The sequence below is a fragment of the Bacillus timonensis genome (assembly GCF_004799755.1).
GTDB lineage: Bacteria > Bacillota > Bacilli > Bacillales > Bacillaceae_L > Ferdinandcohnia > Ferdinandcohnia timonensis_A.
On sequence record NZ_SLUB01000036.1, the window covers coordinates 1 to 44335 of the forward strand.

At 41.4% G+C, this 44335-nt stretch carries 47 protein-coding genes; 5 read left to right on the top strand and 42 right to left on the bottom strand.

Annotated features, from left to right (window positions below; genetic code table 11):
• Positions 1 to 701: 701 nt before the first annotated feature.
• Positions 702 to 836, bottom strand: a complete 135-nt coding sequence (locus E1I69_RS25295) for a hypothetical protein (RefSeq protein WP_278186173.1) — start codon at positions 834 to 836, stop codon at positions 702 to 704.
• A gap of 301 nt (positions 837 to 1137) precedes the next feature.
• On the opposite strand from E1I69_RS25295, the gene E1I69_RS16670 reads away from it, so the two are divergent.
• A complete protein-coding gene (locus tag E1I69_RS16670) occupies positions 1138 to 1584 on the top strand; it encodes a VanZ family protein (RefSeq protein WP_136380700.1) in 447 nt (148 codons plus the stop codon).
• A gap of 11 nt (positions 1585 to 1595) precedes the next feature.
• On the opposite strand, the gene spoIID is transcribed toward E1I69_RS16670, so the two are convergent.
• The 28 genes from spoIID to upp form a co-directional block, all read right to left on the bottom strand.
• Complete coding sequence (spoIID, locus tag E1I69_RS16675) at positions 1596 to 2615, bottom strand: stage II sporulation protein D (RefSeq protein ID WP_136380701.1); 1020 nt, start codon at positions 2613 to 2615, stop codon at positions 1596 to 1598.
• Between the two features lie 291 nt (positions 2616 to 2906).
• A complete protein-coding gene (gene murA, locus E1I69_RS16680; RefSeq protein ID WP_136380702.1) occupies positions 2907 to 4205 on the bottom strand; it encodes a UDP-N-acetylglucosamine 1-carboxyvinyltransferase in 1299 nt (432 codons plus the stop codon).
• Between the two features lie 806 nt (positions 4206 to 5011).
• Positions 5012 to 5248, bottom strand: a complete 237-nt coding sequence (locus tag E1I69_RS16685; RefSeq protein ID WP_136380703.1) for a DUF1146 family protein — start codon at positions 5246 to 5248, stop codon at positions 5012 to 5014.
• Positions 5249 to 5473: 225 nt separating this feature from the next.
• Positions 5474 to 6985: an NADH-quinone oxidoreductase subunit NuoN gene (gene nuoN / locus E1I69_RS16690; protein ID WP_136380704.1), complete on the bottom strand. Its 1512-nt coding sequence runs from the start codon at positions 6983 to 6985 to the stop codon at positions 5474 to 5476.
• A gap of 4 nt (positions 6986 to 6989) precedes the next feature.
• The gene (locus E1I69_RS16695; protein WP_136380705.1) at positions 6990 to 8501 is read right to left on the bottom strand and encodes a complex I subunit 4 family protein; all 1512 of its coding nucleotides are present in this window, start codon (positions 8499 to 8501) and stop codon (positions 6990 to 6992) included.
• Positions 8498 to 10366, bottom strand: coding sequence for an NADH-quinone oxidoreductase subunit L (nuoL, locus tag E1I69_RS16700; RefSeq protein ID WP_136380706.1), 1869 nt, complete (start codon positions 10364 to 10366; stop codon positions 8498 to 8500). The genes E1I69_RS16695 and nuoL overlap by 4 nt, the downstream gene beginning before the upstream one ends.
• Before the next feature lie 74 nt (positions 10367 to 10440).
• The gene (gene nuoK / locus E1I69_RS16705; protein ID WP_136380707.1) at positions 10441 to 10755 is read right to left on the bottom strand and encodes an NADH-quinone oxidoreductase subunit NuoK; all 315 of its coding nucleotides are present in this window, start codon (positions 10753 to 10755) and stop codon (positions 10441 to 10443) included.
• Entirely contained in the window at positions 10752 to 11267 is a 516-nt protein-coding gene (locus E1I69_RS16710; RefSeq protein WP_136380708.1) for an NADH-quinone oxidoreductase subunit J, read from the bottom strand. Before E1I69_RS16710 ends, nuoK begins: the two co-directional genes overlap by 4 nt.
• Entirely contained in the window at positions 11264 to 11683 is a 420-nt protein-coding gene (gene nuoI / locus E1I69_RS16715) for an NADH-quinone oxidoreductase subunit NuoI (protein ID WP_136380709.1), read from the bottom strand. The genes E1I69_RS16710 and nuoI overlap by 4 nt, the downstream gene beginning before the upstream one ends.
• Before the next feature lie 30 nt (positions 11684 to 11713).
• Positions 11714 to 12715 carry an NADH-quinone oxidoreductase subunit NuoH gene (gene nuoH, locus E1I69_RS16720; protein ID WP_136380710.1) on the bottom strand — a complete coding sequence of 334 codons (1002 nt, stop codon included), beginning with the start codon at positions 12713 to 12715 and terminating at the stop codon, positions 11714 to 11716.
• A complete protein-coding gene (locus E1I69_RS16725; RefSeq protein WP_136380711.1) occupies positions 12715 to 13815 on the bottom strand; it encodes an NADH-quinone oxidoreductase subunit D in 1101 nt (366 codons plus the stop codon). The genes nuoH and E1I69_RS16725 overlap by 1 nt, the downstream gene beginning before the upstream one ends.
• A gap of 3 nt (positions 13816 to 13818) precedes the next feature.
• Positions 13819 to 15213 carry an NADH-quinone oxidoreductase subunit C gene (locus E1I69_RS16730; protein ID WP_136380712.1) on the bottom strand — a complete coding sequence of 465 codons (1395 nt, stop codon included), beginning with the start codon at positions 15211 to 15213 and terminating at the stop codon, positions 13819 to 13821.
• A 1-nt stretch (position 15214) separates the two neighbouring features.
• Complete coding sequence (locus E1I69_RS16735) at positions 15215 to 15727, bottom strand: NuoB/complex I 20 kDa subunit family protein (protein WP_010677187.1); 513 nt, start codon at positions 15725 to 15727, stop codon at positions 15215 to 15217.
• Positions 15718 to 16095, bottom strand: a complete 378-nt coding sequence (locus E1I69_RS16740) for an NADH-quinone oxidoreductase subunit A (RefSeq protein WP_116352017.1) — start codon at positions 16093 to 16095, stop codon at positions 15718 to 15720. Before E1I69_RS16740 ends, E1I69_RS16735 begins: the two co-directional genes overlap by 10 nt.
• Before the next feature lie 897 nt (positions 16096 to 16992).
• Entirely contained in the window at positions 16993 to 18297 is a 1305-nt protein-coding gene (locus E1I69_RS16745; RefSeq protein WP_136380713.1) for a DUF4179 domain-containing protein, read from the bottom strand.
• Positions 18273 to 18812, bottom strand: coding sequence for an RNA polymerase sigma factor (locus tag E1I69_RS16750; protein ID WP_136380714.1), 540 nt, complete (start codon positions 18810 to 18812; stop codon positions 18273 to 18275). The genes E1I69_RS16745 and E1I69_RS16750 overlap by 25 nt, the downstream gene beginning before the upstream one ends.
• A 306-nt stretch (positions 18813 to 19118) precedes the next feature.
• A complete protein-coding gene (locus tag E1I69_RS16755) occupies positions 19119 to 19523 on the bottom strand; it encodes a F0F1 ATP synthase subunit epsilon (protein ID WP_136380715.1) in 405 nt (134 codons plus the stop codon).
• 25 nt (positions 19524 to 19548) lie between these two features.
• Entirely contained in the window at positions 19549 to 20970 is a 1422-nt protein-coding gene (gene atpD, locus E1I69_RS16760; protein ID WP_136380716.1) for a F0F1 ATP synthase subunit beta, read from the bottom strand.
• Positions 20971 to 21059: 89 nt separating this feature from the next.
• A complete protein-coding gene (locus tag E1I69_RS16765; RefSeq protein WP_136380717.1) occupies positions 21060 to 21917 on the bottom strand; it encodes a F0F1 ATP synthase subunit gamma in 858 nt (285 codons plus the stop codon).
• A gap of 111 nt (positions 21918 to 22028) precedes the next feature.
• The gene (gene atpA, locus E1I69_RS16770; RefSeq protein WP_136380718.1) at positions 22029 to 23540 is read right to left on the bottom strand and encodes a F0F1 ATP synthase subunit alpha; all 1512 of its coding nucleotides are present in this window, start codon (positions 23538 to 23540) and stop codon (positions 22029 to 22031) included.
• 11 nt (positions 23541 to 23551) lie between these two features.
• The gene (locus E1I69_RS16775) at positions 23552 to 24094 is read right to left on the bottom strand and encodes a F0F1 ATP synthase subunit delta (RefSeq protein WP_136380719.1); all 543 of its coding nucleotides are present in this window, start codon (positions 24092 to 24094) and stop codon (positions 23552 to 23554) included.
• The gene (gene atpF / locus E1I69_RS16780; RefSeq protein ID WP_116352010.1) at positions 24091 to 24615 is read right to left on the bottom strand and encodes a F0F1 ATP synthase subunit B; all 525 of its coding nucleotides are present in this window, start codon (positions 24613 to 24615) and stop codon (positions 24091 to 24093) included. Before atpF ends, E1I69_RS16775 begins: the two co-directional genes overlap by 4 nt.
• Before the next feature lie 222 nt (positions 24616 to 24837).
• Positions 24838 to 25056 (bottom strand): F0F1 ATP synthase subunit C, encoded by a 219-nt coding sequence (atpE, locus tag E1I69_RS16785; protein WP_116352009.1) that lies wholly within the window; start codon positions 25054 to 25056, stop codon positions 24838 to 24840.
• 88 nt (positions 25057 to 25144) lie between these two features.
• A complete protein-coding gene (gene atpB, locus E1I69_RS16790; RefSeq protein ID WP_116352008.1) occupies positions 25145 to 25879 on the bottom strand; it encodes a F0F1 ATP synthase subunit A in 735 nt (244 codons plus the stop codon).
• Between the two features lie 57 nt (positions 25880 to 25936).
• Positions 25937 to 26305, bottom strand: coding sequence for an ATP synthase subunit I (locus E1I69_RS16795; RefSeq protein ID WP_136380720.1), 369 nt, complete (start codon positions 26303 to 26305; stop codon positions 25937 to 25939).
• Between the two features lie 6 nt (positions 26306 to 26311).
• Entirely contained in the window at positions 26312 to 26533 is a 222-nt protein-coding gene (locus E1I69_RS16800; RefSeq protein ID WP_136380721.1) for an AtpZ/AtpI family protein, read from the bottom strand.
• Between the two features lie 309 nt (positions 26534 to 26842).
• A complete protein-coding gene (locus tag E1I69_RS16805) occupies positions 26843 to 29074 on the bottom strand; it encodes a S8 family serine peptidase (RefSeq protein WP_278186174.1) in 2232 nt (743 codons plus the stop codon).
• A 181-nt stretch (positions 29075 to 29255) separates the two neighbouring features.
• Entirely contained in the window at positions 29256 to 29885 is a 630-nt protein-coding gene (upp, locus tag E1I69_RS16810) for a uracil phosphoribosyltransferase (RefSeq protein WP_136380722.1), read from the bottom strand.
• Between the two features lie 246 nt (positions 29886 to 30131).
• Between upp and E1I69_RS16815 the strand changes: the two genes are divergently transcribed.
• Positions 30132 to 30974 carry an SPFH domain-containing protein gene (locus E1I69_RS16815; RefSeq protein WP_136380723.1) on the top strand — a complete coding sequence of 281 codons (843 nt, stop codon included), beginning with the start codon at positions 30132 to 30134 and terminating at the stop codon, positions 30972 to 30974.
• Between the two features lie 12 nt (positions 30975 to 30986).
• Positions 30987 to 31148, top strand: coding sequence for an Arc family DNA-binding protein (locus E1I69_RS16820; RefSeq protein WP_083497317.1), 162 nt, complete (start codon positions 30987 to 30989; stop codon positions 31146 to 31148).
• Positions 31149 to 31345: 197 nt separating this feature from the next.
• On the opposite strand, the gene glyA is transcribed toward E1I69_RS16820, so the two are convergent.
• The 11 genes from glyA to spoIIR form a co-directional block, all read right to left on the bottom strand.
• Positions 31346 to 32587: a serine hydroxymethyltransferase gene (gene glyA, locus E1I69_RS16825; RefSeq protein ID WP_136380724.1), complete on the bottom strand. Its 1242-nt coding sequence runs from the start codon at positions 32585 to 32587 to the stop codon at positions 31346 to 31348.
• A gap of 306 nt (positions 32588 to 32893) precedes the next feature.
• The gene (locus E1I69_RS16830) at positions 32894 to 33907 is read right to left on the bottom strand and encodes an anti-sigma factor (protein ID WP_136380725.1); all 1014 of its coding nucleotides are present in this window, start codon (positions 33905 to 33907) and stop codon (positions 32894 to 32896) included.
• Between the two features lie 14 nt (positions 33908 to 33921).
• Positions 33922 to 34434, bottom strand: a complete 513-nt coding sequence (locus E1I69_RS16835; RefSeq protein ID WP_136380726.1) for a sigma-70 family RNA polymerase sigma factor — start codon at positions 34432 to 34434, stop codon at positions 33922 to 33924.
• A gap of 157 nt (positions 34435 to 34591) precedes the next feature.
• The gene (locus E1I69_RS16840; protein WP_136380727.1) at positions 34592 to 35164 is read right to left on the bottom strand and encodes a TIGR01440 family protein; all 573 of its coding nucleotides are present in this window, start codon (positions 35162 to 35164) and stop codon (positions 34592 to 34594) included.
• Positions 35165 to 35276: 112 nt separating this feature from the next.
• A complete protein-coding gene (rpiB, locus tag E1I69_RS16845; protein ID WP_136380728.1) occupies positions 35277 to 35729 on the bottom strand; it encodes a ribose 5-phosphate isomerase B in 453 nt (150 codons plus the stop codon).
• A gap of 120 nt (positions 35730 to 35849) precedes the next feature.
• Complete coding sequence (locus tag E1I69_RS16850; RefSeq protein WP_136380729.1) at positions 35850 to 37136, bottom strand: methyl-accepting chemotaxis protein; 1287 nt, start codon at positions 37134 to 37136, stop codon at positions 35850 to 35852.
• 22 nt (positions 37137 to 37158) lie between these two features.
• Positions 37159 to 37590 carry a low molecular weight protein arginine phosphatase gene (locus E1I69_RS16855; protein ID WP_136380730.1) on the bottom strand — a complete coding sequence of 144 codons (432 nt, stop codon included), beginning with the start codon at positions 37588 to 37590 and terminating at the stop codon, positions 37159 to 37161.
• Between the two features lie 168 nt (positions 37591 to 37758).
• On the bottom strand, positions 37759 to 38322 hold the full coding sequence (locus E1I69_RS16860; RefSeq protein WP_136380731.1) for a manganese efflux pump MntP: 564 nt from the start codon (positions 38320 to 38322) through the stop codon (positions 37759 to 37761).
• Between the two features lie 71 nt (positions 38323 to 38393).
• The gene (locus E1I69_RS16865; protein ID WP_136380732.1) at positions 38394 to 39437 is read right to left on the bottom strand and encodes an L-threonylcarbamoyladenylate synthase; all 1044 of its coding nucleotides are present in this window, start codon (positions 39435 to 39437) and stop codon (positions 38394 to 38396) included.
• Between the two features lie 352 nt (positions 39438 to 39789).
• Complete coding sequence (locus tag E1I69_RS16870) at positions 39790 to 40236, bottom strand: GNAT family N-acetyltransferase (RefSeq protein WP_136380733.1); 447 nt, start codon at positions 40234 to 40236, stop codon at positions 39790 to 39792.
• Between the two features lie 78 nt (positions 40237 to 40314).
• The gene (spoIIR, locus tag E1I69_RS16875; protein WP_136380734.1) at positions 40315 to 40980 is read right to left on the bottom strand and encodes a stage II sporulation protein R; all 666 of its coding nucleotides are present in this window, start codon (positions 40978 to 40980) and stop codon (positions 40315 to 40317) included.
• Between the two features lie 228 nt (positions 40981 to 41208).
• Between spoIIR and E1I69_RS16880 the strand changes: the two genes are divergently transcribed.
• Both E1I69_RS16880 and E1I69_RS16885 read left to right on the top strand, forming a co-directional pair.
• Positions 41209 to 41418 carry a helix-turn-helix transcriptional regulator gene (locus E1I69_RS16880; protein ID WP_136380735.1) on the top strand — a complete coding sequence of 70 codons (210 nt, stop codon included), beginning with the start codon at positions 41209 to 41211 and terminating at the stop codon, positions 41416 to 41418.
• On the top strand, positions 41415 to 41888 hold the full coding sequence (locus E1I69_RS16885; protein ID WP_136380736.1) for a hypothetical protein: 474 nt from the start codon (positions 41415 to 41417) through the stop codon (positions 41886 to 41888). Before E1I69_RS16880 ends, E1I69_RS16885 begins: the two co-directional genes overlap by 4 nt.
• A gap of 50 nt (positions 41889 to 41938) precedes the next feature.
• Here E1I69_RS16885 and prmC read toward each other — a convergent pair whose 3' ends face one another.
• Positions 41939 to 42808 (bottom strand): peptide chain release factor N(5)-glutamine methyltransferase, encoded by an 870-nt coding sequence (prmC, locus tag E1I69_RS16890; protein WP_136380737.1) that lies wholly within the window; start codon positions 42806 to 42808, stop codon positions 41939 to 41941.
• Entirely contained in the window at positions 42808 to 43875 is a 1068-nt protein-coding gene (gene prfA, locus E1I69_RS16895; protein WP_136380738.1) for a peptide chain release factor 1, read from the bottom strand. The genes prmC and prfA overlap by 1 nt, the downstream gene beginning before the upstream one ends.
• Between the last annotated feature and the right edge of the window lie 460 nt (positions 43876 to 44335).

Genomic DNA, 44335 nt, shown 5'->3' on the forward strand with positions numbered 1-44335 from the left:
TTTTCTGCTTTTAAGCATAAAAAATCCCCCTTTTTGGTGATAGTTTTTCGACAACTCTATTTTACCAAAATCGGGGGTTTTTTGTATTTTTTTATGAAAACCTACGGTTTTCCAGTTATTTGGAAACGTTTTTCAGTGACCTCGGACGGTTCCGTTGGTCCCCGGAGTTGTGTGGGGAGCCACAGGGACGGTTCTTGTGGATCCAGAGTTGATGAAGGCGTTTATCAGAGGGGCGGGTGCGCTTTAGGGGCATCATCTCAAGGATTTTTCCGCAGGCAGACGCGCACTCGCTGCTTCACACTCTGATGAAGGACTTTTCACTTTACCCGAGCTAGTGTTTAGGTCTTCATAATCTTGATGAAGACCATTCCCAAGTTGCCAAACATGCATTCAGGTCTTCATATCTCTAATGATACCTTTCAGTGCGTGCCCTTGACTCATTCGGGTCTTCATTACCTCGATGAAGACCATTCCCAAACTGCCAAACGTGCATTCAGGTCTTCATATCTCTAATGATGACCTTTCAGTGCGTGCCCTTCACTCATTCGGGTCTTCATCACCTCGATGAATACCATTCCCAAGTTGCCAAACATGCATTCAGGTCTTCATATCTCTAATGATGACCTTTCAGTGCGTGCCCTTGACTCATTCGGGTCTTCATCACCTCGATGAAGACCATTCCCAAACTGCCAAACGTGCATTCAGGTCTTCATCACCTCGATGAATACCACTCGCGCCTTCAACATTTCCTCTTCATACTCCCAATGAAAAGGATTCGTACCAAACGCACCTTCCACTTTCCTCTTCATAACCCCAATGAAAGGGACTCGAACCAAACGCACCTCCCGCTTTCCTCTTCATTACCCCTATGAAAAGGATTCGTACCAAACGCACCTCCCGCTTTCCTCTTCATCACCCCAATGAAAAGGATTCGTACCAAACGCACCTTCCATTTTCCTCTTCATAGCCGACGAAGCAGAAAACCACCGTTAATTTCCTTGCATGTTCCCCTTTCGTCTACAACTCCGACGACGCTCCGTCCTCAACATCTTGATGGATCATGAATAGTATCTCCCCCACACTCCCAATGAATGCTATACTATGTAAGTACATTTTAAAAAGGAGACTTACTCATTCATGAAGGCTTTTTTACGACTTCTACTATTAATCGCACCTTTTCTATATATGATTTTTATTTTCATTTTATCCAGCCTTCCATCTGACGCAATCGTGAACACTCCGTTTTCTTGGGATCAGGCTTTTAAAGAATCACTCCACCTAATCGAATTTGGGATTCTCTACGGACTGTGGGTTATGTTTTTTCTCGTGCAAGGAAAGTTCACGCCGAAAACAAGTATTCTGGCTGCGGTTCTCTCCATCGCTTATGGGTTCTCCGATGAGCTTCATCAATATTTTGTTCCCTACCGATCCGCAACCGTCATTGACCTTGTTAAAGACACAATTGGTGTGCTGGTCTTATTTTCGATTGTAAAGGTAAGCTATTTTGGTGAAAAACTACCACGATTCAAAAACCTACTTCAACGGATAGAAGGACTAAACGGCAAAAAGGCAGATGGGAATTAATCCCTCTGCCGTTATTTCTTCACCGTTAATTTATTTAAAAAGTTCTCTGTGGATGTAATTTCCACGCCCTGATAGTAATGCGCCACGATTTCCTTGTAGTTCTTTCCTTCCTTCGCCATTCCGTCTGCGCCGTACTGACTCATGCCAACCCCGTGTCCGTATCCTTTCGTCTTAATGACAACCTGGTTGCCCTTACGTTCCAACGTAAAATCGGTTGAGCGGAGTCCTAATGTTTCACGAACTTCCCTACCTGTAAAACTCTTTCCGCCAATCTCAACCGTTGCCACACGATTGGACTGAGTTCTCGCTGTCACTTTTCCAATCTCATTTCCACTGCCGATCTTAATCCCGAGCTTTTGTTCAAAATCAGCAACTGACATTTGAACTTGGTCGTAAAATTTCTCTGTATTCACATCCCACGGACTTTTGACACTTTTTAAATAGGGATATTCATTACTATAGTAATCCTGGGAATTTTCCGTGTATCCATTACTTGTTGAGAAAAATTGGGCATCAATTGGCGCTCCATCATAGGTCAGAATTTGACCCTGTGTTTCTTTCACGGCTTGCGTAATTTTCTTGATTTTCCAATCATAATCGCCTTTCCATTCCGCTTTTAATTCCTCGATACTTTTATATACTTGATGGTTCGTCGTATCTGACACATCAGCACCGTCTGGAACACCGATTTTTTCTTCACTTAGCATATGACGCACCACATAGGTTCTTGCAGCCAATGCCTGAGCCTTTAATGCCTCTAGTTCAAATTTTGCAGGCATTTCCTTTGCGAGCACACCTACGACATAATCCTCAAGCGGAACATTTTCAATTTTTTGAGCACTGACGCGGTGCACAGCCACCTCTACTGTCGGCCCCGAAGCTATTTGAGGCGGTTCTGGATTCGATTGTCGTTCTTCTGCAAGTTTTACCGCATCCTTACCGGAGAACGGAATGACTAGCATCGATGGAATCAATAGAATCAAGACAAAAAGAACAGAAACTAGTACAATGATGGGTTTAATCTGTTTCATGAATGCAAGCCTCCACATAAAAATTAATGCATTTCGTTCATGCACCTATATATCAATATTTATGGAGGTGGACAAGCATTTATGACTCAAAATAGTAAAAAGGCTATATTCTATTTTTTGCCATCCTTAAAAACGAGACGAAAAAAAAAAAACGGAGGTAAGCCGAACATGTCTTGCATGGCAGGCAAACATCATATCTCTTTTAAAAAAGAAAAATGTAAATGAATAAAAATAAAAAAGCTAGAGATATTACCTTGTATGGGTAATGTCCCTAGCTTTTCTGCGGTTAGGTCAAAAGTTCACTTTAACTTCTTCCACGAGGCTTTCAGTTTCTTCGTTGATACGTTCAATGTCAGCACCTAATGCCGCAAGCTTTTGGTGGAAGTTCACATAACCACGGTCTAAGTGCTTTAGTTCTGTTACACGAGTGTAGCCATCTGCAACCAATCCGGATAAAATAAGTGCAGCAGCAGCGCGTAAATCAGTTGCGGCTACTTCAGCTCCTTGAAGCTGTGATTCTCCGTTGATAATAACAGAACGGCCTTCAATTTTAATATCACCGTTCATGCGTCGAAATTCTTCGACGTGCATGAAGCGATTTTCAAATACAGTTTCTGTAATCATACTTGTGCCCTGTGCACGAAGTAATAATGCCATCATTTGTGATTGCATATCCGTTGGAAAACCAGGATGTGGCATCGTTTTAATATCGACGGCCTTTAATCGATCTGGTCCAATTACACGTAAACCATCTTGTTCTTCAATGATGGTAACGCCCATTTCTTCCATTTTTGCAATTAGCGAACTAAGGTGTTCTGGTACTGCACCTCGAACAAGCACATTACCGCCTGTTATAGCAGCAGCCACCATAAATGTACCTGCTTCAATACGATCAGGGATTATATTATGTGCTGCTCCCTGTAATTCTTTTACACCTTCAATTCGAATGGTTCCAGTGCCAGCACCTCGTACCTTGGCTCCCATTGCATTAAGGAAGTTAGCAAGGTCAACAATTTCTGGTTCTTTTGCACAGTTTTCAATGATAGAAATTCCATCAGCAAGTGTAGCAGCCATCATAATGTTTTCAGTAGCTCCTACGCTTGGAAAATCCATATATACTTTTGCACCGCGAAGTCGTCCATTGACTTCGGCATCAATATATCCATTTCCAACCTTCACAACTGCACCCATTGCTTCAAATCCTTTTAAATGCTGGTCAATGGGTCTTGAACCTATTGCACAGCCGCCAGGAAGAGCAACTCTCGCGTGACCATTGCGGGCAAGCAATGATCCCATAACAAGTACAGATGCGCGCATTTTTCGAACATATTCAAAAGGTGCTTCTGTTTTTAGCTCTCTTGATGCATCGACAACGATTTGATTGTTTGCAAATGTAACCTCTGCGTTTAAATGGCGCAATACCTCATTAATCGTATACACATCTGAGAGCGTGGGTACTTCATTTATTACACTTTTACCATTACTAGCTAATAAGGATGCAGCGATAACTGGCAAAACAGCGTTCTTTGCGCCTTCTACTTTGACTGTGCCGTTTAACCTATGACCGCCGCGGACGATGATTTTTTCCAAGGTATTCCCCTCCGCGTCCCATTTTCTATATATTCATATTCATTCTTAACAATTGGTGTTCCATCTTGACTGTTGTTTATAGAACCCAATCTTTGCCCATTCATTACTTGTAGTGGAAAAATTCGTTCGCACTGATGTAGTATATGCAACCCACCGGGCAAATGTCTCTATATTGGGTGTGTGTACAACTTGTACATCGTTCCATAAAAATTGGATAATCGCCCGCTAACACGGCTAATTCCAAACTTTTTCATGTATAATTTTTACACAAAACCAATTTACATCATATCACTCAGAGCTACATTGGCACAAGTGAAATTTGTGGGAATTTCGCAATAATTGTCGACAAATATTAGAATATTCGAAGGAATATTATTAAGTGAAAACTTCTCATAGTTCACATAGTACATATAATACGAAAAGAACTTCTTTTTTTTGAGGGTTTGTCTTCTTCTTTCGACCATTTAAAGTTATATTAAAATAGAAATTGATGACATTCTGTAGTGGAAAATATTTAAGCCTTTGAAAATCATCAATTCTAAACATGAGGTTCCTTCGCATTATCACCGTTACCTTCTAATGGGTCATTCCAATAATATCCACCGAAATTTTTCGATGCATTAAGCATACTAAGAAATGTTTTGATAAAAGTCATGGTTACCTGAACAAGAATGTTATCTCTGATTTCCTCTCCTTACTTACATTTTTACCAGTGCCCCACTGGCGAATACGTGGAAAGTAGTGGAGAACGTATGCCGTCACTTTAATTAGAATTATCTTTACAAAAACTTCCTGTATAAGACTGTTTAGTCGAGAATCGTTGGTAATTGTTGTGACCAGAGGAGATAATCTAAGAAGAAATTGCTGACCGTTGATCCGATAGCAATTGTCACAAGGATCAGAAGAACACGCACTTGGAAAACATGATTTGGTTTCACCAAATGCTCATACCGAATGCTTTGCAGGGCCCACCACGTAATCGCTATAAAAAATAAATGTGAAATAATACTGATAAGTGCTTGATACCCAAAACCAGCTAACATAAAACCTCTCCTTTCGAAAATCAAAGACGATGTGCACACGTCTTGTGGCAACATCCTTGTGCCCTAACTCGTATGAGCCGAAATCACACCACTCCATTTTACCATCTATTATTACGAAAGTCCCCTAAAAACAAGCATGCAAAAAGGAAGAGGCATCCCCATACCTCTCCCTGTAAAATACACCCCTGCTTGTTTGAAAAGGACTAGATATTCAAAGCTTCAGCTTTACCCGATAAAGTCCCCGAAGCTTTCGAACTGTTGAATGAATTCGAAGGCGACTCTTGGAAAAATCCCGAATCCAATTGTTCCGACTATCGCAACAATCACAACAATCAACACACCTAAAGGCAGTTTGATTTTGCTATTATCTGCAGCTGGTCTAAAGAACATTTGGGTAAGGATTCCAAAGTAATAAAAATACGAAACAACGGTTGTCGCAATCATAATCGATGCCAACACATAATGCGATGGACTTGTGACAAATGCCCCGATGAAAATCTCAAGTTTTCCGATAAAACCTGCTGTTCCCGGAATACCCGCTAACGAAAGAATGAATACACTGAGTCCAACAGCTAGAACTGGTGAGCGCTTATACAGTCCTGCAAATTGACTAATGTCCTCTGAGTCCGTTTTTTGCGTAATGACTTGAAGAACCGAAAAGAATCCAAGACTCATGAACAGATAGGCCACCAAATAGAACCAAATCGCATCCATCATAAAATAGGAGAAAACAACAAATGCTACTAATAAATATCCAGCGTGTGCAATACTTGAATAGGCCATCATCCGCTTTACATTTCGTTGTCTGAGTGCAACAGTGTTACCAATAATCATTGTTGCTCCCGCAATGATCGCTAACAGATCCTGCAAGTGGTACAATAAAAACTGCGTTTCTTCATTGCCAGATGGAGCTTGAATGAAGGCTGTTACCACAATTCGTAAAATGATAACAAAGCCTGCTGTTTTTGAAACAACACTTAAAAAGGCTGTAACCGGTGTTGGTGCTCCTTGATAAACATCTGGTGCCCACATATGGAATGGAGCAGCTGCGATTTTAAAGGATAAACCGACCACCATCATAAACAGTGCGAGGGCAATAAGGTAAATATGCTGTGGATCCTGAAGCCTTGCAAACACCATCATGATTTCTTTTAAGTTTGAAGTTCCAGTTAGACCGTAAACATAACTAACACCGAATAAAAAGATTGCGGTTGAAACCGTACCGTTAATTACATATTTCATCGCGGATTCATTAGATAGCTTATTGCGTTTTCGAATTCCAGCTAAAATATAAGATGAAATCGAGAGCAATTCTAATCCGACAAATAATGTAATCAAATCAGCACTTGATGTCATAATCATCGTACCCAACAGTGCGGCTAGAAGTAGGTAGTAAAACTCGCCGCGGTACCCGCCAATGCCATCTTTCGGCTCATAGCTCATAGCAAGCAAGATGACAAGACCTGTTCCTACTAATAAAATCAGTTTAAATGCAATCGCAAATGAATCAAGTCTAAATGTATCGTACAAGATGGACGTAACGTCATTTCCAATTAAAGAGACTGTAAACCCAATTGCAACAAGGATTCCAACAATTCCAATCCATCCAAGTGAGCGTCGGTCCTTGTCTTTCCCCATAAATAAATCTACCAACGATAGAAGGGTTGCAACACCGAGGATGATAAATTCTGGTGCCATAACTCCCCAATCAAAGCTTAACAAAGTTTCTGTATCCATCGGCTCACCCTCCTAACCCTAGCATGATTGTTTCAAGTGCGACCTGAAGTGGCTGTGTAAGCACGTTAGGATAAACACCAATTAATACGATAAACCCAAGTAACATAATAACCGGCACTATTTCAATCGGACGTAAATCAACTGTGCCCTCATAGGATTGAGTTGTTTTTCCATATGTCACATTTAACACCGCACGTAATAAATACACAGCTGTCATAATGATACCAATTGCCCCAATTGCAGCAAGTACTGGCATCTCCTTGAACAATCCAAGGAAGGCCATAAATTCACTAACAAATCCGGACATTCCCGGTAGTCCTAGTGAAGCCATTGCCGCTGCTAATAAAAATCCAGCAGTTAGCGGCATTACCTTCGCAAGTCCACCAAGCTTGTCAATATACGATGTTCCAGTCCGCTCATACATGACCCCAATTAAGAAGAACAATAACGCTGAAATTAAACCATGTGACACAACCTGGAATACCGCCCCTTGCACTCCCGCTTCATTCATCGCACCGAGACCAATCAACACAATCCCCATGTGAGAAATACTCGAGTAGGCAAGAACCATTTTAAAGTCCTTTTGGACAAAAGCTAAAAATGCACCATATAATAGGTTGATAACCCCTAGAACGGCAACAATCGGTGCTAATCTGCTAAACTCTTCCGGGAAGAATCCCATTCCAAAGCGGATGATTCCGTACGCTCCAATTTTCAAAAGGATCCCCGAGTGAATCATTACAATCGATGGCGGTGCTTGTACGTGTACACGCAACATCCATGTGTGCAACGGAAAAATCGGTAATTTGATTCCAAATCCGATAAGGACGGCAATCAATAATCCAAGACGTAAATCTTCTGAAAATTGACCTGGAATTGGTAAACTATCTGCCGGGCTTGCAAAAATTGCTGTTAATGCTGCGATATTCGTTGTTCCAGCCTTCGCAAAAATGATCATAATGACAATCAGCAAAATGGCAGACCCGAGTCCGTTAAAGATTAAGAAGCTAAACGCTGCTTTTTCTTTTTCAAAATAACCCCATTTCCCAATTAGGAAGAACGTCGAAATGAGCGTCATTTCAAAGAAGACAAAGAATAAAATCAAGTTTCCTGCTGTAAACACACCAAGCATGCCAAGTTCGAGTAAAAGGAATAGCATGAAATACCCTTTCCATTCCTTTTTAATATGAACAGAGGCAATCGCCGCTAGCGTCGAAATTACGGTCGTTAACAGGACGAGCACTAAGGTTAGACCGTTAAGTGCCATCTCGTAATTGACTTCCCACGGATTTCCTTTCGGTAAAAAGCCAAACCAATAGACCGTTTCCTTTAGCTTTTCAAGATCTCCACCACCTGTATAAAACCCGTATGCATATAGAGCAAGAACAAGTGAAGGAATCGTTGCTAAGACCCCAACAAGCTTGATTGTTTTTTCTTCAGTTTTTGGTACAAACGCAAGAACCGCAATACCTAAAATCGGGAAGAATACTAAAAGTGTAAGAATAAATGAGCTCATCTTAAGTACCCCCCTGTCAGTGCTACAACGAGAAGTAAAATGGCTAATCCCACAAAGGCAACGGATGTGTACATTTGTACCTGGCCATTTTGAAGCTTAGCACCAAGCTTTCCGATTCCCTGTGTAGCCTGGGCCACACCTTTTACAATGCCACCAACTAAAAATTCATCGATATAGCGAAGGAATAAACTAAATACCTTTGTCACATAAACAACAGTCATGTTGTAAAACTCATCAATAAAATATTTGTTGTAAACGATGCTATACATGATGGGTGCGCGAGAACTGAAAAAGTCTCTTGAAATTGATTTTCTTTGATACATCGCATAGGCAAGTAAGATACCAAATAGAGATACGAAAGTTGCAACTGCCACAATCCAACCTGGTCCTTCTATATGGCCCGGTCCGTATAAATTCGTCCCTTCTGTTAACCAGTCCCCTAAAAACGTTCCAAACCAAGGTGTATTCACATAACCCGCTACAACAGCAAGGACACCTAGAACAATCATTGGAATCGTCATTGAACTTGGTGACTCTTTCACATTTGTTTGGTTGCCTCTTACCTCACCAGTGAAGACCATAAAGAACAAACGGAACATATAAAATGCGGTAAAGAACGCTGCAAGTACTGCTAACCAGAACAATACGTAATTCCCTTGTACCCAGGTTGCAAGTAAGATTTCATCCTTACTGAAGAATCCTGAGAAAAGCGGAACACCACTGATGGCTAAGGTTCCAATTAAGAACAACGGACCTGTAATGCGAAGCTTTTTCCATAATCCGCCCATTTCTTCGATGTTCTGAGTATGGACGGCATGAATTACACTACCCGCTGCTAAAAACAGCAAAGCTTTAAAGAAAGCATGTGTCATTAAGTGGAATACCCCTGCAACATAGCCAGCAGATCCTAACGCAAGCATCATGTAGCCGAGCTGACTCACGGTGGAGTAGGCAAGAACACGTTTGATATCCTTTTGGGCTAAGCCAATAGTTGCTGCAAAAATAGCCGTAATGCCACCAATCACAGCCACTGTCATCATCGCCGCATGGCTTGCTGCAAATAACGGGAACGTTGTTGCCACCAAATAAACTCCTGCTGCAACCATCGTAGCCGCGTGAATTAAAGCTGATACAGGTGTCGGACCTTCCATCGCATCCGGCAACCATGTGTGAAGTGGAAATTGACCTGATTTACCAACGGCTCCCACAAAAATTAAAATGGCGGTTAAGGTAATCATGGTTGATGAAATTTCCCCAGCGCCAACGGCTTCAAAAATTTTATCATATTCAAAGCTACCAACTTGCCAGAATAATAGAATCATCCCGATTAATAGACCAACATCCCCGATTCGCGTCATAATAAACGCTTTTTTCGCGGCAGCCTTTGCTTCTTCCTTATAAAAGTAGAAACCAATTAATAGAAATGAACCGAGTCCAACAAGCTCCCAGAAAATATACGTTTGCAGTAGGTTTGGTGAGATCACCAAGCCTAGCATTGCAAAGGTAAATAATCCAAGGTACGCATAAAATACAGGAAAGCGTTCATCCCCTTGCATATACCCTTTGGAATACATATGTACTAAAAAGCTAACAAGTGATACTACCACTAACATAAGTGCATTTAATTGATTGACTTCAAACCCCGCTGTTAAGTGAACATCCCCAATTGATAACCACATGCTCTCATATTTGAATGTTGGATTCCCGAGTCTTGCCACGAGAACCAACACCGAGTAGACGAATGAGACAAACGTTAGCAGAATGCCAATATAGGCACTCGACTCCTTCATTCGTTTACCGAATATAAGAAGGAACAAAAAAGAGATAAGCGGGAAAAGCGGTATGATCCATGCATTTTCCATCATCGTATCACAATCCCCTTCTTGGATCTTTACGTTAAAGGCAAGCGAAACTCCCAAGCCCACCGCCTTTACCGGTTTTAATGTTTCATCGTATTCATTTCATCGATGTTTACTGTACGTTTATTGCGGTATAGTGCCATCAGGATCGCTAGACCCACAGCAAATTCAGCTGCCGCTATGGCGATTGTAAACAATGCAAAAATTTGCCCGGTAATGCCTGGGGCCATTCCATATTTACTAAAAGCTACAAAATTAATATTCACGGCATTCAACATCAACTCAACAGAAATCAAGACAATCACAGTATTTCTTTTTGTGAATGCGCCATATAGGCCGATACAAAATAAAATTAACGCTAGGACCAGGTAGGCTGCTAATGGAATTGAACTCATTCCTCATTCGCCTCCTCTTCATTGTCTTTCTTCGCCAAGATGATTGCCCCTATTAACGCGACAAGCAACACAACAGAGGTTAATTCAAATGGAATGACATACTTTGCAAAAAGCTCGATTCCAATTTTTTCAGTATTGTTGACATGAAGTTCAGTTGCTTGCCCGCCAAAATCCAAGTCGTAAATGCCGAGATACACGGAAACACCAAATGCAAGAATCCCAAAAACAACAAGCAGCGTTCTACCTCGACTAGCCTTTGGCTCGCTTGTGTCATTGTGCTTCGTGAGCATGATTCCAAAGAGCATTAAAATGGTAATGGCTCCTGAATAAATCAAGACCTGTACAGCTGCAACAAATTCCGCATGAAGCATCACGTACAATCCTGCGATACTAATAAAGGTGAATACAAGTGCGATAACCATATGTATGACCCTTTGGAGGTTCAGCATCAATATACCGCCGCCAATCGCACTAATTGCAAGGACTATGAATGCTAAAAATTCTCCGGTCACACTTTATTCTCCTTCCTTACGTTCGTATCGTTTTCATCTAACCACTCAAGATTTTTAAACAAATCATCACGACTATATTCTGCAAGTTCAAAGTTGTTTGTCATGACAATGGCTTCTGTCGGACAAACCTCTGTGCAAAGATCACATAGAATACAGATTTCAAAGTTGATGTCATACGTATCAATGATTTTCCCTTTTTTGGTTGGATCAGGGTGTTTTTTCCCGGTTAACTGGATACAATCGGTTGGACAAATGTTGGCGCATTGATTACATACAATACATTTTTCCGGATAAAATTTTTGAATACCACGAAAGCGATCTGGCAGTGGCAGTGGTTCATTCGGATAATCATATGTGACTTTTTTATAGGTTAATTGATTAAGGGTGTACTTCATCCCTTTTAGTAAGCCAAACATAGTTTGTCACCCCTTTATTAGGTAGTTACTCTAGAAAAATAATTCCTTAATTAAAGCCGATAAGAAAATGTTGGCTAACGCGATTGGAAGTAGAACCTTCCAGCCGAATTCCATCAATCTGTCCGCACGTAGACGCGGGAATGTAGAACGGAACCAGATTAAGACAAAGATCACCAAGCTAAATTTCAAGGAGAACCAAACTGCACCTGGTATAAAATCTAGGAATAAAACAGGCTTCCATCCCCCTAAGAAAAGGACAGTCGTTAACGCAGCCATCGCAAACATATACACATATTCTGCCAGCATAAAGAAGGCCCATCTAAATCCTGAGTACTCAATATGGAAACCAGCGACAATCTCTGATTCTGCCTCAGGTAAGTCAAACGGTACACGATTGAGCTCCGCGACAGATGCGATAAAAAAGACAATAAAGGCAATCGGCTGTGCAAAAATAAACCAAACCTTATCCTGGGCTTCAACGATATCCGATAGGTTTAAGCTACCCGATAATAAAATAACTCCGATTACTGACATTACGAGTGGAATCTCATAGGAAATCATCTGTGCTGCTGCACGCATTCCTCCCATAAGGGCATATTTGTTATTCGATGCCCAACCACCTGCAGCAATTCCGATCGTCGTAAGACCAGATACAGCAATATAATAAAGTAAGCCCACACCAATATCTGCAAACTTATAACTATCCGTGAACGGAAGGACTGCGACAACCATGAAGGCTGGAGCAAATGCAATCACAGGGGCGATAATAAATAATGGGCGGTCCGCAACCTTCGGAATCACGTCTTCTTTTATAAGTAGCTTTAGGACGTCAGCTACTGTTTGTAAAAGTCCCCAACGTCCACCAACCTGATTTGGACCCATACGCGCTTGCATAAATCCCATGACTTTCCGTTCCGCAAGAATTCCATATGTTACGAAACCTAAGATGACAAAAAGTAGGACGGTAGCAAGTAAAAAGAAAATACCAAAATTCAGCCAACTCGGAGGTGAATTTAGTAGGTTTTCAATCATTAACCATCAACCTCCCCAAGGACGATGTCTATCGCACCTAAGATTGCAATCAAGTTTGCCATATTTTCTCCCTTTAAAAGCTTCGGAAGGATTTGGAGATTGTAAAAGGACGGTCGTCTAAATTTCAAACGATATGGTTCTTTTTTTCCATCACTCGAAATATAGCAGCCAATTTCCCCACGTGGTGATTCAATGCGTACATATGCCTCACCCTTAGGCGCTTTAATGATTTTCGGAACCTTTGCCATAATTGGTCCTTCTTCGGGGAATTGTTCTACCGCCTGTTCCACAATTTTTAGAGATTCCTCAATCTCTGCCATGCGGCAGTGATAGCGTGCCCATGCATCTCCTCCATCCCTTGTTGGCACTTCAAAGTCAAAACGGTCATAGATGGAATATGGCTCATCTTTTCGGAGATCCCATTTCACTCCTGTACAACGAAGGTTCGTACCACTCAAGGAATAATTCAACGCATCTTCCTTCGTGTACTTTCCAACCCCAATCACACGGTCACGGAAAATTTCATTTCCTGTAACGAGCTGGTGGTATCCAGGAAGTTGTGATCTCATATAAGGAACAAATTCTTTTACTTTTTCGATCCATCCCTCAGGCGCATCCCATTTAACCCCACCTACACGCATGTAGTTAAACGTAAGCCTAGCTCCAGATAGTTCATTTAGTAGATTGATAATCATTTCTCTTTCTCGAAACGCATAGAGAAATGGCGTTGTTGCTCCAATATCAAGCAAATATGTTCCCCACCACACAAGGTGGCTCGCAATCCGACCCAATTCCATCGCCAGGATGCGCAAATACTCCGCCCTCTCTGGAACCTCAATGTCCATCATTGTTTCTACCGCGTGACAAAGTACATAGTTATTCGTCATCGCCGATAAATAATCCATTCGGTCTGTGTACGGAATAATTTGCGTGTATTGTAAATCCTCAGCAAGCTTTTCAGTACCACGGTGAAGATATCCAATTACAGGTGTAGCCTCCTTGAGGATTTCTCCGTCAATTTTTACGACAAGACGGAATACTCCGTGTGTACTTGGATGCTGTGGCCCTACATTTAGGAGCATTTCTTCTGTACGAATCATATGCTACACCTCCACATCATACGGTTCATAATCTTTTCTAAGTGGATACCCCACCCAGTCATCCGGTAATAGGATTCGTGTTAAGTTTGGATGTCCAGTAAAAGTGATGCCGAGCAAATCATACGCTTCACGCTCTGGCCAATTTGCCCCTTCCCATAAAGGCTGCAAGGATGCAGTTGTTGGCTCATCACGGTCAAGCTTAACCTTTAACGCAACAGATTGACGGTTTTTATATGAGAATAAGTGAACATATACTTCCATATGCGTCTGGAAGTCGGTTCCATGCAGTTCTGAAAGGTAATCGAACCCAAGCTGTTCATTAAACTTCAAAAACTGTGCAATCTTAAAATATGTATCTGGTTTTGCAACAAGTGTGGGCACGTCTTTTGAGAGTGAATTAATATACGAATCTTCTAAAACGTCTTCCCCTAGGTGTTCCGTGATTACTTTCACGTACTTATCTAAATATTTTTGGTTTGGAGATGGTGTTGCCTCTTCGACTTCTTCTGGCTCTCCGCCTGCAGCGGCCTTAGCTCTCGCTGCTGCAGCTGCCTTCGCTTTTGCCGCCGCGATGGCTTTTGCCTTTTCCTTGGCAAGATCGTCTGCTCCGCCAGCACCAGCTGCTGCTTTCGCTTTCGCCGCGGCCGCTGCCTTTGCCTTTGCGGCTGCTACCGCCTTCGCTTTCGCTTTTGCCAACTCGTCATCGTCCGAACTGGTCCCTGCCTTTTCTGCAGCCTTCTGCTTCGCTAGTGCTGCGGCCTTTGCCTTCGCCGCTGCAACGGCTTTAGCTTTTGCCGTAGCCAAGTCGTCGTCTGACCCTGCTCCAGCCTTTTCTGCCGCCTTCTGCTTTGCTAGTGCTGCGGCCTTCGCCTTAGCTGCTGCCGCGGCTTTTGCTTTAGCTGATGCTTTATCATCTGCCTCCGACGTTTCTCCCGATGACGCTTCTGCTGCTTTTTGCTTTGCTAGCGCTGCGGCCTTCGCCTTGGCTGCTGCCGCGGCTTTCGCTTTCGCTGTTGCTTTATCATCTGCCTCCGACGTTTCTCCCGATGACGCTTCTGCAGCCTTTTGCTTTGCTAGCGCTGCGGCCTTCGCCTTAGCTGCTGCCGCGGCTTTTTGCTTGGCTATATCCACATCGCCCTCTTCTGACGATTCTGAATTTTTGTCAGCCTCTGCTGCCTCTTCAGCCTGCTGTTTTGCTTTTTGCTTCGCTAATGCCGCTGCCTTTGCCTTTGCGGCTGCTGCCGCTTTTGCCTTCGCAATATCTATATTTTCTTCCTTTGATTCATCTTCACTCTTCGCTTCAACCGCCTGTTTTTCAGCTAGTCGCTTTCGTGCGGCTTCCTTTGCTTTCTCAGCAGCCTCACGCTTAAGTTGTTCAAGGTCTTTTTCTTCGCTCACGCTAAATCACCTTCTTCCCCGTTTTAGCCTCATAGCGAATCTTCTCTCTTAATTTATTAATCCCGTAAATGAGAGCAGCTGGATTTGGAGGACAACCAGGAATGTACACATCAACCGGTACAATTTGGTCAACTCCTTTAACAACCGCATACGATTTCACATAAGGCCCCCCTGCAGTTGCACAAGACCCCATCGCAATTACCCATTTTGGCTCAGGCATTTGATCATACAATCTCTTTAAAACTGGAGCCATTTTCTTCGTCACCGTTCCCGACACAATCATACAATCCGACTGACGAGGAGACGTACGGAAAAAGGAACCGAAACGATCTAAATCATAGTGAGAAGAACCTGTCCCCATCATTTCAATCGCACAACAAGCCAGACCAAATGTAAGTGGCCACAACGAATTACTTCGTGCCCAACCCTTCACCTGCTCCAGCGTCGTCAAAAATACACTTCTCTTTAACTCTTCCATCTCTAAATCTGAAATACCATCCATTTTTAAATCCATTTTAACACGCCCTTCTTCCAAGCATATACTAAGCCGATAACGAGCATTACAACGAAAATAAACATCTCAACTACTGCGAAAATTCCAAGTTTTTCGTAGGCAACCGCCCATGGATATAAAAATACAGTCTCCACATCAAAAATGACAAACAATAGCGCAAAAATATAATAACGTACATTAAACTGTACCCGAGAATCATGGAATGGCTCAATCCCGCTCTCATATGTAGTAGCCTTCTCCTCACTAGGAGCATGTGGACGAAGCAACTTCCCCAGAAACAACGCCACAATCGGGAGTAAAATACCCAACAACAAGAAGACAAACACAATCATGTAACTATTCAAATACTGATTCAAAAGATCCTCCATGCAGCCCCCTCCGATATCCCCAACATTTTATTAACAAAATATTATAAATGTAACCGAATTCATTATAGCACTTTTCCCAACCAAGTGTCGACCAAACCTGCCACTTATTCTACGAAATTACCATTTCTGACAAATGGGGAAAAAACAGGCTGGGAAAGCCCGCTTTCCCTAGCCATTTTTTCCTCATTTGCAGTTTCAGCCATAGCTGAAATGATGAAACCATAGTTTCATCAAAATGGTAATTTCCCCATTTCAAAGAACTAAGACCCAGATGGTCGACACTTGGTCCCCCCTTTTAGCCAAAAAGGCCGCAGGCGTTTTTTTGGCGTACTCCCCATTTCTTCAACATAAAAATATTCGTAACGAAGTTACGCCCACCAATAAGTTTTTTATATTCATACCATCACTCATTCGATTTATCTCCCCTGATGGTACATTTAACCCTTTTTCATACCCTCACCCGATCGATTTCCACCTCTCGAGGGTACGATTAGCCCTTTTTCGTACCCTCACCCTTTCGACTACCACCTCTCGAGGGTACGATTAGCCCTTTTTCGTACCCTCACCCTTTCGACTACCACCTCTCGAGGGTACGATTAGCCCTTTTTCGTACCCTCACCCTTTCGACTACCACCTCCCGAGGGTACGATTAACCCTTTTTCATACCTCACCTGCTCGACTTCAGCCCCTCGATGGCAAGATTACACCTCTAGAAACCTACTAACTAAATACAAAATACATCCACGCCCCCAATAACCTCTCAGCCTAAAATTACAAATATCATCTACACTAATAACCTATTGTCCAATAACAAAAATTATCAGCCATAATTCAAAATTATGGTCCAAAAACGAAAAAAGGACTACATATAAGTAGTCCAAACTCACAAACTCACACTCACTCCCCTACCTCAATCGTCACCTCTAGTTCCTTCAAAAATTTCGGAGCCTTTTGTTTATAGGTTACAACACGAATATCATCCTCAGTCACATCTGCAGCAAACTGTACCTCATATTGATGTACAGCATTCTCGATGCGTTTTGGTGTTTGTTCCTGATGAAGGGCTTCCCCGTTTTTCTTCTCAATCAAAATATTATTTGCTTGCCAAAATGCATCTTCACCCTTTGTTTCCACTATGAGGGTCACTATATTATTTTCACTCTTAATGTCTAATACAGTAATTTCTCCTATTCCGCCTTGTGAAAGCGTCAGTTTTTCACCGGTCCAATCTGCTTTTACTTCTTCCACCTTCTCATTTCCAACGATTAAATAAGGTTTAAACGTTAGTGACTTCGGCATAGTCTCCAGAGGTTCATAGTAATAACTGTAGGTTTGTAGTAACTGACCGTTCTTCATCGGTCCTCCACCGCCCCCTCCACTAAACGGCTGCAGCACATTCCCCTTGTCATCCACGATTTGATAATCTAACCAATCATACTTTTTACTCTCAAATACCTTTTCATCCATAATCTGACGAAACACAATCTCCGTACTAGTTGGGAAAAATGTCACTTTATCCACATGTATCGTTAAATCCTCAGACGCCACTGTTTCATTTACAAGAAAAGCACGGTTGTCTCCTTGTTTCGTGATTGGTAACTCTACATGTAATGCTTTTTCTTTTTGCGAACGTATGCCAAGAGTAAACTGATCTGGTAATTCGTCATCTACTCGAATACTCAATATCCCAGCATAATCTCCATTTTCTAATACTTCACCACGTTCTCCCATCCCATAACTAACACCTTTCCCATCAATGGTTAACCGTAAGTTCGATAAAAAATCCGTAGGATAGGTTGTTTTCTCTTGGGTATAAGATTCAATCAGATACCCAATATGAATCTGTGAGCCATCATAAAGACTCTCCGTAAAAGTAATCACTTGCCCATCTATTTCGACCTGTTTACCTAATAAAGTGGTTAGCCCCTCTTTTTCTCCCTTTTGGGTACCGATATCCCCTACCATCTTAAAAATAGACCCAATGACTGGTGCAGACTTCAACGTCTCAGCTAAAGTTGGAGACATAAAAGATATCCCAAATAAAAGGAAGCCCACCAAAAACACTGCGGCAACTGGATAATAGAAGCGTGGATATGTCTTCTTTTTTGGAAGGGAACGGAGTGTTTCGTTCATGCGATTCTCCACACTTGCAGGTACCTGTGGGTTTGCCCTTATCTTTATTTTCTCTTCCCATTTATCCATGATGATCCCTCCTCTTTTACATCCCAGAGCTCACGCATTTTTTCACGCGCACGACGCAGTCTTGTTTTGATCGTATTTTCTGGTACCTCATATATTTGTGCCAGCTCCAAAATCGACATTCCTTCAATATGAAAAAGCTTCAATAATTGAGATTGCTCTTCCGGCAGTTTACTGAGCATTTGTTCAACCTCCACTTCCTCATATCCTTGTTCCGTCATCTGAGGCTCAAACAAGTCCCCAATATTTATGACATTCTTTTTCTTTCTTAACAACTGGTAACATTCATTTAATACAATTCGGCACAGCCAGCTTTTAAAATAAGCAGGTTCTTTTAACGTATCAATCTTTTGGTATGCATTAATGATTGCCTCCTGAATCGCATCCGCACAATCTTCGTCATTTGTTAAGATTGTTTTTGCCACACGATACATCAAAAGCTTATGAGCGATAATCAGTTTTTCAAAGGAAGACTTACTCCCACGCCTCGCCTTTTTCACCTCTTTTGCAATATCCAAAGTATGCTCTCCTTTCCGAGTCAACCTAATCCTTAGATACAAGAAAAAGGCAAAAGGTTTCAATAAAAATAAAAAATCCCCTATTTAATGGCCTATTACTGTTAAAACCATTATATAAGAGATCAAATTTTAGGAATAGCTGGTTTGAATTCTTATAATACTTACTAAAGTTCATCCTTCTATCAACTTTAGCAAAATCCCCCCAATCGCCTGTCAGCCATCTATGCTCGAAACGAACCCAACCCAAATACGACAAAAACCCCCAGGACCAAAGGCCTCTGGGGGTTCCCAACATCAATACTAAAATTAGTATTTGTTTTGTGTTACGTTTAATCGATTGATGGCACGTTTTAAAGCGAGCTCTGCTCGTTTAAAATCGACATGTTCTTGTTTCGCCTGCAAGCGTTGTTCAGCACGGTGCTTTGCTTGTTGTGCACGGTGAACATCAATGTGCTCTGCTGTTTCAGCAGCTTGAGCAAGAATAGTTACTTGGTCAGGACGAACCTCGAGAAAGCCTCCACTTACAGCCACAAGTTCAGTGTTGCCTTCCTTCTTAAGTCTAACTGCCCCTACTTGAAGAGGAGCAACCATAGGAATATGTCCTGGTAGAATACCAAGCTCACCGCTTTGAGCTTTGGCACTTACCATTTCCACATCAGCTTCATAAACTGGGCCATCAGGAGTCACGACATTGACTTTTACTGTCTTCATTTTATACCCTCCTAGGTCCCGTTAATTATGCTTCAACACCCATGCGCTTTCCAGCTTCTACTGCTTCTTCAATTCGACCAACTAGACGGAACGCATCTTCAGGAAGATAGTCGTACTTACCTTCTAGGATTTCCTTGAATCCACGAACAGTTTCCTTAACTGGAACATATGAACCTGGTTGACCAGTGAACTGCTCCGCAACGTGGAAGTTTTGAGATAAGAAGAATTGGACACGACGCGCACGGTGTACGACTAACTTATCCTCATCACCTAACTCATCCATACCAAGGATTGCGATGATATCTTGTAGTTCACGGTAACGTTGTAATGTTTGTTGTACTTGACGTGCAACTTCGTAATGCTCGTCGCCAACGATCTCAGGAGATAAAGCACGAGAAGTAGATGCTAATGGATCCACCGCTGGGTAAATACCCATCTCAGAAAGCTTACGCTCAAGGTTTGTTGTTGCGTCTAAGTGAGCAAACGTTGTAGCTGGAGCCGGGTCTGTATAGTCATCGGCAGGAACATAAATCGCTTGGATTGACGTTACAGATCCAACGTTTGTTGATGTAATACGTTCTTGTAATTTACCCATCTCAGTTGCTAGAGTTGGCTGGTAACCAACGGCAGATGGCATACGTCCAAGTAGGGCTGATACCTCAGAACCCGCTTGAGTGAAACGGAAAATGTTATCGATGAAGAATAACACGTCTTGGCCTTGCTCATCACGGAAGTATTCCGCCATTGTAAGACCAGTTAAGGCTACACGCATACGTGCACCTGGTGGTTCGTTCATTTGTCCGAATACCATCGCTGTTTTTGAAATAACTCCAGAGTCTTTCATTTCGTAGTATAAGTCGTTTCCTTCACGAGTACGCTCACCTACACCAGCGAATACGGAAATACCACCGTGTTCTTGTGCGATGTTATTGATAAGTTCTTGGATAAGAACTGTTTTACCAACACCCGCACCACCGAATAGACCAATTTTTCCACCTTTAATGTATGGAGCTAGAAGGTCTACTACCTTAATACCTGTTTCAAGAATTTCAACCTCAGTTGAAAGTTGTTCAAATGTTGGTGCTTCTCTGTGAATTGCATCACGACGTGCATCAGCAGGAACCGGAGCATCAAGGTCAATGTTTTCACCTAGAACGTTAAATACACGTCCAAGTGTTACATCACCAACTGGTACAGAAATTGGCTTACCAGTGTCAGTAACCTCTAATCCACGAACCACACCGTCAGTAGATGACATCGCAACTGTACGTACAGTATCATCACCAAGGTGAAGCGCAACTTCAAGTGTTAAGTTGATGTCAACTTCATTTTCGTTACGCGCACTATGTTTAATCGTAAGGGCGTTATATATCTCAGGAAGATGGCCGCTGTCAAACTGTACGTCTACAACAGGACCCATAACTTGGGTAACGCGTCCTTTTGTCATCGTTTTCCCTCCTAACTTACTTTTCGAGGTCATTCAAATCTAATCGTTCACTTGAATGCCTTTTAATCTATTTAATGTTGTTATATGTTTTATTCGAGTGCTGCAGCTCCACCGACAATTTCCGTAATTTCTTGCGTAATTGCCGCTTGACGAGCACGGTTGTAAGAAAGAGTAAGTGAATCAATAAGCTCCTTCGCATTGTCTGTCGCATTTTTCATCGCAGTCATACGAGCGGAGTGTTCACTTGCCTTTCCATCTAAAAGTGCTCCGTAGATGAGACTTTCAGCATACTGAGGTAGCAATACCTCTAAGATCTCTTCTTGTGAAGGTTCAAATTCATAAGAAGTCTTTTTATTGTTGGCTGCTAAATCCGTTAAAGGAAGTAGTTTTTTCTCCGTTACATCGTGTTGAATTGCACTTACGAAGTGGTTATACCACATGTAAAGCTCATCATACGTACCGTCCGCAAACATATTCACAGTAGCATTTGCAATATCCTTAATTTCTGCAAAAGAAGGTTGATCAGATAAACCAGCGATTTCTAAGCTAACGGAAATGCCTCTTTTTACAAAGAAGTCACGGCCTACACGACCGATTGCAATTACTGTAAATTCATCCGTGCTTTTATGACGTTTTTGCATCGCCTGGTACGCACCACGAATTACGTTACTGTTATAGGCACCAGCTAATCCACGGTCAGATGTGATGACGATATAAGCAGTCTTTTTAACAGGTCTGTGAAGAAGCATTGGATGACTTGCTTCCGAACTGCCCACTGCGATATTCGCAACGACCTCTTGAATTTTCTCCATATATGGAACAAACGATTTTGCATTTGCTTCAGCACGGCTAAATTTAGACGCTGAAACCATCTGCATCGCTTTAGTAATTTGACTTGTTTTCTTTGTTGAAGTGATTCTTGTTTTTATATCACGTAAGGATGCCAAAGGTTCTCACCACCTTTTCCTCGATTATTCGTAAACGCTTTGGAACCGAGTCAACAAGCATTATTCAGATAAGCGACGCACGTGTTGAACGTCGCTTAAGCATTAAGTTCATTATTCAGAAACTGCAAAAGTCTTTTTGAAATCATTGATCGCTGAAGCAAATACTTCGTCTTCTGGAAGTTTACCAGTTGACTTGATGTGATCAAGAATTTCTGCCTTACGGTTATGCTCTAACCATACGTGGTATTCTTCCTCGAAACGAGAAATGTCTTGTACTGGAATATCATCAAGGAATCCACGAGTTAATGCATATAGAATCGCAACTTGCTTCTCTACCGCTAGTGGCTTATTTAAACCTTGTTTTAATACTTCAACTGTACGTGCACCACGGTTAAGTTTTGCTTGAGTTGCTTTATCAAGGTCAGAACCGAACTGTGCGAATGCTTCTAGCTCACGGTAAGAAGCAAGGTCAAGACGCAATGTACCTGATACCTTCTTCATCGCACTAATTTGCGCAGATCCACCAACACGTGATACCGATAAACCTGCGTTAACAGCAGGACGTACACCTGAGAAGAATAGGTCAGATTGTAAGAAAATTTGTCCGTCTGTAATCGAGATAACGTTTGTTGGAATGTATGCAGATACGTCACCAGCTTGTGTTTCAATGAACGGTAAAGCTGTAATGGATCCGCCACCTTTTGCGTCAGAAAGCTTCGCAGCACGCTCTAAAAGGCGAGAGTGTAGGTAGAATACATCCCCTGGATATGCTTCACGACCTGGAGGACGACGTAGTAATAATGAAAGTTCACGGTATGCAGAAGCTTGTTTTGTTAAGTCATCATAGATAACTAAAACGTGCTTACCATTGTACATGAACTCTTCACCCATTGTTACACCCGCATAAGGAGCTAAGAATAACATTGGAGCTGGTTGAGATGCAGAAGCTGTTACAACGATTGTGTAATCTAATGCACCATTTTTACGTAATGTTTCAACAACACCACGAACTGTTGATTCTTTTTGACCAATCGCAACGTAAATACAAATCATATTTTCGTTCTTTTGGTTTAGGATTGTGTCGATTGCAACAGATGTTTTACCTGTTTGACGGTCACCGATGATCAACTCACGCTGACCACGACCGATTGGAATTAATGCGTCAATCGCTTTAATACCAGTTTGTAGTGGTTCATGAACAGATTTACGGTCCATGATTCCAGGAGCTGGACTTTCGATTGGACGAGTTTTTGTAGTTTCGATTGGACCAAGACCATCAACTGGTTGTCCTAGAGAGTTAACAACACGGCCGATCAATGCTTCACCAACTGGAACCTCCATGATACGTCCTGTACGACGTACTTCGTCACCTTCACGAATATCTGTGAAAGGACCAAGGATGATAATACCTACGTTGTTTTCTTCAAGGTTTTGTGCCATACCCATGACACCGTTTGAAAATTCAACGAGTTCTCCAGCCATGACATTGTCGAGGCCATGAGCACGTGCGATACCGTCACCGACACTGATAACTGTACCAACTTCGCTCACTTGTATTTCAGACTGATAGTTTTCAATTTGCTTTTTTATCAGCGCACTAATTTCTTCAGCTTTGATGCTCATGAATTTCACCCCTATCTTTTCGCAATAAGTTGACGTTCTAAACGCTCTAACTTACCTTTTACACTGCCATCAAATATACGATTTCCGATTCGAAGCTTTACGCCACCAATCAGACTTGGATCTACAATGTTTTGAATGCGTAATGACGTTTTTCCAACCTTACGCGCAAATACGCTTGAGATTCCTGCTTCCTCTGAATCCGTTAAAGGACGTACAGAATAAACAGTTGCATCCGCAATTCCGCGTCTGTCATTTGCAAGTGCAATAAATTCTTCCGCCACATCAGCGATAATTTCTTCACGATGGCGGTCAATTAATAAATACAACGTATTTAATGTCATCTGTGAAAAACCTTGGAAGGATTGTGTGACAATCGCTTTTTTCTTATCAGCTGTAAGCTTTGGATTTTTTAATACAGATTGGAAATCATCGCTATTTGAAAACACTTGGTTCACTGTACGAATTTCTTCTTCATACTGATCAAGTGCATTTTGTTCACTTGCTAATTGAAAAAGAGCTACTGCATATCGCTTTGCTACGATTCCTTTGCTCATCGCCCTTCTCCTACCTCTTGAATATATTCGTTAATTAACTTCTCCTGATCTTCAAGGCTAAGTTCCTTTTCGATCACCTTAGAAGCAACTAACACTGAAAGTGATGCAACCTGTTCACGTAAAGCAGCAACAGCTTGTTCTTTTTCTTGAACGATTTCTTGCTTTGCCGCTTCTTTTAAACGGTTGGCTTCGTCACGAGCAGCTTGAATAATTCCTTCTTTCTGCTCTTCACCTAATTTACGTGCATTTTCGATTAACTCAGCAGCTTCTGTACGTGACTTTTTAAGAAGTTCACGCTGTTCTTCTGCTAATTTTTTCGCTTCTTGGTGATTTTGCTCTGCAGAATCAATTTCATTTGCGATATGTTCTTCACGTTGTTTCATGATATTCATGATTGGACCGAACGCAAATTTACGAAGTAACGCTAATAAAATGATGAATACAACCAATTGGAAAATGATATCTCCAAGGTTAACAGGCAATTTACCAGCGGCAGCGCCTAAGACAAAAAGATCTAACACCTATATTCCCTCCTTTTGCGAGTTCCAGGTCGAATGGAAGTCCTTAATTTCATCATCATGTGCAAATAGGCACGATTACATAATTTTTTGGGTAATACAAAGGAATGGCGAAGGTTCTCTTGGAATGATCTTCGCCATTTTTACCTAAGCCTTCACTTTTCAAGGTTACGAAATAAGGAAATCCCTTAGATGCAACTTCAAGGAAAGCTTCAAGAAATCATCTTAAGCGTTAGCGCCGAATACCATGAACGCGATAACTACAGCGATGATAGGAATCGCCTCAACTAACGCAACCCCGATGAACATAGTAGTTTGAAGTTTACCTTGTGCTTCTGGTTGACGAGCAATCCCCTCAACTGTACGAGATACGATAAGACCGTTACCAATACCAGCACCTAGTGCCGCTAAACCAATTGCAATTGCTGCTGCTAATAAACCCATTGAAAAAGTCCTCCTTTAATTGTATAAAAAATTTTATAATAATTGATTTTGTTTGCCCAAAAAGTCTCATTTTGGACAAGGTTTATTTTTAATGGTCTGTACTTACTTTGTGTGAAATATAAACCATTGTTAACATTGTAAAAATGTATGCCTGGATGGCACCAACAAAGATACTAAATCCTTGCCATGCAATCATCGGAATAAAGGCTCCGATTGTACCTAAGATACCTCCGAGAATGCCACTTTCATAACCACTTACTGCCATTCCAGCAATTAATCCAAGTAGGATTTCACCGGCATAGATGTTACCAAATAGACGCAGTCCGAGAGTTAATGTGTTTGCAAATTCTTCGATAATTTTTAACGGGAACATAAATGACATAGGTTTAAAGAAATCTTTACCGTATTCTTTCGCACCCTTCATCTTAATTCCATAGTAGTGCGATAGCCCAACAACCATAACTGCTAGAGTTAACGTAATCGTTGGATCTGCAGTTGGGGATTTCCACCATAATTCATGGCCCCAAATGATTGCAAACGGCAACCCTAAAAAGTTAGATACAAGGATATACATAATTAACGTAATTCCTAGTATTTGAAATCGTCCACCTGTTTGCCAGTCCATTGAACTTTTAATAATTCCTCGAACAAAGTCCATGACCCATTCCATAAAGTTCTGAGCACCGGTTGGCTTCATTGCAAGGGTACGAGTTCCGAGAACCGCGATAATGAATACAATTACACTCGCAATTGTGATCATCAGCATGTTAGATTTACTAAAATAAAGGCCAAATAATTCTATCGTAGGAGCTTCGTGACCCAACAGTATTCACCTCTCTTCCCATATTGTCCAGCGCAAACCTTGGTTTTACGCTTTAGTCTATTTATGAAGTTTTTGAAAAAAGAAATCTATCATAATGACAAAGTAGGCTGTCATTAATCCAATAATCATACTACCTAAGTGAAAGTTTTCTGGATACTCCATTACAATCAATACTGCTAAACCCGCAACCGCCATTCTCGACATTGTTCCAAGCGATCGGACAGTTCGGCCCTCTTCATACGCCTTCGTAAATTGCTTGTTTTTACGAGCTAACGTAAATAGAATCCACAAACTTCCCAGAGTTCCTAGTATTAATCCTAAGAAGACCGATTTATATGCAGTGAATCCCCAGCCAAGTACATAGATTGCAAGTAAGTAGAATATGTATTTACGATACCTCGTAAACGCTATGGATAGATCCTGCATATCAAGTTAATCTCCTGAAAAAAAGTGTTTGACTAGACGAAGTGTTGCGTAGACTCCTGTTGCTAGTCCTATTAGAAGGCCAAAAATTAAAAATAGTGGTTCAGTGGCTAGCCTCTGATCAATCCATCTACCGAGGAAAATGCCTATTAGAATTGATCCTACTAACTGAGATAGAATACCAGACATAAGCGCATAGGCTTTTAAAGGATGCTTATCATTTTTAGGCATCAACAACCCCCACTTTACGTCTTTAGAGGCAGGTTTTTAACATGTCAGAAAATACTCAATTTTCCAAGTAATACTACGATGAAAACCTTCTCATTCATATCCTTTGTAAGCATACAATAGGCACCTATTAATGTCAATTGTTTGTAATGAAAAAGTTCACCTTCTCACAAGCGATTTTAACGCATTCCACATGTGCTTACAAAAGCTGTTTTAATCATGATTTTTGTTAGTCCTATCATCGTAGTATTAATCCAAAAATTCACTTATCGTTCACAAAAAGTTCATAATTAGACGAAGGCGACCAAAGTATTAGTGGCCGCCTATCATTGTATCCTCAAATGAAATTTCTGTTTCTATTATATCCTCTTTGCCAGCTTTTCTAACAAATATAATCGCCTTAAAAACTCCTCTTAAGTTTCGATCCTTTCTGTTTACTTCTTTCTCTACCAATCCCCTTGCAACATTTCGATCCCAATCTAAAAATGTCACAAACCGTAAACTGTCTGGATTATAGAGCACAATTCCATACTCATCAGCTCCACCTGGTAAGTACAATTCATATCGAAACAGATCTTCCTTATCTCCTTTACCAAATTGAAAACCCATGATTCGAGGATAGTCGGGTTCTTCAATCACGTACATATATGGAATGTGATAGCGATTTTTTCCTTCTTTTAAAAATAAATTCCCATAGTGGAGCCCTGCACCAATGGTACTTGGCGTGATATCGAGTCTGATTGTAATCTCTCTTTTTTGTTTCGGTTGTACAGCAAAGGGAATGGGCAAGTCCCATTGGATTCCTTTTTTGTTTTTCGGAATCTCGAACGAATATTTCTTTTCTTCTTCAGATTGATTATCTATCGTTATTTTGATTGTTTTTTCTGTGCGTTCATCTTGATGATGTAGCAATCCTGCTGAAAATGACCCAGGATAGATTAGTGTTTCTGAGTGAATGGCCTCATGAAGCTGAATTCTGCCCGCTCCTTGTTCATATGGCTTGTACAAGGTTCCATCGTCTTTTTCTAAAAGCCGTGCCGTATTCATGAGTGCGGCTTTTATTTGTTCCGGTGTCCACCCAGGGTGTGCCTGTTTTATAATGGCACTTGCCCCAGCTACATGCGGTGCTGCCATACTTGTCCCTTGCATTTCCTGGTATCCATTTGGAATCGTGCTATCAATTGCAACTCCTGGTGCTACCACATCCGGTTTAATCGCCCAGGTATGAGTGACAGGACCTCGGGAACTAAAGGAAGCGATTGTATCTTTCACCTCTTGGAACGAGGTTTTGACAACTGCATTTTGTGCCTTCATTTGCTTCTTAAGCCATTCCCCATCTGCCTTCGAAAGGGATGCAACTGGTATAGGGAGTTCCTGGTCTAATGAACCCGAAAAATTCCCATCCGTGTTGTTATAGATTAAAACAGCACTCGCTTCAGCTTTAAGAGCGCGTACTGCTTTTTCAGTAAATGTAATTTGCCCTCTTTCCATTAACACAATTTTGTCCTTTACCTTCGGGAACGTTTTTTCCGTGCCCATTCCCGCATACACAATCTTATATTTCTTTTGGAGTTTCCATGGTAGTGAACCTTGGAGAGGTTGGAGCTCAATTTTTCGATCAGCAAACCCTACTGTGAGGTACGGTACTTTCATTGGCGGTGTGGATGCACCAACGGAAATCGCCCTTGATGATGTCCCAGGTGAACCAACTGTCCAAACCATTGGTCCTGAATTTCCACTTGAAGTTACCGCCACAATCCCTTTTTCCGTCGCTTTATCTAACGCCAGACTTGTTGGCCAATCGGGTCCATTGATGGTATTGCCAAGCGATAGATTAATGACATCGACTTTATCTTCAATTGCTTTGTCTATAGCGGCAATGACTTGTTCGGATGTTCCCATCCCCCCTGGACCAAGTGCGCGGTAACCAATGATATCTGCCTCTGGTGCAACTCCTTTAATTTTCCCATTCGCCGCAATAATTCCTGCAACGTGGGTTCCATGCGAGGTGTTTCGCCCCTCAACTCCTTTGGTCTCCATCGGGTCGTCATCACCATCAACAAGATCATAGCCCCCTTTATAATTTCTCCTTAGATCTGGGTGTGTGTAATCAACGCCAGTATCAATCACACCAACCTTGACGCCCTTTCCGGTTAAGCGATGATCCTTTTGATCAAAGTGACTGCGAATCTCGTCGCCTCCAATAAAAGGGACACTCTCTTCTACTGAAACCTGATAGGTTGTTACCGGGGAACTATGTTGAACGCCAGACTCCGTTTTTAATTTTTGGATATCCCGTCGTTTTCCCGTTACGGAAAAACCCGAAAACACATGCTTGTATATATGATTAATTTTTATGGAAGGATAGATTGTTTTTACTTTATCTATTATGGAATTAAATTGATTTTCATCCGTGATGATGATTTCGTGCACCATTTCATCAAAATCCTCTTTAGGCAATGGGGGTCTGTCCGGAAAACGGTGCGCATCGACAGGTATTGGTGAAAATAGGAGGGTCATACTCATACAAATGGTCAGAATCATTCTCACAAAAAAACCACCTCTTTGAGATAGCATTTCTCAAAAGGTGGTTGAATATGTGAGTTCTAGTTGCAGCGCCTAGAAACTCGAGAAACTTCAACTCCTCTGCGCAGAGGCAAAGTACGCCTCTTTGTCGGAGTATCCAGTTTTCTCGTTTCTGTGCAAGGCGCTTCCACTTTTCGGCTTATTTTGTTCCAAACAGACGGTCGCCAGCGTCTCCAAGACCTGGAACGATATAACCATGGTCGTTCAACTGCTCATCAAGTGCTGCGATATAGATATCAACATCAGGATGGGCATTTTTCATTGCTTCTACACCCTCGGGTGCTGCAATTAAACACATAAATTTAATATTAGTAGCGCCACGCTTTTTTAATGCGTTGATCGCTTCAACAGCTGAACCACCTGTTGCAAGCATTGGGTCCACAACGATGAATTCGCGCTCTTTAATATCAGAAGGCATTTTAAAGTAATATTCAACGGGTTGCAATGTTTCAGGGTCACGATAAAGTCCAATATGTCCAACCTTTGCTGCTGGAATCAAACGTAAAATTCCGTCCACCATACCTAGACCCGCACGAAGGATCGGTACTAGACCAATCTTTTTACCAGATAAAACCTTTGATTTCGCCTTACGAACTGGAGTTTCAACTTCCACTTCCTCAAGTGGCATATCACGAGTAATTTCAAATGCCATTAAGCTTGCCACTTCGTCTACCAATTCACGGAATTCCTTCGTACCCGTATTTATATCACGTATGTATGTAAGCTTGTGCTGAATAAGTGGGTGATCAAAAACGTACACTTTCCCCATCGTTCATCTCTCCTTTTTAAGTGTGCTTCTTTTAGAATTTCCTTCAAATGAAAAAATAACACTACGAACTGCGTTTTTTACACTTCAATAAATTTTACAGAAAAAACAAAGCATGTTCAAGACGAAACTCAAAAATACACAGAATGATTAAATGTTAAAATGTTCGGTTAATTCATTTACAATTTTATACAAAAGTGATATCATAATAATATAAATTAAATATTGAAATGAAATGGGGTCGATTCCATGAAAGAAACACAAGTATGGAAGCTTAACGGTTTTTTAGGGGTTCTAGTCATTGCTGTATTCATCGCACTAGGCGTCATAATGCTGATTAATACAAAAGTTGTGTTTGGAGTATTATTTGTTGCTCTTGCAGTGATTTTGGCTTCTGGTATTACCATCATTCTACCTAACAAAGCAGGGGTTGTCATCTTCTTCGGAAAATATTTAGGAACTATTCGCGACAGTGGCATGTTTTTAACTGTTCCATTCTCCATTCGCAGAAGCGTGTCCTTACGTGTAAACAACTTTAATAGTAAAAAACTTAAAGTAAACGACGTTGAGGGGAATCCAATTGAAATTGCGGCAGTTATTGTATACAAGGTCGTTGATTCAGCGAAAGCTGTATTCGATGTAGACCATTACGAGGAATTCGTCGAAATCCAAAGCGAAACCGCAATTCGACATGTTGCAACTCGCTACCCGTATGACACATTTGAAAATGTAGAGCTCACATTGCGTGGAAACTCTGAGGAAATCTCTAATGAGTTGGCTGCGGAGCTACAGGATCGTTTAAAGGTAGCAGGTGTCGAAGTTCTTGAAGCGCGCCTTACTCATCTTGCCTACTCAACCGAAATTGCCCAAGCGATGCTTCAACGTCAGCAAGCCACCGCCATTATTGCAGCTCGCCAAAAAATTGTCGAAGGTGCGGTCGGTATGGCACAAATGGCAATTAAACAACTCGAACAGGATAAAACCGTTGACCTTGACGATGAACGTAAGGTGCAAATGGTGAACAACCTACTAGTCGCAATCGTCTCTGAAAAATCAACTCAGCCTGTTATTAACGCAGGTACTCTCTATTGATGAGGGTCAAGCATGTCTAAAAAAAAGAGCTTTCCATTGCGGCTAGATCCTGACCTCTATGAAATTTTACAAAAGTGGGCTGCTGATGATTTTCGAAGTGTCAACAGCCATATCGAGTTTCTTTTAAGAGAAGCAGCTAAAAAAGCAGGTAGAATTCCGAAAAATAAACAATAATTTGAGATTGCGCTTGGACCATGGTCTAGGCGCTTGTTTTTGGCTGGTGTATGACTTCAATTTTACCGGACAAAAATTGTTTGAGCGGCAGACTTTTCAGGGATTGCTCCCAACTTTTCAGGATTATGATCGCAAAATAATTGAGCCCTATCTAAAAAGGCAGGATCCCCAGAAAAGGAGTCCTGCCTTCGACTATCTTAATACTCGCTATAAAGTACGAATTTACTAGTTAAATCTTCTACACGCTGACTCGCTTCCGCTAACTTTTCTTCGTCTTCTGAGTTTTTCAATGCAAATGCAATAATTGATGCAATTTCATCCATATCCTCTAAACCGAAGCCTCTGCTTGTAACGGCAGCTGTACCGATACGGATACCGCTTGTTACAAATGGGCTTTCCGGATCGAATGGAATTGTATTTTTGTTCACTGTGATGCCAATATCGTCTAGAACCTTCTCTGCCACTTTACCTGTTAGCCCTAATGAACGAACATCTAATAGTAATAAGTGATTGTCGGTTCCACCAGATACGAGGTCTAAGCCTTCTTTCTGTAAAGACTCTGCTAATCTAGCTGCATTAGCCACGATATTTTTTGCATATTGTTTGAATTCGTCTGTTAAAGCTTCCCCGAACGCAACAGCTTTAGCTGCAATGACGTGCATTAATGGACCACCTTGGATTCCAGGGAAGATCGACTTATCGATTTTCTTTGCGAATTCTTCTTTACAAAGAATCATACCACCACGTGGCCCACGTAATGTTTTGTGAGTTGTTGTGGTAACGAAATCCGCATATGGAACTGGGTTTTCATGAAGGCCAGTAGCAACCAAACCCGCGATATGAGCCATATCCACCATTAAGTACGCGCCCACTTCGTCCGCAATTTCTCTGAACCTTTTAAAATCAATTGCACGTGGATATGCGCTCGCACCTGCAACGATCAGCTTCGGTTTATGTTCTAGCGCTTTCGCACGAACATCGTCGTAATTGATTTGATGTGTTTCAGGATCGACTCCATACTCCACAAAATTATATTGAATTCCACTGAAGTTTACCGGACTACCATGTGTTAAATGTCCACCATGGGAAAGATTCATCCCAAGTACAGTGTCACCTTGTTCTAGGATTGTAAAGTATACAGCCATATTTGCTTGAGCTCCAGAGTGTGGCTGCACATTCGCATGCTCAGCACCGAAAATTTCCTTTGCACGGTCTCTCGCAATGTTCTCAACAACATCCACATGCTCACAACCACCATAGTAACGACGACCAGGGTACCCTTCAGCATATTTGTTTGTTAATACAGAACCTTGGGCTTCCATAACTGCTTCACTTACAAAGTTTTCAGATGCAATGAGTTCAATTTTTGTACGTTGTCTTTGTAGTTCATCTTGAATCGCACTAAATACTTGTTGATCTTGCTCCGATAAATGTTTCATTTGGAATCCTCCTTTAATCGATGTATGAATTATTCCGCTAATTTGAAAAATACCTTTCCATTGTAACACTTTTATTCGGTAGTAGGAAGATTAAGTTTTTATTTAAAATACCAATAAGATGGGGTTTAGGGCTTTTGATACAGCGCCACTACTGGATTTTCCCGCAAAATAATTAATTCGCACGCAACCAGCAAAACGCGAACATTATAATGTTTTTCAACGAAAATGTTCACCTATTTGGAACCACAGGGACGGTTCTATTGGTTCCATTAAAAAAGAGACAAGGCTCTCCACCCTATCTCTCCTTCAGTCCGTTGTCCAATTCCAGTATTCGAATTCGCCAACCTGAATATTCCTAAAGTCTGGTTCTTCTTTTAATTTTAAAAGTTCCTTGACTGGGCCTGTAACGACTGCGCCATATACAAGGAATCCATTTTCCTTTAAATAGTCATAGCGTTCTTCCAGGTGCCATAGACCAAGCACGTTTTGGAGATACGTTTCACTCTCATCTTCAACAAGATCCTTCATATTTTCAAGCATAATTTTTTTGTTTTCTTGAATGGTCTTACTATCCAACATCAACATCGACCAACTCATATAATCCTCATCCATTTCCACAGCTCTGGTTAATCCAAGAGTATCAACCGATATATTCTCCCCACCACCTGTTGAAGTCCAAGCTGGCTTAAAAGCTTTTAATTCACCAGCATACAAAGGCATCCACTGAACATCCAAATCATATTTTTCTAATCTTTCAAGTAACTCTTCTGGCCTTATAAAATTTGAAGTTGAAAATGCTATATTCGCAACTGTTCCCTCATGCACCATCTCAAGCTTCTGCCACTCCTGTAAATCAGCCCTTTTTGTAACAGCAGCTAATTTCTTACCTGTGCGGGGATCCTCGGGCAAGATGAACCCGAACTGTTGGTTACTAGGACGTTGAAAATAAATAGTCTCCTTGGACGAAAATGTATTCACGAGACGTTTGGTTACATCCCATTCCCCGACAATCTGCTCTTCTTTCCCAATCGTCCGCGAAATTGGGATCGTAATTGTTTGACTTAAAAAAGGGGTGATTTCTCCACTTAACGGCCTCTCATATTCCCCTTGAAGGCCAGGCTGTGTCCAATCAATGGCTAAATTCAAATGATAGGCATTCTTATCATCGAGCTTCGTAAAATCATATCCAATCGAGAGTAGAATCATATAAACCCCATACAAAAATAAGAGAAGGAGGACAACTCTAATTATTCTCGCAGTCAACAAAAAACGATACTTCCATAAAACCCGCTTTTCTTTGTCTTTGCTCCATTCCGTCATAGTTCACTCACTCCTTAGTCCTTTGACTCTCTTGCCGCTAATGTTTGAAGCCTTTTCCGCGCCCTATGCAATGTCACCTTCACCTGTGATTCCGTCATCTCCATTGCTTCCTGAATTTCCTCATATGAGAATTCTGCAAATTCCCGCAAATAAATAATCGTGCAATAGTTTTCTGGCAGTAGGTCGAGCAAATCCGTCAGTTCATCTAGATTTTCTTTATTGACCATCTCATCCTCAGGTAACCCGTATGGACTCTTCATCTCGCCTTTATCATAAAAAGGGACCCACTTCCACCGTTGTCGCTTTCTCCATTCATCAAGGTAGGTATTACGGGCCACCTTAAATAGCCATGGTTTAACATCCTCGTATTTGTAAAAGGACAGGGAAACCGTCGCACGGAAGAACGTTTCCTGAACCAGTTCCTCTGCTATAGTGGAGGAACCAGACATTCGTAACAAATAATAAAAGAGGGGCTCCGCATAACGACGATATATATCATCTAATTTTTCATTTCGTTCTTTACTCATCGGCGCCCCCTCTCTCGTTACCATCATCATATCTCACCCACAAAACGAACTAGCCTCTAAAATGTTACACATAAAATCAAAAATATTTTACTGAAAATAAAAAGAGCCACAGGAACCGTCCCTTTGGTCCCATGGCCCTTGGCTCCTCGTAGCTCTTCTAGCATTTCTTGTTTTCTTTTTTGTCGGGATAGACAGCGCGCTCTCCTCCGATGAGTTTTGGTCGGGCTTTGGCCATTGTGACGTGGGCTCCACCCATTTCCTTTATGGAGCTTCGAATGGGTACTGCCACATGCTTTAGGTGCATCCCGATGAAGGTGTCGCCGATATCAATGCCCGCTTCAGCTTTAATAAATTCAACTACGACAGGATCGGTAAAATGTTCGTATGCATAGGTTGCCATTGCGCCACCGGCTGTTCGAACAGGAACGACTGTTACTTGTTCATAATTTTTATGTAATGCCGTTTCACGTTCAACAACCAATGCACGGTTTAAATGTTCGCAGCACTGAAAAGCTAGCTCAACACCGACGTTTTTACGAAGAGTATCTAGCTCACTAAAAATCATTTCGGCCACTTCCTCAGAACCTGCCGTTCCAATACGTTCGCCGATAACCTCACTCGTACTGCAACCGACAACAAGTAACTCCCCTTTTTTCAACGAGGCTCTTTCCGCAAACTCTGAAAGAATCGTCCGAAGCTGGCCTCTCCATACCTCAAGATCCGCAACCATTATCATTTACCTCCTTGGGACAGAGGGACAGGTTCCTTGTCCCTCGTGTTTTTTTCATTTTAAAAAATACACGCCTGATACAACAAGTCCTCAGGCGCTATAATCACATATGTTATTCCCCGGATGGGCTGTTTTCGTATACAGAAATTTTATTAATTCTGTTTTCATGGCGCCCACCTAAAAACTCAGTTGTAAGCCATGCTTTTGCAATTTCACGCGCAAGTCCTGGGCCAATCACACGCTCACCCATTGCTAAAATGTTGCTGTTATTATGCTCACGAGTTGCCTTTGCACTAAAAACATCGTGGCAAAGTGCACAACGAATGCCATGAACCTTGTTCGCAGCTATGCTCATTCCAATTCCAGTTCCGCAAATTAAAATACCACGATCATATTTACCGTCCGCTACTTTTTTCGCTACTGGCAGAGCATAGTCCGGGTAATCAACAGACGTTGAACATTCACAACCGAAATCATCATATTCAATCTCAAGTTCATCTAATAAATGCTTGATTTCTTCACGTAAATTTAAACCACCGTGGTCTGATGCAATTGCTACTTTCATTGTAAATCCCCCTATATTAAAATGTGCCTCGGCTAAGTCTTCAACCAAAGACATATACTTTACCCTTATTATACCGAAAAAAGAACTCCCGAACCAAAACGGGAGCTTTTTTTAGGAGTTTTATAACGTAAATCGTTGAATAGTTTGCTTTAACTGACTTGCTTGACCAGCAAGCTCCTGAGCTAGACCGTCCACATCACAAATCACACTAGTCTGATGCTGGGTGGCTGCACTTACTTCCTGTGCACCGGCAGATGTTTCTTCCGCAATCGCCGCAACCTCTTGTGATTGCAAGGATGTCGCTTGAATACGGTCCATTTGTTTTTCAACTAATGCCGCAATTTGCTTTACAGCATCGGCTACCTCATGGACAGACGTTGTCATTTCAGCAATTGCCTCATTTGTGATCGTTCCTTTTTTCGCTTCTTCGTTCGCAACCGCCACTTGTTCCGATATCTGAACAACTACATTTCGAACCTCTTGCTGAATATTTTTAATCAATTCAGAAATGCCTTGAACAGCCTTAGAGCTTTCATCCGCAAGCTTTCTCACTTCTTCTGCAACCACCGCAAAGCCTTTTCCATGCTTACCAGCGCGTGCGGCTTCAATGGAAGCATTCAACGCAAGCAAGTTCGTTTGACCAGCAATATCACCAACAAGTGAAATGATATGCTCCACTTCCTTCGCATTTGTCTCTAGACGATTAACCGCCTCAAGCGAGGTTTGATTGTTTTCAACAAGCTTATTAATTCCGGAAACGAGCGAATGCACAACATCTTTACTATCATTTAACGTATCAACCATTTCAACAGATAAGTTCTGTGACGTTTTCGCATTTTGCTGAACCTCTTCGGCAATTTGAATCACATCCTCCACGGATTCAGCCGTTTCTTGAATCGATACCGCAGAGCTGTCAGCACCCTTGGAAATCTCAGAAATGGTGCGATTAATATTTTCCGCCTGCTCCGACGCAAGACTGGATGCCTTCGTAATCTCAATTACCTTATGATTTGTATTTTCAAAGTTTTCCTCGATATTATGTACCATCTCACGAAGATTGTGTAGCATTTTATTAAACGCAAGACTTAGACTACGTATCTCGTCATCTGATTTTAACACCGGTACGTCCTCGCGAATATCACCGTTTGCAGCATGAATAGCCACCTGTTCTAACTTCTGAAGAGGCTTTGTAATGAATAATGCCGCAAAATAAGCTAGAATTCCCGACCAGATAATACCTAATGCCAGTGTGCTTATCACAAAGATTTGTTGGCTCACCATTTCTTCAACGAAAGGATATACAAAATAAATGAATAATGCCGATGTTGAATACGTCACAACCGCTAAAATAGTTGTAAATAATACTAATTTTAATCTTAGACCAAATTTGTAGCGCCTTTTTTCCACCCGATTTCCCCCCTGAATCTATCTATTTTAGTTTAGAAAGTACTTTTTCAATTAATGGCTCAAGTTCCGCATAGGTTTCTCTATAAATCTCAACCGGTCCTCCGAAAGGGTCTGAAACATCCCCACTGCTTTCCGCATATTCCTTTAAGGTATACACCTTGTCCTGAGCCTCAGGGAAACTGTGAAGGACTGCCCGTTTGTGATGACTGGTCATGGTTAAAATACAAGTCGCCCACTCTACCAGGTCTTTTGTTAATAAGGAAGACGAATGCTGACAATTCACTCCATTTTCCTGTAAGACGAAGGCAGTATTCGTTGAAGCAGGACTTCCGTCACTAGCAAAAATCCCTGCCGATTTGACCTCAATGCTTACGCCAGCCTTCTTTCGCAAAATGGCTTCAGCCATCGGACTTCTACATGTATTTCCTGTACAAACAAATAAAACGCGTCTCATTTCATCACCCTTTTCATCATTGCCCTCATGCTACTTTCGACCCGAATATTTAGACAAAATTCGATATAATTCCATTATAATCGAGTTTCACATGAAAGAGATAGCCAATATTTTAAAAAAGAGTACGGATTTTCACCCGCACTCGCAATTTTGTCATAGTTTCCTCTTTTACAAAGGAAATAGTAATTTTACACCAAAGACGAGAAGAATGCATCCACCTAATACCTCACTGTATGTACCAAGCCAGTTTTGGACCTTTCGACCTAATAGAAGTCCGATCCATGAAAGAACCATACTAACGATTCCAAACATGAGAATCACCATAACTGTTTTTGCACCGTATATCCCTAGCGAAAGCCCGACAGAAAAACTATCTAAACTCACACTTAACGCAAAAATAAATAAGCCGAATCCAACCGGTGTAATCATACGCTGTTGATCATCGTCCTTGAAGGAAGAAATAATCATTTGTAAGCCTAAAAATAAAAGCAATCCTCCGCCTACATAGGTTGCAATAGCTCCAAATGTATCTGATAAAAAATGGCCAATCATCATGCCCGCCAATGGCATCCACATATGAAACAGACCAATGGTCATCCCGATTGAAAAAATTTGTTTGAGCCTTAACCGGATTAATCCCATTCCTAGCCCAACGGAAAATGCGTCCATTCCCAAAGCAAATGCCATAATAAATAAGGTTATAATTTCTCCGAGAAATGCTGTAATATCCATCTTCTACCTCCTTGGACGTGCCTATTTCAACATATGCATGTACAAAAAGAAATAGAAGATGGAATTCCCAATTACTCCGTTATAATTTTATGTCCTGCTGCCTTGGTTAAGCGATTCATAATCGCTTGTCCGATGCCTTCACTTGGAAAGCTCTCACTAAAAATCACATCGACTCCACTTTCATCAAATAAGCGCAACACATCATAAAGTCTATTGGCAACCGACTCCAAATCCTCACGCGAGCCACAAGCAATAATTTTATCTGCTTTATACTTATCTTCGCGCTCGGTCGTTGTGAGGACACCAACCTTTAAGCCTTCGTTTTGTTTTTCGTTTACGAGAGACTGGATAAATTCTACCTGGCCATTCACAATCGTAAGTGGTGCAGTTGGCGCATAATGTTTATATTTCATTCCAGGTGATTTCGGTGCTTCGCCTTCTCTTAAAATGGCCCTATCGACCCCGACAACACCACATACTGCCTCAAGCTGTTCTTTTGTCACTCCACCTGGTCGTAAAATGACAGGCACTTCACTCGTGCAATCCAGAACAGTTGACTCTAATCCAACACCCGTTGCTCCGCCATCAAGAATCCCTGCGATTTTACCAGTCAGATCATCTGCTACATGCTTGGCAAGTGTCGGACTTGGCTTACCAGATGTATTCGCACTCGGCGCTGCAAGTGGTAAACCCGATGCGGAAATCAAAGCCAATGCGACCGGATGACTTGGCATTCGTACCGCTACCGTTTCAAGTCCTGCTGTCACCTTTTTTGAAACGGCATCTTCTTTTCTTTTTAAAACAAGTGTTAGGGGTCCTGGCCAAAATTTCGCAATTAGCCGCTCCGCCTGCTCAGGAATCTCCTGGACAATATTATGTAGCTGCCCGATTGTGGAGATGTGGACAATTAGTGGATTATCGCTCGGACGCCCCTTTGCCTCATAAATTTTCGCAACAGCCTCATCTGATAAAGCACTAGCTCCAAGCCCATACACCGTTTCAGTCGGAAATGCGACTACTTCATTTTTCTGTAAAAGACTTGCCGCTTCTATTATTTGTGGATAAGATTCTATATTTTGTTGGTGTTTATCCACAACCCATTGCTTTGTTTCCATGTAACGCAACTCCTATGTAAAAATCCTTTAGTAATGTCACTTTTTAATTATTGTAATATAAAAAAGTATAGGTTTATAAGTGGTGGAAAACAAGTGTTATCCACATTTTGTGGATAACAAACTCTAAAATGTGGATAATTATGTGGATATAACCAGTTTTGCCACAACCCGCACAAAGAGGAAATATTTCATCCATAGCCCATATTTTTCATCATGTCACATAGATTATCACACTTTTTTGCATTTTAACAACCTATGTTTATCCACATTATCCACAATCAGACATCAAAATCAAAAATAAAAACCCCCACTTGCGCACATTCCGTCCACATTTAGGAGTTTAAAAATACTATTACTTTTCAATTTGCGAAACCATGAACATCGGATCAGCCTTTTTAAGGAGCTGTGAGATATGATTCGAGCTTTCAATATGACCCGGAAGCTCGTCCATTTTTACTTGCTCGAAGCCAAGCATGGCAAAAAATTGAATCGACGCTTGTTTATTTGTCGCTAAAAACAGTCGCTTTAATTCCTTATGCTTTGCAAGTGAAATGGCACTTTTAAATAGAGTTAATAAATTCGTTTGATCCACACCAGGAGAAATCACTAGCGATCGAAGCAATCCATCTTGCTCAATTCTCTCGATCCCTAACGTCGCAAGGATTTTTTGCTCAGCGTCCTCCAATAAAATAAAGTGATCAATAATCGAAGCAACACCTTCTGAACTAACTTCAGCTTGTCCTAAAAAGGCAGATACCTTTTCAATATCCTGCTCATTTGCCGTTCTAATTTGTTTCATTTTTCGCCACCCCATTTTTCGTTATCCTAGTAACTACTCTATGAGGCATCTTGAAAAATAGAACTAAATGCTAGATTTTTAGCTAAATAAAGATGTGAAAAACTCAACTAAGAAAAATTTAACTTCGACTTCTTCCTCGTCATTATCATCTTGTTCTTCTTTATCTTCCTTGTCCTTCTTATCTTTCTTATCAGTCTCTTGCTCAAGCGCTACATCTTTTCCTTCCTCATCAGATGCCTCAATAGCATCACCTGTCGAGAAATCTAAGAAACATAATGGCGGGAACAACACACACCACCAATTAGCCCCTTCAGCTTCACCTAATGAAATTAGGATGGCTTCATACTCACCTGCCGGATATAGGAATTGCCCATAAAGCTTTGTTGGAAATTTAACATTGCGTCCATAATCAACTGTATATGCTTGATTGCTATTTTCTTCTTCTAAAACGGCGGCAACAATTTTTTCGATTTCAGGCAGTCTTTCTTGAATCAACTCTCTAGCCGCTTCAATTGAAGTTAACTCTGCAACCCACTCTGTAATTTCTGCATTTACCGCATCACGTACCTTGCGCTTAAGTGCCTGATCTTCATCGGAATCACTGTTCGCTAAAATTCGTAGCCGAATGGCTTCATCCGGAATTACCTGTGGCTCCTGTGCACTTGTTTCTTTTATCAATAAATGGCTATTCGCCCCAATTAACAGTAAAAATATAAATAATACAATCGTCATTTGTTTACTCATTTTCTAGCACCATCCTTTCAAAAACCATTCTCGCCAAAAATATAGATTCCTAAACTACCAAATTTGAAAAATCTATTAATCTATTTTTTCAGTTTTTTGTCAGTCTAGGATTAAAGACTACGAAAGAACGCCACCTCGTGTGGGTATAAAAACAAAATGTCAAGTTGACTTTACAAAATGTATGGTTTACTTTACAATGTGAGTAGAAACAAATGGAGGATATTGTAAATGGAGATTAAAAATCGCGTGAAAGAACTCCGCGCAAAGCACAGCTTGACACAAGGCGCACTTGCTGAAAAGGTCAATGTCACACGGCAAACCATTGTCGCGCTGGAAAAAGGAAGCTATGTCCCTTCACTCTTACTCGCAATGAATATCGCACGAACGTTTCACTTGCCAATTGAAGAAATTTTTTATTTGGAGGATGAGGAAAAATGAGTATTTTTCGTAATGTGGTGTATTCGATTATTTCAATCGGACTGATGGGTTGGGCGTTTTCAACGATGTATTATGCACATTTAGACTTTGCCAATATCGTGAAAACCAATCAAGAGCCACCTTGGACCGTCGAAATTAATATGCTGCCCGCGTTTATTACAATCCTTGTAGGCATTATTTTTACTGCCACTATACTACCAAAGCTGAAAAAGAAACGTAAATCATGGAAAAGTGCATTTCTGTTGCCAGTTGAATTTGAAGAAGGAGATGAGCGCGAAAAAGAACTCACCGGAAAAGCATGTCGGGCGTCTTATATTAGTATGTGGTACACGTTTCCGATTATCACAGCCCTCTTTTTTGTCTATCCATTCATCTCAGATTCCGTTCCATACTATCCCATTCTCTTACTACTACTATATCCGTTGATTCAGATTATCGTTTATTTTATTTCTTGGAAGCGTAACTACTAAACGGCTGTCGATTCATTTAAAAAGGCTTGGGAACGCGTCCCCAAGCCTTTTTAAAACCCTATTTCCGCAAACACCATTCGGTCTTTGCCATTGATATCGTTTACGACCTCTACTGTTGCTCTAGGAAATGTATCTCGTAACATGTCTGCAACAGATTCGCCTTGACCAATCCCGACCTCAAAGGCCACAATTCCTTTTTCTTTCAATGCAATTGGAATTTCCTTCATAAACCTTCGATAAAAATCGAGGCCATCCTGACCGCCAACTAATGCACGGATTGGCTCATGGTCTTTTACCACTGTCGACAATGTCGCAATATCATCTTCTGGAATATAAGGTGGATTCGAAATAACTACATCAACCTTTATTCCTTCAGCCATTAACGGTCCTAATAAATCTCCTTCAAAAAACGATACTTTCGCACCTAATCGGATCGCATTTTCCTTCGCCACATCTATAGAAGCTTTTGCAATATCAACTGTCATTACATCAAGGTACTCATTTTCAAGAGCAAGTGTAATCGAGATTGCACCACTTCCTGTCCCCACATCCACAACCTTAATTACTTCCGTTTTATTAAATAAACGCTCTATTCTCGCAAGCAACCCTTGAACCAACTCTTCTGTCTCAGGTCTCGGGATTAAAACTTCCCCATTCACCAAAAATCTTCGCCCATAAAACTCCTCGTAACCAATAATGTGTTGAACAGGAATCCCACTCACAACCTTATCAACAGCCGCCACAAACTTTTCTTTCACTTTAGGATCTAGTTCCTCACGAAGTTCTCCAAGTAGCTTTGCTCTACTCATCCCCAGATAATGACACAACAACATTTCCGAAATATTCTCGTCCCGACCATTTTCCTTTAAAAAAGAAGAAGCCCATTTGAGGGCTTCAAATATTTTATGAAATTCCGCCATTATTCGGCTTGCTCCATTTTTCTAGCTTGGTCTTCCATGATTAAGGCATCAATCACTTCATCAAGCTTTCCAGTTAGGATTTGATCAAGCTTTTGAATCGTTAAGCCAATACGGTGGTCGGTCACACGGTTTTGCGGGAAATTGTACGTACGGATACGCTCTGAACGGTCTCCTGTACCTACGGCTTGCTTACGGTTTTGGTCGTATTCCGCTTGTGCTTCTTGTTGGAATTTATCGTAAACACGCGCGCGCAATACTTTCATTGCTTTTTCCTTATTTTTAATTTGAGATTTCTCATCCTGACAGGAAACCACAGTTCCAGTTGGCAAGTGCGTTAAACGAACCGCTGACATCGTGGTGTTAACACTTTGTCCTCCTGGGCCACTGGATGCAAATGTATCAACACGAATATCTTTTTCATGAATTTCCACTTCAACCTCTTCTGCTTCAGGTAATACCGCAACAGTCGCTGTTGATGTGTGGATACGTCCGCCTGACTCCGTTTCAGGAACACGTTGCACACGATGTGCCCCATTTTCAAATTTCAATTTCGAATAGGCACCTTTTCCGGTTATCATAAAAATGATTTCTTTATATCCACCCACACCAGTTGTGTTGGCATCCATGACTTCAGTTTTCCAACCTTGGTGCTCAGCAAAGCGGCTGTACATACGGTAAAGATCACCGGCAAATAGTGCAGCCTCATCTCCACCTGCAGCACCGCGTATTTCCATGATAACGTTTTTGTCATCGTTTGGATCCTTCGGCAGTAACAGCACGTGAAGACGCTCCTCGAGCTCCTCCATTTGGTCCTCAAGTTCATTAATTTCTTCCTTCACCATTTCACGCATTTCGGCATCGAGCTTGTCTTCAAGCATCGCTTTCGCATCGGTTAATTGTTCCTTAACCTCTTTGTACTCTCTATATTTCTCAACGGTTTCTTGTATATCAGATTGTTCTTTTGAATATTCACGTAGTTTATTTGTGTCACTCACGATATCTGGATCACTTAATAGTTCATTTAATTTTTCATAACGAGCTTCTACAGCCTCTAAACGATCGAACACAGTCTTCACCTCAAATTTAGTCCATAACAGTATAATTATAGTATAGGGTACCCATATAGGTCAAAGCAAATTACGGTGGGATGAATGTTTGACGTTTAACAATACTCATTTGGCATGCTTACGTTTCTAGGTTACCCCTAGTTTCTATTTTTTTGGTAGAGCGAGGGTGCTCCAAACCTCTTGGACTGTCTCAGTTTCCTTTTTTTAGGAGAGTGGGGGTACTCCAGACCTCTTGGACTGCCTCAGGTTTCCATCTTTTAGGAAAGTGAGGGTACTCCAGACACCTTGGACTGCCTCGGGTTTCCTTTTTTTAGGAGAGTGGGGGTACTCCAGACCTCTTGGACTGCCTTGGGTTTCCTTTTTTTAGGAGAGTGGGGGTGCTCCAGACACCTTGGACTGCCTCGGGTTTCCTTTTTCTAGGAGAGTTAGGGTACTCCAGACACCTTGGATTGCCTCGTGT

What these genes read in the sequence shown, in the direction of transcription:
- E1I69_RS16670 (WP_136380700.1), top strand. Translation starts at nt 1,138, where the DNA reads ATGAAGGCTTTTTTACGACTTCTACTATTAATCGCACCTTTTCTATAT.
- spoIID (WP_136380701.1), bottom strand. Translation starts at nt 2,615, where the DNA reads ATGAAACAGATTAAACCCATCATTGTACTAGTTTCTGTTCTTTTTGTC.
- E1I69_RS16685 (WP_136380703.1), bottom strand. Translation starts at nt 5,248, where the DNA reads ATGTTAGCTGGTTTTGGGTATCAAGCACTTATCAGTATTATTTCACAT.
- nuoN (WP_136380704.1), bottom strand. Translation starts at nt 6,985, where the DNA reads ATGGATACAGAAACTTTGTTAAGCTTTGATTGGGGAGTTATGGCACCA.
- E1I69_RS16695 (WP_136380705.1), bottom strand. Translation starts at nt 8,501, where the DNA reads ATGAGCTCATTTATTCTTACACTTTTAGTATTCTTCCCGATTTTAGGT.
- nuoL (WP_136380706.1), bottom strand. Translation starts at nt 10,366, where the DNA reads ATGATGGAAAATGCATGGATCATACCGCTTTTCCCGCTTATCTCTTTT.
- nuoK (WP_136380707.1), bottom strand. Translation starts at nt 10,755, where the DNA reads ATGAGTTCAATTCCATTAGCAGCCTACCTGGTCCTAGCGTTAATTTTA.
- nuoI (WP_136380709.1), bottom strand. Translation starts at nt 11,683, where the DNA reads ATGTTTGGCTTACTAAAAGGGATGAAGTACACCCTTAATCAATTAACC.
- nuoH (WP_136380710.1), bottom strand. Translation starts at nt 12,715, where the DNA reads ATGATTGAAAACCTACTAAATTCACCTCCGAGTTGGCTGAATTTTGGT.
- E1I69_RS16725 (WP_136380711.1), bottom strand. Translation starts at nt 13,815, where the DNA reads ATGATTCGTACAGAAGAAATGCTCCTAAATGTAGGGCCACAGCATCCA.
- E1I69_RS16735 (WP_010677187.1), bottom strand. Translation starts at nt 15,727, where the DNA reads ATGGATTTAAAAATGGATGGTATTTCAGATTTAGAGATGGAAGAGTTA.
- E1I69_RS16740 (WP_116352017.1), bottom strand. Translation starts at nt 16,095, where the DNA reads ATGGAGGATCTTTTGAATCAGTATTTGAATAGTTACATGATTGTGTTT.
- E1I69_RS16745 (WP_136380713.1), bottom strand. Translation starts at nt 18,297, where the DNA reads ATGGATAAATGGGAAGAGAAAATAAAGATAAGGGCAAACCCACAGGTA.
- E1I69_RS16755 (WP_136380715.1), bottom strand. Translation starts at nt 19,523, where the DNA reads ATGAAGACAGTAAAAGTCAATGTCGTGACTCCTGATGGCCCAGTTTAT.
- atpD (WP_136380716.1), bottom strand. Translation starts at nt 20,970, where the DNA reads ATGACAAAAGGACGCGTTACCCAAGTTATGGGTCCTGTTGTAGACGTA.
- atpA (WP_136380718.1), bottom strand. Translation starts at nt 23,540, where the DNA reads ATGAGCATCAAAGCTGAAGAAATTAGTGCGCTGATAAAAAAGCAAATT.
- E1I69_RS16775 (WP_136380719.1), bottom strand. Translation starts at nt 24,094, where the DNA reads ATGAGCAAAGGAATCGTAGCAAAGCGATATGCAGTAGCTCTTTTTCAA.
- atpE (WP_116352009.1), bottom strand. Translation starts at nt 25,056, where the DNA reads ATGGGTTTATTAGCAGCAGCAATTGCAATTGGTTTAGCGGCACTAGGT.
- E1I69_RS16795 (WP_136380720.1), bottom strand. Translation starts at nt 26,305, where the DNA reads ATGCAGGATCTATCCATAGCGTTTACGAGGTATCGTAAATACATATTC.
- E1I69_RS16800 (WP_136380721.1), bottom strand. Translation starts at nt 26,533, where the DNA reads ATGCCTAAAAATGATAAGCATCCTTTAAAAGCCTATGCGCTTATGTCT.
- E1I69_RS16805 (WP_278186174.1), bottom strand. Translation starts at nt 29,074, where the DNA reads ATGATTCTGACCATTTGTATGAGTATGACCCTCCTATTTTCACCAATA.
- upp (WP_136380722.1), bottom strand. Translation starts at nt 29,885, where the DNA reads ATGGGGAAAGTGTACGTTTTTGATCACCCACTTATTCAGCACAAGCTT.
- E1I69_RS16815 (WP_136380723.1), top strand. Translation starts at nt 30,132, where the DNA reads ATGAAAGAAACACAAGTATGGAAGCTTAACGGTTTTTTAGGGGTTCTA.
- E1I69_RS16820 (WP_083497317.1), top strand. Translation starts at nt 30,987, where the DNA reads ATGTCTAAAAAAAAGAGCTTTCCATTGCGGCTAGATCCTGACCTCTAT.
- glyA (WP_136380724.1), bottom strand. Translation starts at nt 32,587, where the DNA reads ATGAAACATTTATCGGAGCAAGATCAACAAGTATTTAGTGCGATTCAA.
- E1I69_RS16830 (WP_136380725.1), bottom strand. Translation starts at nt 33,907, where the DNA reads ATGACGGAATGGAGCAAAGACAAAGAAAAGCGGGTTTTATGGAAGTAT.
- E1I69_RS16835 (WP_136380726.1), bottom strand. Translation starts at nt 34,434, where the DNA reads ATGAGTAAAGAACGAAATGAAAAATTAGATGATATATATCGTCGTTAT.
- E1I69_RS16840 (WP_136380727.1), bottom strand. Translation starts at nt 35,164, where the DNA reads ATGGTTGCGGATCTTGAGGTATGGAGAGGCCAGCTTCGGACGATTCTT.
- rpiB (WP_136380728.1), bottom strand. Translation starts at nt 35,729, where the DNA reads ATGAAAGTAGCAATTGCATCAGACCACGGTGGTTTAAATTTACGTGAA.
- E1I69_RS16855 (WP_136380730.1), bottom strand. Translation starts at nt 37,590, where the DNA reads ATGAGACGCGTTTTATTTGTTTGTACAGGAAATACATGTAGAAGTCCG.
- E1I69_RS16860 (WP_136380731.1), bottom strand. Translation starts at nt 38,322, where the DNA reads ATGGATATTACAGCATTTCTCGGAGAAATTATAACCTTATTTATTATG.
- E1I69_RS16865 (WP_136380732.1), bottom strand. Translation starts at nt 39,437, where the DNA reads ATGGAAACAAAGCAATGGGTTGTGGATAAACACCAACAAAATATAGAA.
- E1I69_RS16870 (WP_136380733.1), bottom strand. Translation starts at nt 40,236, where the DNA reads ATGAAACAAATTAGAACGGCAAATGAGCAGGATATTGAAAAGGTATCT.
- spoIIR (WP_136380734.1), bottom strand. Translation starts at nt 40,980, where the DNA reads ATGAGTAAACAAATGACGATTGTATTATTTATATTTTTACTGTTAATT.
- E1I69_RS16880 (WP_136380735.1), top strand. Translation starts at nt 41,209, where the DNA reads ATGGAGATTAAAAATCGCGTGAAAGAACTCCGCGCAAAGCACAGCTTG.
- E1I69_RS16885 (WP_136380736.1), top strand. Translation starts at nt 41,415, where the DNA reads ATGAGTATTTTTCGTAATGTGGTGTATTCGATTATTTCAATCGGACTG.
- prmC (WP_136380737.1), bottom strand. Translation starts at nt 42,808, where the DNA reads ATGGCGGAATTTCATAAAATATTTGAAGCCCTCAAATGGGCTTCTTCT.